Raw genomic sequence first — 56,004 nt, forward strand, 5'->3', positions numbered from 1 at the left:
GACGGTGACGGACTCGTCGACGGGGATCAACGCACGCTCGCGCAGCTGCGCGCCGACGCGCTGACCGACCTGCTCTGCGACGGCGACATCACCGGTACCACCCCGGTCGATCGCGACGCCGACCGCTCCGCGCCCGCCTTCGCGTCAGGAGTGCGCGCTGAGATCCGGCTCACCGTGCCTGCGACCACCGCGGCGGGACTCGATGACACCGCTGCGGACCTCGACGGCTACGGAGCGGTCCCCGCTGACGTCGCCCGCGAACTCGTCGGAGTCGGAACCTCGTTCGTCCAGGTCCTCACCGAGGAGCACACCGGCAGGGTCGTCTCCGTCGGACGCACCCACCGTGTCCCCCCGCCCCGGATGCGCCTGCACCTGCAGCTGCGTGACCAGACCTGCCGTTTCCCCGGCTGCACCCGCCCCGCCGCGCGCGCCGAAGCCGACCACACGATCGAATGGCGCAACGGCGGCCCCACCGCCCTCCACAACCTCGCGAGCCTCTGCATCGCCCACCACCACGTCCGCCACGGCGACCGCTGGACCTACACCCTCCACCCCGACGGCACCGCCGAGCGGACCACCCCACCGGACGCCGCGTCACCACCCGACCACCCGCCCTCCCCGGCCGACCACCCGAACCACCCCCACGACCGCACTTCGACGACCCGCCACCCTTCTGAACCACCCGCGCGGACCCTCCGGGAGCACGTGGGTCTCGATACGCCGCTGCGCGGCTACTCGACCAGCAGGCAGCGGGCCGGGCGTCTCAGAACCGCTCCCTCGCCACGACTACGCGCCCGCCCGTCGCCGGTGTCATCGGCGCCACCCGCCCGATACGCCGCCGCGCAACCGAGCCCCTCCGTCACCAGGTCGTGACGACCGTGCGCGTGATCACCCAGGTGCCGTGCATCGCGACCAGCCGGCTCCGCAGCTGCAGCCGCCACGTCGCGTGCAGCCCGCCGATCGTCGCTTCCGTCAGCGTCCGCGACGTCAGCACCGGATGCTCCGCGGTCCCCGTGACCGCGCTCTCGACGTGATCGATCCGGTGGTAGGCCATCTTCTCCTCGTCGATGTCGGCGATCCACTCCAGCTTCGACTGCACCAGCCCCGTCGGGTGCTCGATCGTGAATCGGTCGTCGAGGAACTCCTCCAGCGCCGGCAGATCGGTCAGCTCCAGCGCGTCGAAGAGATCGTCGTGCACCTCCCGGACGGCGGCGTCGAGCTCGCTCACCGCGCACCCCCCGGAGGCGCCGTCGTCGCCCGGCGCACAAGCTGCGTCGGCAGCTGCACGTGCAGCGACCGCGGCGTCTCGCCCGACATCAGCGTGATCAGCATCTCGGCCGCCGTCGCCCCGAGGGTCTGCATCGGCTGCCGGACGGTCGTGAGCGGCGGATCGAAGCGGGCCGCCTCCGGGACGTCGTCGAACCCGACGATCGAGAGATCGCGGGGCACGTCGAGCCCGAGGTGCGCGGCCGTCTCGATGATCGCGAGCGCCGAGACGTCGTTCGCCGCGAAGACGGCGGTGGGCCGGTCGGGCAGCGAGAGCATCGTCGACGCCGGGAGCCTGGCCGTGTCGTGGTGGTAGTTGCCCACCCGCAGCAGGCGCTCGTCGAAGACGAGGCCCGCCTCCGACAGCGCCGCCCGGTAGCCGGCCTCGCGCAGGCGGGCGGAGCGCAGGTCGACGCGCCCGGCCACGAAGCCGATGCGGCGATGACCCAGCCCGATGAGGTGGCGGGTCGCCTGCAGCGCACCTCCGAAGCTGTCGGACTCGACGGTGGGCACGCCGGCGCGGCCGGTGTGCGGGTCGACGGCGACGAGGGGGATGTCGGAGCGGCCGCTGTCGACGGAGGGGGTCACCATGATCGCGCCGTCGATGAGGGTGCCGCTGAGGCGGCTGAGCGAGCGCCGCTCCCAGCCCTCCTGCTCGCCCTCGTGCGAGCCGCTGTAGGCGAGCAGATCGAAGCGCGACTGGCTGAGCACGGAGCCGACGCCCTTGAGGATCTCGGCGCTGAACGGCTCGAAGCCGGCGACGAGCACCCCGATGACTCCGGTGCGGCGGGAGCGCATGCTGCTGGCGACGAGGCTCGACTCGTAGCCGAGCTCGCGCACGATCTCGAGGACGCGGGTGGCCGTGGCGGGCGCGATCCCGTAGCGGCCGTTCACGGCCTTGGACACGGTCGCGACCGAGACGCCGGCTGCTGCGGCGACGTCGTGGATGGTGGGGCGGAGGGTCACGCAGACGACCCTACGGCGAATCGTCGAAAATGATTTCGAAAACGTTTGTCGATCGCTGACCCCCAATTGAGACTGAGGCTGCCCACCCTGGTGGGTGCACCCCAGCGCCGCTCTCCCTTGGCGGCGCTTCTCAGCGAAGAGAACGGTTCGAACGATGAAGTTCAGAAAGATCGCAGTGGCAACAGTCGCCCTGCTCGGCGCGGCCACGGCTCTCGCCGGCTGCTCGGCCCAGGATGCGGGGTCGTCCGACGGCTCCGTCTCGATGACCCTCTGGCAGAACTCGACCACCGGCCCCGGCCAGGAGTTCTGGGACAAGACCGTCGCCGACTTCGAGGCGGCGAACTCCGGCGTCACGATCGACGTGCAGGCCATCCAGAACGAGGACCTCGACGGCAAGCTCCAGACGGCGCTGAACTCCGGCGACGCGCCCGACATCTTCCTCCAGCGCGGAGGTGGCAAGCTCGCCGCCATGGTCGCCGGCGGCCAGGTCAAGGACATCACCGAGGGCATCTCGGACGAGGCCCGCAGCGAGATCCCCGAGGGCTCGTTCTCGGCGAACACGCTCGACGACAAGGTCTACGCGATGCCCGTCGCCGTGCTCCCCGGCGGCATCTTCTACAGCCAGGACCTCTTCTCGGCGGCCGGGATCACCGAGACCCCGACGACGCTGGACGACCTCGACTCGGCCGTCACCGCCCTCAAGTCGAGCGGGACGCAGGCGGTCGCGCTCGGCGGCAAGGACGCCTGGCCCGCCGCGCACTGGTACTACTTCTTCGCCCTGCGCGAGTGCAGCGCCGACACCATGGCCGAGGCGGCCGACACGATGGACTTCTCGGACGACTGCTGGCTGAAGGCCGGCGAGGACCTGCAGTCCTTCGCCGACACCGAGCCGTTCAACGAGGGCTTCCTCACCACCGCCGCCCAGCAGGGCGCCGGCAGCTCGGCGGGTCTCCTCGCCAACCACCAGGCCTCCATGGAGCTCATGGGCGCCTGGAACCCCGGAGTCATCGCCTCGCTCACCCCCGACGAGCAGCCCCTGCCCGACCTCGGCTGGTTCCCCTTCCCCGAGATCGACGGCGGAGAGGGCGAGCCCGGCTCGATCATGGGCGGTGTCGACGGCTACTCCTGCTCGGTCGACGCTCCCGATGAGTGCGTCGACTTCCTGAACTACCTCGCCACCTCCGACGTGCAGAAGGAGTACTACGCCGCCTTCAACGCGCCGCCGGTGAACACCGTCGCGCAGGAGGCCGTCACGGAGCCCTACCTGCAGGACATCCTCGCCGCCTACAACTCGGCGCCGTACGTCTCGCAGTGGCTCGACACCGTCTACGGGCTCAACGTCGGCAACGCTCTGAACGTCGGAGTCGTCGACCTGCTCGCCGGCAAGAGCAGCCCTGAGCAGCTCGTCGAGGCCGTCAACGCCGCAGCGGCCAAGGCCTAGGCCATGGCGCTCCGCGAGAGCCCGCTCCTCGGAGCGGATCAGCCCCGCGAGCGCTCGACCACCGGGGGCGCCGTCGCGGCGCCCCCGGTGCGCCGGCGTCGCAAGGGTCTCGGCTGGTCGGGACGCCTCGAGGTCGCGATCCTCGTCGGCCCGGCCCTGATCGTCTTCCTCGCCTTCGTGATCTTCCCGGTCGTGATGGCGGCCTACTACGGCTTCTTCAGCTGGCAGGGCTACGGGGTCCCGACCGACTTCGTCGGCTTCAGGAACTACCTCACGATCCTCCAGGACCCCACGTTCCACGAGGCGCTCACCCACAACGGCACGATCGTGGTGCTCTCGCTGGTGCTCCAGGGCCCGGCGGCGATCCTGATCGCGCTGCTGCTCAACCGCAAGCTGCGCGGCCAGTCCTTCATCCGCGTGCTGATCTTCGTGCCCTACGTGATCTCCGAAGTGGTCGTCGGCACCGGCTGGAGCCTGATGCTCCAGACCAGCGGCGCCGTCAACGGCTTCCTCGAGAAGATCGGCCTGGGCGCGCTCCAGCAGGACTGGCTGTCGGATCCCGCGATCGCCATCTGGACCCTGATGCTGATCATCACGTGGAAGTACATCGGCTTCGCCGTGATCCTCTTCCTCGCCGGTCTCCAGGGCATCCCGGAGGAGCTGTCGGAGGCGGCCGCCATCGACGGCGCGTCGTACTGGCAGGTCCAGCGGAGGATCACCCTCCCGCTGCTCGCGCCGACGCTGCGCATCTGGGCGTTCCTGTCGATCATCGGCGCTCTGCAGCTGTTCGACCTCGTCTACATCATCTGGGGGCAGTACGTGTCCTCGACCGCCGGCACCTCGACCATGGCGACCTACCTGGTCACCAACGGACGCAACGCCGGCAACTACGGCTACGGCAACGCCGTCGCGGTGGTCCTGTTCCTCATCTCGCTCATCGTGGCGCTGATCTACCAGCGCTTCGTGCTGCGACGGGACACCGACGGCGCACTCACGGGAGACAAGCGATGACCACCATGACCGCCGTGCCGCCGGGCACCCAGTCCCCGGTCGACCTGAAGCGGCAGAAGCCGCGCAAGCGGCCCCTCGGTCGCGGCACGATCATCGCCTACGTGGTGGCCGTCGTCGTGATCGCCCTGATGCTCGCCCCTGTGGCGTACATCATCCTCGGCGGCTTCCGGACGAACGCGCAGATCACGACCGATCCGAGCGGGCTGCCCTCGCCCTGGAACGTGCAGAACTACATCGACGTCATCACCGGCGGCATCTTCTGGCGCGAGGTGGGCAACTCCGCCATCGCCGCGATCGCGACCACCCTCGGGGTCGTCGTGCTGGGGCTGATGGCGAGCTACGTGCTCGCCCGCTACTCCTTCAGCGGCCGGGGCGTGTTCTACGCCCTGTTCGCGGCCGGACTGATGTTCCCGATGACCGTCGCGATCACTCCGCTGTACCTCGTGATCAAGAACCTCGGCCTGATGAACTCGCTCGCCGGAGTCGTGCTGCCGCAGATCGCGTTCGGCCTGCCGACGACGATCATCATCCTGGTGCCGTTCCTCCGCGCGATCCCCGACGAGATCCAGGAGGCGGCGTTCATCGACGGCTGCAGCCGGATCGGCTTCTTCTGGCGCATGGTCGTGCGCCTGGCGATGCCGGGAGTCATCACGACGGGGATCCTCGCGTTCATCGCGAGCTGGAACAGCTACCTGCTGCCCCTGTTCATCCTGAACGACGAGAACTCGTTCACCCTGCCGCTGGGCGTGCAGGCGTTCTCATCGCAGTACTCCGTCGACACGGCGAAGGTGCTCGCCTTCGTCTCTCTCTCGATGATCCCGGCGCTGATCTTCTTCAGCATCTTCGAACGCCGCATCGTCGGCGGCCTCACCGGTGCGGTGAAGGGATGACCGCCGTCGGATCCCCGGCGCCCGCCCGTCCCGCAGAGAACGCAGGTTCCGCAGAGAACGCAGGTTCCGCAGAGAACGCAGAGAGGGTCGCACCGTGACCGAATCGCACACCCCGTCCGCACCGTCCGCCCGCGTCAGCGACCTCATCGGCCGCATGACGCTCGAGGAGAAGCTGACGCAGCTCGTCGGCTACTGGGTCGACCAGGGCGGCGAGGTCGTCGAGCCGCTCGCCGGCGAGATGGCCACCTCCACCCGCTACGAGGACGCGACGCGGGAGGGCATCGGCCAGCTCACGCGCGTCTACGGCACCCGCCCCGTCGACCCGATCGAGCGCGCGCAGTGGCTCTGGGCCGAGCAGCGCCGCCTCGTCGACGAGACGCGGCTCGGCATCCCCGCGATCGTGCACGAGGAGTGCCTGACGGGTCTGGCGGCGTGGAAGGCCGCGACGTTCCCGACTCCGCTGGCCTGGGGCGCCTCCTTCGACCCCGAGCTGGTCGAGGAGATGGCCGCGGTCATCGGCGGATCGATGCGCGAGCTCGGGATCCACCAGGGTCTCGCCCCCGTGCTCGACGTCATCCGCGACCCGCGCTGGGGGCGCGTCGACGAGTGCATCGCCGAGGACCCGTACGTCGTGGGCACGATCGGCACCGCCTACGTGAAGGGCCTGCAGTCGGCGGGAGTCGACGCCACGCTGAAGCACTTCATCGGCTACTCGGCCTCCCGCGGCGGGCGCAACCACGCCCCCGTGCACGCCGGGCCGCGCGAGATCGCGGACGTCCTGCTGCCCCCGTTCGAGATGGCGATCCGCGACGGCGGCGCGCGCTCGGTGATGAACTCCTACGCCGAGATCGACGGCGACCCCGTCGGCGCGACGCCCGCCTACCTCACCGGCGTGCTGCGCGAGCGCTGGGGCTTCGACGGAGTCGTCGTCGCCGACTACTTCGCGGTCGCGTTCCTGCACCTGATGCACGCCGTCGCCGCCGACCTCGGCGAAGCGGCCCAGCTGGCCCTCGAGGCCGGGATCGACGTGGAGCTGCCCACCGGCGACGCGTTCCTCGCGCCGCTGGCCGAGCGCATCCGCTCCGGAGCCGCCGACGAGGCCGTCGTCGACCGCGCGCTGCTGCGGGTGCTCGCCCAGAAGGAGCGCCTCGGGCTGCTCGACGCGCGCTTCGACGACGCCCCCGAGTCGATCGACCTCGACTCGCCCGCGCACCGCGACATCGCGCGCAGGCTCGCGGAGGAGTCGATCGTGCTCCTCACCAACGACGGCGTGCTGCCGCTCGCGCAGCCGCGCCGCATCGCGCTGATCGGCCCCAACGCTGACAGCGCCCCCGCGCTGATGGGCTGCTACTCGTTCGCCAACCACGTGCTCGCGCACCACGAGGGCGTGCCGCTCGGCTTCGAGATCCCCACCGTGAAGGAGGCGCTCGCCGCCGAGTTCCCGGGCAGCGAGTTCCTGCTCGCCGAGGGGTGCGCGGTCGAGGGCGACGACGCCTCCGGGATCCCCGCCGCGGCGTCGGCGGCCCGCGAGGCCGATGTGGCCGTCGTGGTCGTCGGAGACCGGGCCGGGCTCTTCGGCCGCGGGACCGTCGGCGAGGGCAACGACGTCGAGAGCCTCGAGCTGCCCGGCCGGCAGCGCGAGCTCGTCGAGGCGATCGTGGCGACCGGCACCCCCGTGGTGCTGGTGCTGCTGACCGGTCGCCCCTACGCGGTGGGCTGGGCGGTCGGCGGGGAGTCGGCTCCCGCCGCGGTGCTGCAGGCGTTCTTCCCGGGCGAGGAGGGCGCCGGCGCACTCGCGGGCGTCGTCTCGGGCCGGGTGTCCCCCTCCGGACGCCTGCCCGTGTCGCTGCCGCGCTCGGCGGGTGCGCAGCCGTTCTCGTACCTGCACCCGATCCTCGGCGGACCGTCAGAGGTGACCAGCGCCGACAGCACTCCGGTGCTGCCGTTCGGGCACGGTCTGTCGTACACGACGTTCTCGCGCGAGGGCCTGTCGCTCGAGACCGACGAGGCGCCCACGGGAGGCGCGTTCACCGCCTCCGTGCGGGTGCGGAACACGGGGGAGCGGGCCGGCATCGACGTGGTGCAGCTCTACGCCCGCGACGTCTACGCCTCGGTGACCAGGCCTGTGGCGCAGCTGCTCGGCTACGCGCGGGTGGAGCTCGCGGCGGGCGAGGAGATCGAGGTGCGCTTCGACGTGCCGGCCGCCCGACTCGCCTTCACCGACCGCAGGGGCGTGCGTGTGGTCGAGCCGGGCGAGGTCGAGCTGTGGGTCGGGCCGAGCTGCGCGGCGAAGGAGACGGTCGCCTCCGTCTCGCTGGTCGGGGAGGCGTCACCGGTCGGAGCCGAGACGCGCCGACTCGTCGGCGTCGAGGTGCTGCGCGAGGAGGCGCGGGTAGCGGTCGGCTGATCCCGTGCGGTGCACACTGGAGTCATGACCGAGCAGAAGACCCAGCCGACCGCGGCGAGCGTCGACGACTTCCTCGCCGCGGTCGCTCCCGAGCGGCGGCGCCTCGACGGCATCCGCCTCGACGCGCTCTTCCGCGAGGTCACCGGCGCCGATCCCGTGCTCTGGGGTCCGTCGATGATCGGCTACGGCAGCTACCGCTACGTCTCGCCGTCCGACCCGAAGCGGACCGGCGTGTGGCCGCGGACGGCCTTCTCGCCCCGCACGGCGCGGCACTCGCTCTACGGTCTGAAGGACCTCCCGGAGGGGGCGGAGCTCCTGCCCTCGCTCGGCGCGTTCACCGAGGGCGCGGGCTGCGTCTACGTGACGAGACTCGACCGCATCGACCTCGACGTGCTCCGCCGCCTGATCGCGATCGCGTGGGAGCGGCCCGACTGAGCAGGCCGCCCCCGAGTCAGCCGACTGCCCTCGTCACGAGGTCGGCGAGCAGCTCCGCGCCGGCGTCGTCGAGGTGGTCGAGCGCGTACGACGTCGGCCACAGCCCGCTCGGCTCGTCGAGGGCCGCCTCCTCGCTGAAGCCGAAGGTCGAGTAGCGCGACTTGTCGACCAGGCCGCTGCGGAAGAAGACGACGATCCTGCCGTCCTTCGCCCACCCGGGCTGCCCGTAGTAGAGCTTCGGCAGCAGCTCGGGCGCCGCCCCGGTCACGACCTCGTGGAGGCGCTCGGCCAGCGCGCGGTCGGGCTGCGGCATCTCGGCGATCTTGTCGAACATCGTCGCGCGGTCGGCGGCCGCCTTGTCCGCGGCCTTGCCGCGGCGCGCCTCCGCCCTCAGCTCGGCAGCGCGGGCCTTCATCGCGGCCTTCTCCTCGGCGGAGAAGCCGCCCGTCTCGTCGGCGGTCATGTCGTGATCGTCCTCTCGTCGTCGGTGCCTCCACGGTAGGGGTGGGGAGGCGCTCCGCGCTTCTCGGATCCTGCTCGTCCCGCCCTGCTGATCCCCTGGCGGTCGGCGCCCGCACAGGCCACGCTGGGGGGATGACGAGCACCGACCTGAACGACGAGAAGCAGACCCTCCTCCGCTACCTGCAGGAGGGCCGCGACGTGCTCCTCAGCAAGCTCGAGGGGCTCTCGGAGTACGACGTGCGGCGGCCGCTGGTGCCGACCGGCACCAACCTGCTCGGGCTGGTCAAGCACGTCGCGGGCACGGAGGCGGGCTACCTCGGCGCCACGTTCGGCCGCCCGTTCCCCGAGCCGATGCCGTGGATGGAGGAGGAGTCGGAGCCGAACGCCGACATGTGGGCGACGCCGGAGGAGTCGCGCGAGCAGGTGATCGATCTCTACCGCCGGGTCTGGGCGCACTCCGAGGCGACCGTCGCCGCGCTGCCGCTGGACGCCCCCGGGCTGGTGCCGTGGTGGACGAACCGCGACGTCACGCTGCACCGGATCCTCGTGCACATCACGGTCGAGACGCACCGGCACGCCGGTCACGCCGACATCCTCCGCGAGCTGATCGACGGCCAGGCGGGCCTGCGCTCGCCGGGCGACAACCTGCCTGCCGTCCCCGCCGAGTGGTGGCCCGACCACGTCGCCCGGCTCGAGGCGGTCGCCCGCGCTGCGGGCTAGAGCGCGGCGTCGAGGCCGGCCGGGCTAGGTGTCGAGCGTCGTGCTCGGGCGCTCGCCGAAGCGGAGCGCGTACGACGCCGAGAAGCGGCCGAGGTGGGCGAAGCCCCAGCGGCGGGCGACCTCCGAGACGCTGACGACTCCGGAGTCGCCGGCGCGCAGCTCCTTCTGCACGGCGTCGAGGCGGATGCGGCGCAGGTAGTCGACCGCGGTGAAGCCGAACTCGCGGCGGAACTCGCTCTGCAGGGTGCGCAGGCTCATGCCCGCCTCCTCGGCGATCGTCTCGGTTCGCAGCGGCAGATGCGCGTTCGCGTACATGTACTCGATCGCCTGGCGGAGGCGACCGCTCCGAGGGACGCTCAGGTCGCCGGGGGCGCTGAGCGAGGCGTGCGGGAAGGTGTCGAGCAGGGCGACCGCGATCGTCCGGTTCGCCTCGTGACGCAGCAGCGCCGAGCTGTCGACGTCGTAGATCACCCGGGCGACCGCGGCGACGGTCGCCGACCAGCGGCGCAGCGCCTCGCCGTCGGGGCGCGTGGTCGTGTCGAAGAGGAGGGGGCCACCCGGGGTGCCCTCGATCTCCTCCGCGACGCTCTCGAGGAACGCGCCGTCGAAGTGGATCAGGTTCTGCCGGTAGTCGTGCACCTCGAAGGCGCTCGGCCGATCGGTGACGAACATCGACGGCCGGCCGTACTCGAGCCGCACCGGGTCGCCGTCGAGGTCGATCGCGCCCTCGCCCGCCGTCAGCCACGCGACGATGTACTCGCCCTCGGTCTGGATCCGGCCCTGCACGGCGCCGGCGAAGTGGCTGCCGCGGAGGGTGACCTCGGTGTCGCCGACGGAGGTGTAGCGGTAGCTGAAGTCGGCGCTCGGCTCGACCGAGAACCGGTGGCCGTTGTAGACGTCCTCGAGCAGCGCGCGCGCCTCATCGATGTCCCGCCCACTGACCTCGGAGCGGATGATCTCGCCGCCTCGACCGTCCATCGCCACTCAGAATCCCATGCCACGGCAGGGGTCGTCCATGCCGAGCGGGGGAAAATTCGTTAAGCGGATAAACGATCGAGGGGAGCGCCCGGCCCGAAGGCCCTGGTCATCGCGTGCACGGTCGCCCCGCGGAACTCCGACAGCAGGACGACGGTGTGGCGGGCTCCGGCCTCGACGGCCAGCGAGAAGGTCCCCCCGGCCGGGGTGTCCCACCAGCCGAAGATGTCCCGGGCCCTGAGGCGGACCGTCGACTCGACATCGCTGAGCACCAGCGTGCTCCCGGTGACGCAGAGCGCACCGGTCACGCCGTCGCGCGTGGTCGAGCACTCGAAGCTCGACTCCGCGCGCTCGGGCTCCGAGAGTTCGGACCCCGAGAGCTCGAGGAAGTCGGGTGCCCAGAGCTCGGTGCCCGGTCTCCGCGCGCGCGCCCGGTCGCGGGGAGTCATCGGACGCTCAGGCCGCAGCGTGAGCGAGGCCGGCGGACTCGGACTGCTGGGCGGGCTCGGGGACGATGCGGAGGCCGCGGCCGCTGTTGGCCTCGTCCATCAGCGCGCGGACCCAGGACGGGTTGATCGCGGGCATCCGGCTCCCGTGGAACGAGAACTGCAGCGGGATCGCCGGGTGCAGCCAGATGGTCTGGCGCCCGGTCCCGTGGGCGCTCGACGCGTCGATCTGGAATGCGAACGCCTCGTTGCGCCGGAACTTGTTGACCATGACGATCTGCAGGTGAGCGAGCGCGCGGTCGTCGATGTCGTGCGAGGTGGCAGGGGTGCCGTAGAGGAGTGCGCCCATGTGCGGAGCCGCCGTTCTGTGAGGGGCGTCGCGGGAGGGGGTGCCGCGACTGGGGGAGGGTGCCGGCGGATGCCGGTCGTGAGAGCTGCTGGCCGAGGCTCGGGCCATGGGGAGAACGTATGCGCCCTGTCCCGGGGGGTCGCCCGTGCTATCCGCTTTGCGAAGGAGGCTGGGGAGTGGCTGACAATGCTCGCTCCCCAGGTCTCCTGCCCGGCGCGTCGCCGCCGCAGTAGAGTCCGAGCCATGAGCGATCCGGCACAGCTCCCGCCCGATCTGGTCCGCGCGATCGACGCGGTCGGCGAGGCGCTCGTCGCGATGGCGGCGGGAGACCCCGAGCCCTACCGCCGCTGCTGGGCCGACTCCGACGACTCCACGCTCTACGGGGCCTTCGGCACGATCGAGCGCGGGCGGGCCGCGATCGACGAGACCCTCGGCTGGGTGGCCGGCCGCTTCGCCGAGGGCGAGCTGCGGCCGCGGTACGACGTCGTCCACGCCTCCGGAGACCTCGCCTACACGGTGGGCCTCGAGATCGGGTCGACGCGGATCGACGGGGAGGAGGCGCGTCCGATGCTCATCCGCGTCACCCACGTCTACCGGCGGTTCGGCGAGCAGGGCTGGCGGATCGTGCATCGGCACGGCGACCACCCGCCGCGCCTCGAGCGGTGAGCCCGCGTCAGACGGTGGAGGTCACCCGCTTGCTCGGGTCTCCGCCGTCGCCGAGGTAGCGGGACGAGCCGTAGCCGAGGATCAGGTACCCGATGAGCGCGAACAGCCAGAGCAGGAAGAAGCTGAAGACGAGGCCCTTGCCGAACGCCTTCGCCACTCCGTAGGCGATGAACACGGCCCAGACGACGTTGACGACCGGGATCAGGAAGAGCAGCAGCGTCGCGCCGTGGTAGCCCGCGATCTTGGTCAGCAGGTAGGCGTTGTAGATCGGGATGATCGCGCCCCACCCGGGTCGGCCGGCCTTGGTGAAGACGGGCCAGAGCGCGATGACCGCGATCACGTAGCCGATGATCCCGCCGAAGAAGCTGCCGATCGAGCCTGCCGCGCTGAGACCCGAGGGCACGTAGTCCTGGGCGAGGGAGAGGGCTGAATCGAGCACGGGAGCCTCCGGTGTCTGTCGGTGTGGCACCACCGTAGCGGGAGGTGCTTCGCCGGCATCCCGGAGGATGGGCGCATGGAGACGACCGCCGACTGGTACCGCCGCGCCGCCGTGGAGCTCGCGCAGACCTCCGAGCGTCAGGTGGCGTGGGCGCTCGCGATCGCCTCCGACGCCGATCTGATCGCCCTGATCGACGAGCTGCCGAGACCGCACCGGCAGCCGTCGCTGGTGTTCTCGGTCGCGCGCCTCCTCGGGGCGCCGGGCGGCGATGCGCACGACTTCGTCGAGTGGCTGCGGAGGGAGTGGCCGCGAGTCGCGCCGGTCGCGGCCGAGCGGCTCACCCAGACGAACGAGGCGCTGCGCTGCGCGCCCCTGGTCGCCGCGCTCGAGCGCCTCACCGCGCCCGACGAGCCGATAGCGCTCGTCGAGCTGGGCGCCTCCGCCGGGCTGTGCCTGGTGCCGGAGCGGTACTCGTACGAGTTCTCGCGCAGTGACCTCGAGACCGGCGCGACGCGGCTGGGCCGGGGTGAGCCGCTGCTGCGCTGCGCGGTCTCGGGCGGAGCGGCGCCGACGCGCCTCCCGCACGTCACGTGGCGGCGCGGCCTCGACCTGCGGCCGCTCGACGTGCGGGCGGCCGAGGACCGGGCCTGGCTGGAGGCGCTCCTCCCGCCCGATCGCCCCGAGCGCACCGCGCGCCTCCGGGCCGCGATCGAGACGGTGCGGCGCGACCCGCCCGAGATCGTGACGGGAGACGCGGCCGAGGCGCTGCCGCGCCTGCTCGACGCGGTGCCCCGTGGGGTGCGCGCGGTCGTGGTGTCGCTGGGGACCCTCGTCTACCTGCCGCGCGCCGCCCGCGAGCGGGTGCTGGAGGCGGTCGACTCGCGCGGGGCGAGCCTCGTCACCCTCGAGGCGGAGGCGCTGCTGCCGGAGCTCGCCGAGGCGCGGGCGGGCCGGACGGCGCCGCAGCCGTCCCCGTTCCTGCTCGCCGCAGACGGCGTGCCGCTCGCCTCCGTCGCCCCGCACGGCGGCACACTCTCGTGGCTGGGCTGACGGGCGGGATGCCCTGGCCCGGGGTGGCCTACAGCGCGTCCAGGAAGAGCTGGGTGGCCTGCGGCACGTAGGACTCGTTGGTCGACGGGTCCCAGCCGACGATCGCGACGACGTCGCCGCCGGCGCGGGCGGTGATCCCGGCGAGGGTGAACGGCGAGCCGCCGACGTCGCCGGTCACCCGCCAGCCCAGGGCCTCGTCGGTGCCCGTCAGCTCGGGCTCGGTCTGCTCGACCGTCGTCTGCACGGGCACGCCCTGCATCTCGAACAGATCCGAGCCGTCGGCGCAGCTCTCGAGCGCGTCCTCGGCGCCCGCGACGAGCGAGGAGGCGGCGTCGGCGGTGCCGGTGCTCGCCACCACCGCGGTCATCGAGCGGTCGGTGCTCGTGCCCCACTCGAGGACGGGGTCGGCGAGGGTGTCGTCGGTGTCCCAGCCCACCCCGAACGGCGCGAGGCACGAGACGTCGGAGGCGGTGAGGCCGGGATAGATCGACCCGAGCATCTCGGTCGTGGTGTCGAACTCGCCGGGGACGAACTGGATGTCGTCGAAGACCGTCGTCAGCTCCTCCGCCGACTTCTGCGGGAGCGGAGCAGCCGTGGGCTCGGGCTCGGCGGCCGTGCAGCCGGCGAGCGCCAGGAGCATCGTGCCGACCAGCGCGGTCCCTGCGCGGGCGACTCCGGCTCGTGCGGTGGTCCTCGTCATGGTCGTCCCCCTCCGCCGCCGGACCGTCGCCGGAAGCCGCACGAGGTTAGCAGAGGGCGCGTCACACCTCGGTGTGCCCCAGCTCGGGCCCGGCCAGCAGCCGGATCTCGGGCTCCGCGATCGCCTCGAGCTCGAGCACGACGACGTCGTTGCGGCCGGCGCGGGTCACGGGCGCCGGCACGATCAGCGTCCGCTGCGGGCCGCGCCGCCAGTACCGCCCGAGCAGGAAGCCGTTCACCCAGACGAGGCCCTTGCCCCAGTGCAGCGTGTCGACGTACAGGTCGGCCGGCTCCTCCAGCTCGACCACTCCCGAGGCGAGCCCGGGGCCGGCCGCGAACCCGGAGGCGACCGACACGATCTCGGGCACGCACTCGAGCGCGAGAGGCCGCGCCGTCCATCCGCCGAGCTCGACCCCGTCGAGGAGCACGCCGCCGATCAGGCCCTTGTGCTCGCCGATCCGCTCGCCGTAGTTCACCCGCCCCTGGTTCTCGACCAGGATCGCCAGCTCGCCGCCGCCGCGCGGCAGAGTCAGCGCCCGCTCGTGGTTGTCGCGCGCGAGCACGCCGACGGGAGCGCCGTCGAGCAGCACCCAGGCGCGATCGCGCACCTCCTCGCCGACGACGAGCCGCGCGGGGGCGGCGCCGCCCGTCAGTGTCGTCGTGAACAGCACGAAGCCGTCGTCGTGCCCGAGCTCGTCGAAGCTCGCCATCGCGTCGAGGTGCGCCGCCGGGCCGAACGCGGCGTCGAGCCCGAGCAGTGCGGGCCCCGGGAGCAGCGGCGCGGTGACGACCGGCGCCGGCCGGCGCGCCTCCGGGACCTCGGACGGCACCGGCGCGTAGCGCGCGATCACCTCGCGGAACGCCCAGAACTTCGCCGTCGGGTCGCCGCCCTCGTCCAGCGGTGCGTCGTAGTCGTAGCTCGTCGTGATCGCGGCGTAGCGGCCCTTGTCGTTGGCGCCGCTCGTGAGGCCGAAGTTCGTGCCTCCGTGGAACATGTAGATGTTGACCGAGCCGCCCACCGCGAGCAGCGCGTCGAGCTCACGGGCCGAGGCCTCGGCGTCGGTCGTGTGGTGCTGGGTGCCCCAGTCGTCGAACCAGCCGCACCAGAACTCCATGCACATCAGCGGCCCGGTCGGCTGGAACTCGCGCAGCGTCGCGAGCCGCTCGGGGGTGCGCGAGCCGAACGAGCCGGTCAGGTGCAGGCCCGGGAGGCTGCCGTCGGCGAGCATCTGCGGCGTCGGCTGGTCGATCGTGGTCAGCGGCACGGTGATCCCGGAGTCGCGCGTCACGCGGACCAGCTCGGCCAGGTACTCCTTGTCGGAGCCGTAGGCGCCGTACTCGTTCTCGATCTGCACGAGCACGACCGGCCCGCCGACGTCGATCTGCCGCGGCGCGACGATCGCGTAGACGCGGCGGAGGTAGGCGCTGACGGCGGCGAGGTAGTGCGGCTCCGAGCGGCGGACGCCGACCTCGGGGTCGCGGAACAGCCAGGCGGGCAGCCCGCCGTTGTCCCACTCCGCGCAGATGTAGGGGCCGGGGCGCACGACGGCGTGCATGCCCTCGGCGGCGACGAGGTCGAGGAACCGTCCGAGGTCGAGCCCGTCGTCCTCGCGCCAGGAGCCCTGCTGCGGTTCGTGCGCGTTCCACGCGACGTAGGTCTCGATGGTGTTCAGACCCATCAGCCGGGCCTTGCGGATCCGATCGGCCCACAGGTCGGGGTGGATGCGGAAGTAGTGCAGCGCCCCCGACAGGATCCGGTGCGGACGGCCGTCGAGCTCGAAGTCGGTCGCGCCGATGGCGAAGCGAGCGGTGGTCATGCGGGATCCCCCTCAGGATCGGTGCGCTCGGTCGCCGAGCGGTGGAACGGGAGGAGGCCGGCCGGAGCGATCCGACCGGCCTCATCGCCGTGCGTGCTACTCGGAGACCGTGAAGCCCTGCTCGTTGCCGTACTGCACGAGCTGGCTCTGCCACTCGGCGAGTCCGTCCTCGAGGCTGGTGCCGTTCGCGTAGGCCTGTCCGACAGTGTCGCCGAAGACGCTGTTCGCGTAGACCTGGTAGGGCAGGTACGACCAGCCGGGGCGGACGTCCTCGGAGGCCTGGGTCAGCACCTCGTTGATCTTCTGCCCGCCGAAGTACTCCGACTCGGCGCCCGTGAAGTCGGGGTCGGTCAGCTCGGCCGTGGTCGAGGGGAATCCGCCGCTCTCGAGGAACACCGAGATCGACGCCGGGTCGCTGTTCAGCCAGCGCAGGAACGCGGCGGCCAGCGCCGGGTTCTCGCTCTGCGAGGTGACCGACTGGCCGCCTCCGCCGTTCTCGGCGCTGACGGCGGTGCCGTCGTAGGTCGGGATGGGCGCGACGGCCCAGTCACCGGAGGCGTCGGTCACGCTGGACTCGAGGACGCCGGGCATCCACGCACCGGTGATCAGCGACGCGATCGAGCCGTCGCCGAGGCCCTTGTACCACTCGTCGCCCCAGCCGGGGGTGTCCGAGAGCAGGCCGCCCTCGACGAGCTGGTCCCAGACTCCGGTCCACTTCGTCGTGCCCTCGTCGGCGAGGTTCACGGTGATGTCGTCGCCGTCGAAGGTGAACGGCTCGCCGCCGGCCTGCCAGATCATGCTGGTCGCGAAGCCCGCATCGCCGGTGTCGGCGGTGATGTACTTCGTCGGGTCGGCCTCGTGCAGCTTCTTCGCGGCCTCGATGTACTCGTCCCAGGTGGTCGGGACGGCGATGCCGTACTGGTCGAAGACCGTCTTGTTGTAGAACATCGCCATGGGGCCCGAGTCCTGCGGGAGGCCGACGAGCTTGCCGTCGACGTTCACGCTGCCCCAGGTGGAGGCGCTGAACTGGTCCTCGAGGTCGCCCATCCCGTACTGCGAGAGGTCGAGCAGCGAGTCCGAGAGCGCGAACTGCGGCATGGCGTAGTACTCGATCTGGACGACGTCGGGGGCGCCCGATCCGGCCTTGATCGCGTTCTGCAGCTTGGTGTACTCGTCGGTGTTCGTGCCGGCGTTGACCAGCTCGACGTCGACGTTCGGGTAGGCCTCCTCGAACGCGGCGACCTGCGCCTCGGCGCTGGGGGTCCAGCTCCAGTAGGTGATCTTCCCCCCGGCCTCGAGGGCGGCGTCGAGGTCGTCGGCCGAGCCGGAGCCGCTCGCGCCGCCTCCGGAGTCGGAGGAGCAGGCGGCGAGCGAGCCGGCGGCCAGTGCCGCGGCGGCCACGACCGTCAGGGTCCGCCGCAGGGCGGAACGGGCGATCTTCACAGTGCTTCTCGTCACTTGAGTGTTTCTCGTCACTTGAGGGTGTTCCCTTCACTTCTTCGTGCTGTGGGTGGTGCGGGGCGGGATGCTCCGGCGGAGGGTGGGTTCGAGAGGGCTCAGCCCTTGACGCTGCCGGCGCTCAGGCCGGACTGCCAGAAGCGCTGGAGTCCGAGGAAGGCGACGACGATGGGGATGATCGTGAGCAGCGAGCCCGTGATCACCAGGTTGTAGATGGGCTGCGCGCTGACGCCGGTGGCCTGGGCGTTCCACTGGTTGAGGCCGACCGTGAGCGGGTACCAGGCGGGGTCGCTCAGCATGATCAGCGGCAGGAAGTAGTTGTTCCAGGTCGCGACGACAGAGAACAGCAGCACCGTCACGATCCCGGGCGCCAGCAGGCGGATCGAGATGGTGAAGAACGTGCGGAACTCGCCCGCCCCGTCCATCCGCGCCGCCTCGAGCAGCTCGGTGGGGACCGACTCGACCGCGTACACCCAGACCAGGTAGAGCCCGAACGGGCTGATCAGCGAGGGGATGATGATCGCCCACGGGGTGTTGGTGAGGCCCAGCTGGCTGAACATCAGGAACGTGGGGACCGCCAGCGCCGTGCCGGGGACGGCGATCGCGCCGAGGACGACCGCGAAGACCGCCTTGCGCCCCGCGAAGCGGAACTTGGCGAGCCCGTAGCCCGCGAGCGTCGCGAGCAGCGTCGCGCCTCCGGCCCCGACGACCACGTAGAGCAGCGTGTTGCCGAGCCAGCGGAGGAAGATGCCGTCGCGGTAGGTGAGCGTCTCGGCGATGTTCTGGAAGAAGACGAAGTCGCCGTCGAACCAGAGGCCGAAGCTCGAGAGCAGGCCCGCCTGCGTCTTGGTCGAGTTGATGACCAGCCAGGCCAGCGGCACGAGGCTGTAGAGGATGAAGACCGACATCAGCAGAGTGAACGCGATCGACTTCTTCGGCTGCACCGAGGAGCCGCGGCGCCGGGTCGAGGCGGGCTTCCGGGGCGCGGTGGCCCGGGGAGCGGTGGCGAGGGCCATCAGTTCTCCTTCCGCGCGCCGCGGAGCTGCACGACGTAGGCGATCACCGCGGTGATCACGCCCATGACGATGGCGACCGTGGCCGACGCGTTGTACTGCTGACCGGCGAAGGACAGGTTGTAGGCGTACATGTTCGGCGTGAAGTAGGTCGTGATGATGTTCGGCGCGAGCGTCCGGAGGATGTTCGGCTCGTTGAACAGCTGGAAGCTGCCGATGATCGAGAAGATCGTCGCGATGACGATCGCGCCGCGCAGCGCGGGCAGCTTGATCGAGGTGATGACGCGCATCGGGCCGGCGCCGTCGATCTCTGCGGCCTCGTAGAGCTCGCCCGGGATCGTCTTCAGCGCGGAGTAGAAGATGAGCATGTTGTAGCCCACGAACTCCCACGTGACGATGTTGCCGATCGACGCGAGGATCCAGTCGCGCGAGAACGGCTGCACGACGTCGGAGCCGAGCAGGTCGTTGAGGTTCGCGGCGAGTCCGAAGTTGTCGCCGTAGATGAAGCCCCACATCAGCACCGCCACGACCGCGGGGACCGCGTAGGGGAGGAAGACCACGATGCGGAAGAAGCCCGTGCCGTGCAGGCGCCCGCTGTCGATCGCGAGGGCCGCGACCAGTGCGAGCGCCAGCATGATCGGCACCTGGATCACGAGGAAGAGCAGGACGCGCGCGAACCCCTCCCAGAAGTTCGGGTCGGCGAACAGCGTCAGGTAGTTGTCGAAGCCGACGAAGGCGTTGCCGCCGACGAGCTGCTCGCGGAACAGGCTGAGGTAGATCGAGTAGATCACCGGCGCGATGAAGACGAGGAGGAACACCACGAGGAAGGGAGCCACGAAGGCCAGGCCCTTCCACTCGCTCTTCGCGCGGGAGCGCGGAACGCCCAGGGGGTCCGCCGGAGGGGAGACCTCGCTGAGCGGGACGGGGGGAGACGTCGTCGTCATCTTCGATTCCGTTCGGGGTGAGTGCCGATCAGACATGTTCACGTCAACATGGCAGGACGTCACCGTAGCATGAGGACGTCAACATCGCGAGTGCCGATCGGACGCGGCGCCGGGTGACGACCCGCCTCTCGATATGTTGCGTGAGGCGCTATAAAGGGGTGCCATGGCCATCGAGACGAACCCCGCATCCCCGACCGCGCCGCGTCGGCGCGGCGTGTCGATGGCCGACGTCGCCCGCCGGGCCAACGTGTCGGGCCAGACCGTCTCCCGCGTGTCGAACGGCAAGCAGAACGTCGACGCCGAGACCCGCGAGCGCGTGCTCGAGGCGATGCGCGACCTCGGCTACCGGCCCAACAGCGCCGCGCGCGCCCTGCGCACCGGCCGCTTCCACAGCATCGGCGTGATCATGTTCACGCTGTCCTCCTTCGGCAACATGCGCACCCTCGACGCCATCGCGATCGCGGCGGCCGACGCCGGCTACTCCATCACCCTGATCCCGGTCTCGCACCCCACGCAGGGCGAGGTCTCGGTGGCCTTCCACCGCCTGAGCGAGGAGGCGGTCGACGGCGTCATCATCATCGTCGAGGCGCACCTGCTCGACGAGACCGACATCGTGCTGCCGCCCGAGCTGCCGGTCGTCGTCGTCGACTCCGCGGGAGGCGACAAGTACCCCGTCGTCGACACCGACCAGGTCTCGGGCGCCCGCCAGGCGGTCGAGCACCTGCTCGAGCTCGGGCACCGCACGGTCTGGCACATCGCCGGACCCGAGCGCTCCTACTCGGCCGAGCGGCGCCGCGAGACCTGGGAGTCGACGCTGCGGGCGGCCGGCGCCCCGGTTCCCGAGGTGCTCGTCGGCGACTGGTCGAGCGCCTCCGGCTACCGCCTCGGCCGCTCGCTGGCCGCTGACCCCTCGGTGACCGCGATCTTCGCCGCCAACGACCAGATGGCGCTCGGCGTGCTGCGGGCGCTGCACGAGGCGGGCCGCGCGGTGCCCGGCGACGTCAGCGTCGTCGGCTTCGACGACATGGAGGAGTCGGCGAGCTTCTGGCCGCCGCTGACGACCGTCCGCCAGTTCTTCGGCGACACGGGGCGCCGCTCGGTCGACATCCTGCTGCGCGAGCTCGAGTCGGGGGAGCGCTCGGGCGTCACGCTCATCCCGACGGGGCTCGTCGTGCGCGAGAGCACGGGGCCGGCGCGCGGCTGACGCAGGTGCTGGTGCGGTCTGCAGGTGCTGGTGCGGTCTGCAGGTGATCCGGCGCTCTGAGGGCTGCCCCTGCGGAGGAGAGCAGTCCCGCGCCGTGATCGCCTGGACATCGCACTGACGCCTGCAGATCGCACTCCCCGCCCTTGCTCCGCGGCGGTACTCAGCGTTACTATCTACCAGTAGCTAGTGACACTGAGTACAGGAGGCGACCGTGGGCAAGCAGGCGACCGAGATGCTCAAGGGCACGCTCGAGGGCATCGTGCTCGCGATCCTCGCGACGCGCTCGGCCTACGGGTACGAGATCACCGCGCGGCTGCGCGACGACGGCTTCGCGGACATCGCGGAGGGCACCGTCTATGCGCTGCTGGTGCGGATCGAGCAGCGCGATCTCGTCGACGTCGAGAAGGTGCCGTCCGAGAAGGGGCCGCCCCGCAAGGTGTACTCGCTCAACGCCCGGGGTCGTGACTACCTCGACGAGTTCTGGAGGACCTGGAGCTTCCTCGCAGAACGACTGGAGCAGCTCCGAGACGAAGGAGGACGACCATGCTGATCGAGAAGCTCATCGGCGACCTGGGCGACAAGAAGAGGTACCGCGCGTTCAAGGCCCGCACGCAGAAGCTGCCCGCCGAGTACCGCTCGGTGCTGGAGGCGGTGGAGCACTACGTCTACTACTTCGCCTCGTCGAAGCCCGAGCACCTGCTCGCCCTGCTCGACGACCTCGCCGACGTGTTCGAGGAGGCCGCGGCCTCCGGCACCTCGATCCGCGACCTGGTCGGCGAGGACCCGGTCGAGTTCGCGGAGGCCTTCCTCCGCAACTACCCGGAGGGATCGTGGATCGGCAAGGAGCGCGCCCGGCTGACCGACGCGGTCGACCGCGCCGCGGCGAGCCAGGCCGAGAGCGGCCCGCGATGAGCGAGCCGGTGATCCGCCTCGCGGGCCTGCGCCGGTCGTTCGGGGCGACGGAGGTGCTGCGCGGAGTCGACCTCGAGGTCGACGGCGGCAGCATCGTCGCGCTGCTCGGCTCGAACGGGGCGGGCAAGACGACGGTGATGCGCATCCTCTCGACGCTGCTGCGGCCCGACGGCGGCACGGCGGTCGTCGCCGGCGCCGACGTCGTCCGCGACTCCGCGGCGGTGCGCGCGGCGATCAGCTCGACGGGCCAGTTCACCGCGGTCGACGAGAGGCTGAGCGGCCGCGAGAACCTCCTGCTGATCGCGCGCCTGCGGCACCTCGCCGATCCGGGAGGGATCGCCGACCGGCTCCTCGCGCGGTTCTCGCTCACCGAGGCCGGCGGCCGGCTCGCCTCGACCTACTCCGGGGGCATGCGGCGGCGCCTCGACCTCGCGATGAGCCTCGTCGGCGACCCCGCCGTGATCCTCCTCGACGAACCGACGACGGGGCTCGACCCCGCCGCGCGGCTCGAGGTCTGGGAGGCGGTCGAAGAGCTCGCGAGGCACGGCACCACGGTCCTGCTCACCACGCAGTACCTCGACGAGGCCGAGCGCCTCGCCGACCGCATCGCGATCCTCCACGAGGGGCGCATCCTGCGCACCGGCACCCTCGCCGAGCTGCAGCGGCTGCTGCCTCCGGTCGAGAAGGTGCTCGTCGAGAAGCAGCCGACGCTGGAGGACGTGTTCCTCGCCCTCACCGGTGCCCGAGAGGGGGAGTCGCGATGACCGCGCACGCTCCGTCGGTGCGGGCCTCCGCTCTCGGCGACACCGCGGCGCTCACCGGGCGCTCGCTCCGCCACATCCTGCGCAGCCCCGACACCATCGTCACGACGGCGCTGATGCCGATCGCGCTCCTGCTGCTGTTCGTCTACGTCTTCGGCGGCGCGGTCGACACCGGCGGCGCGCCGGGGTCGTACGTCGACTACCTGCTGCCCGGGATCCTGCTGATCACGATCGCCTCGGGAATCTCGTACACCGCCTACCGGCTGTTCCTGGATCTGCAGAGCGGCTTCTTCGACCGCCTGCACACCCTGCCGATCGCCCGCTCCTCCGTGCTGTGGGCGCAGGTGCTCACCTCGGTCGTGGCGAACGCGATCTCGCTGGTCGTGGTCGTGCTGGTCGCGGTGCTGATCGGCTTCCGCTCGTCGGCGGGGGTTCTCGGGTGGCTCGGGGTGGCGGGAGTGCTCCTGCTGTTCACGCTCGCGCTGACGTGGGTCGCGGTGATCGCCGGGCTGAGCGCGAAGACGGTCGACGGGGCGAGTGCGTTCTCGTATCCGCTGATCCTGCTGCCCTTCGTCAGCTCGGCCTTCGTGCCGACGGCGGGGATGCCCGGGCCGGTGCGCTTCTTCGCCGAGAACCAGCCGGTGACGGCGATCGTCGACGCCCTGCGCAGCCTCCTGGCCGGCAGGGCGGCCGACGGGTCGCTGTGGACCGCTCTCGCCTGGTGCGCCGCGATCCTGGTGGTCGCCTCCGCCGTCGCGAACCTGCTGCACCGCCGCCGGCAGGGCTGATGGGCGGGCGCTCGCAGAACGGCCACCTCCCCGCGATACTGTGAGCCCTCTCACCCTCACTGATCCAAGGAGTCGCACATGTCGGTCGGCCTGCTCGCGGTTGTCGATGACATCCTCACCGCTGCGCTCAAGGCGAGCGCGAAGACGGCGGGAGTCGTCATCGACGACGCGGCCGTCACTCCGCAGTACGTGCAGGGCCTCACGCCCGCGAGGGAGCTGCCCGTCGTCTGGCGGATCGCGCTCGGCAGCCTCTTCAACAAGTTCGTCATCATCATCCCGCTCGCGCTGCTGCTCTCGGCGTTCGCACCCGGGGTGCTGCCCTACCTCCTGATCGTCGGCGGCGCCTTCCTCTGCTTCGAGGGGGCCGAGAAGGTCACCGAGTGGTTCGGCGTGCACCACGAGAGCGGCGAGACGGAGTCGCGAGACGAGAAGAAGCTCGTGTTCGGCGCGATCCGCACCGACCTCATCCTGAGCACCGAGATCATGCTGATCGCGCTCGACGGGCTCGACACCGACCTCGGCTTCGGCCAGACGATCGCCGCGCTCGCCGTGATCGGCCTGGGGATGACGCTGCTCGTCTACGGAGCGGTCGCCCTGCTGGTGAAGATCGACGACGTGGGACTCGGGATGATGAAGAACGCGGCCCGCGGCGTCCGGCGCACCGGCGCGCGCATCGTCGCCTCGATGCCGGCGGTGTTCCGCGGCATCAGCATCATCGGCACGCTGGCGATGCTCTGGGTCGGCGGGCACCTCGTGATCGCGAACCTGGCCGAGACGTTCTGGCACGGGCCGGAGGATCTCGTGCACGTCGTCACCGGCGCCGTCGAGGAGGCGGGGCCGGTCGTCGAGTGGATCGCCGACACCGCGGTGTCGATGGTCTTCGGCCTGGTGCTCGGGATGATCATCGTCGGGATCGTGCTGGGCGTCTCGCGGCTGCTCAAGCGCGGTCAGCCGGTCGAGGCGCACTGACGCCCGAGCGCGCGTCGGTGCTCGGAGCCGATAGCGGGAGTCGTGCCGCCGCGGTGCACCGGGCCGGGGGCGTCAAGAATTCAGGAAGGATTCGCCCCTGCGGGCCGAACTACGCGGATCGGGCGGGGTCTCGAGAGATCTGTCCTGAATTCTTCACACCGACCGCCGCTCGACGACGTGACCGCCCCCGGCCCGAGGGCCGGACGCGGTCACATCGTTGAGGTGTCGCGTCAGCTGCAGCTGCGCGCGGCGTACGCGGCCGGGATCACCGTGGTGACCGCCTGCCCGTCGAGGGTGCCCGTCGCGGTGACGGTCGCCTCCCCGGCCGGCACCGAGGCGGCGCGCGTCGTGAACGCGGCGCTCGCGTTCTTGCCCGGCGCGACCGCGGTGAACTGCTTCGAGCCCCAGGCGGAGGCGACCGTCATCGACACCGGGACGGCCGCGTTGTTCAGCGCCGTCACGGTCAGCGTCACCTTGCCGGCGATGCATCGGGTCGTCGCCGTCACCGCGACGGCCAGCGCGGCGGGCGCCTTCAGCGTCACCGTCACCGTCGTCGTGGTGGTGCTCGATCGATCGGCCGAGGTGACCGCGACCGTCGCGACTCCGCCGTTCGCCGTCGTCGGCTGGGTGACGCGCACCGTCGCCGCCGCGTCGGTGGCCACCGCGGTGACCACCGGCATCGTCGTCCCCTCGACGGTCACCGCGTAGGAGGTGCGGGCGGGGTCGAAACCGGCGACGCCGACTCCGTTCACGCGCAGCGCGCCCAGGGTGCCGACCGCGGCGGGCGACGCGACCGACTCGAACAGCTTCACCTCCGACACGATGAGGTGCGTGTTCGAGTAGGCGTTCATCACGACCCGGAACGCGGTCGCGGTGACCGGCGCGAAGCTCGCGACCAGCGTGGGCGCCGTGCCGTCGGCGGGCGACGCGACCGGCTGCGCCGTCTCCCAGCCGGGGACCGAGGTCCAGGTGCCGTCGGCGGCACGGTACTGCAGCTGCGCGCTCTGGGCCCAGCTGGTGCCTCCGTCACGCTGGAACTGCACCGACACCTGCTGCACCTGGCGTGCCGCGGGGAAGGTGTAGGTCAGCGTGCTCTGCGCCGCCTTCGTGCCGCTGACCCAGTTCGACCAGCCCTTGTCGCCGTCGACGCCGTTGCGGGTGCGCTCCGGTCCGAAGCCCGACTCCGACGACGTCGCCGTGGCGACGATGCCCGCATCGGGGTTGACGTTGCGGAGGGTGCCCGCGGTGACGAGCACCGTGAGGGTGGCCGGCAGGGTCGCGCCGTCGGCGGTCGCGGTCCCCGTGATCGTCACCGAGCCGGGCTGTGCGAGCGAGGCGGTGGTGAGCGGCGTCCAGTCCCAGACGACCGGCACCGCGAAGGTGCTGGTCGAGGCTCCGACGCGCGCGGGGACCGTGGCGGGAGCCGCGGCCTTCACCCCGGCGACGCTCGCTCCGGAGGCGACGGTGATCGAGACCGGGTCGGTCGCGGTCAGCCCGCCGACGTCGACGAGCGCGGTGACCGCGATGCTCTGACCGAAGAGGTCGGTCGCGGTTCCCGGCACCTCGACGCGGCCGGCACTGCCGTAGGCCGAGTCGGCCGGGCGCTGCCAGGTCACGGCGACCGGCGAGCCGGCGCCCCAGGCGTACTGCGGGGTGATCGACGGGGGCAGCGACGGAGCGACGCCCACGGTGGTGCGGACGGCGACCGTCTGGCCGGTGGCCGGCGCGAGGTCGCGGAGGCTCCACGACTGGTTCGCTCCGCCGTTCGAGCCGTAGACGCCGACGGTGGTGTTCTCGGCGCTCGACTGGCCGTTGACGTCGAGCGACTGGGCGATCGACTCGTTGACGAGCGTGAAGGTCACGCCGTCGGTCGAGTTGACGATCCAGCGGGTCGCGGCCGTGCCCTTCGCGGCGTCGACCGACACCGAGCGCAGGTCGGTCCCGGCGGTCGTCGCGCCGAGCACGCGTCCGTCGCTGGTCTGGAGGACCACGCGGCGGGTGGCCTCGCGCTCGCCGGCCGGCACCTCGTGCACGGTCCAGGTCTGCTTCGCGGCGGCGGTGGAGTCGGTCGCGAGCGTCGTGATCGTCGTCGCGGCCGCGGTGGTCGTCGCGGTCAGGGCCTTGCCGCTCTGCGTGCCGACCAGCTGGTAGTGGTGGCCGTCGCGCAGCGCGGGGGCGGAGTCGGCGACTCCGGAGACCCCGTCGATGTCGAAGGTGGTGACCGACTTCGCGGGGACCGTGATCGTCGCGGTGCGCGACTCCCGATCGATGACGACCGGGGCCTTCTCGACGAGCGCGTTGCCGGTGGGGTCGGCGGCCGACGAGGCCTGCGTGGTCACGTAGGGGGTGACGCTCGCGCCGTCGGCGATCGTGCCGAAGCGCGAGAGGTCGAGCGTGACGGTCTTCGACGTGGTCGCCGTGTTGCTGTGCACGATCGTCGCGCCCGAGCCGTCAGCGCGGATCGCGGCGGTGCTGGCGGTGTCGTTCACCGACATCAGGCGGTCGCCCTCGTGGATGAACGTCGTGAAGTTGCGGATGGTGTTGAACTTCGAGTTGGTCTCGACGCCGCAGACCGGGGCCTTCGTGGAGTCGCCTCCCGCGTCGGCGACGCGGCGGGCCGACTTCCAGACCTCGCCCCCCGCCTCCTGGTAGGGCTCGCAGTCGAGGTCGATGAAGATCGAGCCCCAGTTGAGGTTCTCGCCCTTCGGGCTCATGTTGTAGAGGTCCTCGACCGGCTGCCAGAGCACCCAGGCCTTCGGCTCGAGCTCGCGGAGGTCGTCGGTGATGCGGCTCGCGATGCCGAGGCCGTTCTCGATGTTCACCGGGTCGTAGCCCTGGACCCAGTTGCCCTCGATCTCGCTCATCCACAGGTCGGTGTCGGCCTGCTTCGCGAGGTCGCGGACGGCGAGGCGGCCCGACGTGCCGTAGGTGTGGACGTTCATCCGGTCGACCTCGTCGCGGATCGCCTGCGGGTAGGCCGCCCAGTCGGTCTGGAAGATGCCGGGGTTGGTCTCGTCCATCGCGGCGAGTCCGGCGTCGGTGGTCGAGGCCTCGAGAGCCGCGACGACGTCGGGGATGAGGCCTACCTGACGGGTCGGGCCGACGTGCATGCCCTCCTGGCGGCCACCGGTCGGGACGCCGTTCGTGAGCTGCGTGCCCCAGTAGTTGGTGTTCGGCTCGTTGAACGGGTCGAGGGTGTCGAACTCGATGCCGTACTCGTCCTCCAGGTGCCCGGTGACGGTCACCAGGTACTCGGCGAACTGCTGCTCGGCGGCGGGCTTCAGCTGCTCGCTCGAGGCGTTGAAGCCTCCGGAGACGTAGCCGCTCTCGGTCATGAAGTAGGGGGCGGAGTTGGCGAACGCCTCCCAGTGCGAGATCTGCTGCTCCTCGGCGAGCCGCTCGACCCACCAGCGCTGCGTCTCGTCGGCGGTCCAGTCGTAGGAGGCGGGGTCGCCCGCGTCCCACTCGGCCAGAAGGGCGTCGCGGTCGGCGAAATTCGTGGAGGTGCCGCCGTAGATGTCGGCGTCTCCGGTGGGGTTCGGCTGCCACCAGCCCTCGACGGCGCCGCCGGGGCGGAGGTAGTCGGTCACGTCGGAGGCGTTGCCGCCGCCGATGTTGTAGCGCGCGATGTTCAGGTCGAGGCCGTCCTCGCCGAACACCTTCTGATACAGCTCCTCGCGGAGCGCCTCGGGGTAGTTGCCGGTCGCGTTCGCGAACCAGACGAGGGAGGTGCCCCAGCCCTCGTAGGCCTCACCCGCCGTCGCGGGGTTGGGGATGATCCGTGCCGCGTCGGCGGCCTCGGCCGGTTCGGCTGCGACGGGGAGCGCGAGGAGCGCTCCGGCTGCCAGGGCGGCGCTCGTGGCGAGCGCGGCGAGTCTTCTCGCGGACATCGACATTGATGCGGTCTCTCTTTCGCCTGTGAAAGTCGAGGTGTTCACGTGAACACTCTCAGGAGGCCGACCCTACATGTTCACGTCAACAACCGGAAGGTGCATGCGGCCACCCGCTGCCGGCCGGGGCGCGCGCGAGTGTCCAAGAGTTGTCGCACTCGGTGGTCGAGTACGACAACTTTCGGAGAGTGGACGAGGGCGGAGTGGGGGCCGGGTGCGGGTGCGGGGCGAGGGCCCGGTGCGGGTTCGGGTGCGTGAGAAGCGGCGGCGCGAGTGTCCAAGAGTTGTCGCACTCGAGGGTCGAGTACGACAACTTTCGGACAGTGGGCGAGAGCGGAACAGGGCCCGGGTGGATGCGGCGGCTCGAGTGTTCAAAAGTTGTCGCACTCGGTGGTCGAGAACGACAACTCTTGGAGAGCGGGGCAGCGGGGCAGCGGGGCGCGGGGGTGGGGCGCGCTCGGCGTCAGGGGTGCGCGGGCGGGTCGCACGCCTCCGGGGCCGGGTCGGGCGCGGGCACGCTGTGCACGAGCACGGTGTGGCCGACGTGGGCGAGGCCCAGCTCGAGGAAGTCGCGCACGTGCTCGTCGGCGAGCGCGTACTCGGCGGTCCGGCCCTCGCGGTGCACCTCGACGACGCGGTGCGAGCGGAGCAGGCGCAGGGCGTGCGAGGTCGCCGACGGGCTGAGACCGCTCCGCTCCGAGAGCTCACCCACCCGGAGGGGGCCGCCGAGCAGGGCGAGCAGGATCCGCATCCGCCCCGGGTCGCCGAGCAGCCCGAAGACGTCGGCCAGGTCGGCGATCGCCGCGTCGGAGGGGCGGGCGGCGACCGCCGCCGGGTCGCCGGACGGGCGGGGGGTGTCGGCTGGCATGGCTCCTCCGGAGTCGTGAGGCGGGCGGTAAGGCGAGGCGGGCGGGAAGGCGAGGCGGGCGGGACGTGGCGGCTCGATCAGACCCGGTGCGTCTGCTCCGGGAACTCCTCTGGCTCGCACTGGATGGTGGCGTGGTCGATCCCGTGATCCTCCCGCAGGACGGCGAGGACCCCGGTCAGGGCGGTGCGGTAGTCGGCGTCGGGTGCCACCACGATGTGGCCGCTCGCGCTCTCCATGCCCGAGGTGATCGTCCAGACGTGCAGGTCGTGCAGCGCGAGCACTCCCGGCACGGCGCAGACGTCGCGCTCGACCGCGTCGAGGTCGACGTGCGCGGGCGCCGACTCCATCAGGATCCCGAGCGCCTGGCGGGTCAGCGACCAGGTGCGCGGCAGGATCAGCAGCCCGATCAGCACGCCGACGACCGGGTCGGCCCACGCCCAGCCCGTCGTGAGGAGCAGGATCGCCGCGACGACGACTCCGACCGAGCCGAGCGCATCGCCGAGCACCTCGAGCGAGGCTCCGCGCAGGGTGATGCTCTCCTTCGCGCCCGCCGAGAGCAGGCGGAAGCTCACGAGGTTGACGAGCAGTCCGACGATCGCGGTGATCAGGAGGGGGAGGCCGGGGACCGCGGGCGGCTCGGCGAAGCGGCGCACCGCCTCCACGATCACGAAGCCGGCCACGGCGAACAGGAGCAGCCCGTTCGCTAGGGCGGCCAGCACCTCGAGGCGGTAGGAGCCGTAGGTGCGGCCCTTCGCGGCGGGGCGGGCGGCGAGCGAGATCGCCGCGATCGACATGCCGAGGGCGATCACATCGGTGCCCATGTGGGCCGCGTCCGAGATGAGGGCGAGGGAGCCGGAGCTGATGCCGACGACGAACTCGACGACCATGTAGGCCGCGGTGAGGGCGAAGGCGAGGACGAGGGGTCGCCGGTGACGCGCGGCGGCCGAGCCGGCCGGGCCGCCCGACGGGATTCCGTGCGTGTGCCCCATGGTCACCCCTCCTCTGAACGCCTGTTCATATGAACAGTCTCGCACACGTCAGGGGAGGTGCGGTCTCACGTGACCGGGTCGGTCGGGCGGGGGCGCGGGTCGACGCGGTCCCAGAGGGTCTCGAGCGGATCCTCGGCGTCGACCCCGACGGTCCGGAGGTTCTGCCGGCGCTCCGCCTCCGCCGCGGTGATCTCGCCGAGGTGCTCGGAGGCGCGGATCGCGGCCGGCGCGCCGCCGTCGCGAGTGAGGAACGGGTCGGACGGGGTCGCGAGCCGGAACCCGTCGCGGGGGTCGAAGGGGTGCGCGACGATGCCGGTGACCTCGGGCGAGGAGGCGAGCAGCGCCATCGCGACGCGGTCCGCCGCCCGCCAGGCGGTGGCCGACGAGCGCCGCTCGACTCCGACAGGCCCCTCGGGGGTCGTGATCGTCAGCCGCTCGATCTGGGGAAGGAGGCGGAGGATCCGCACCGCCGCCTCGAGGGCCTCCCGGGGCACGGACTCGACCGAGCCGGTGTACACGGGGAGCCACTCCTCCTCCGGGAGGTCACGCCGCCACGAGTCCATCCTGCGTCCTCTCCGTGGGTCCGGGCGCTGCTGGGGCGCCGGCACCAGGGTCCAGGGTGCTGTCCTCAGTCGAATCTATTCCACAGGCGGCGGCAAACCGAGGGCGATCAGGGAGTTCCCCCGGATCTCGGGCATAGCGGTGCGGGCGGGCGGGAACCGCTCCCTCCGGGCGACCTGTCGAGAAGTGCTGGCGCTGAGCGGCGCGGAGCGCCGGCGGGTGCCTGCGGCGTGATGCCTGGTCGATCCACGTGCCCCGGGGTGACCCCGGAGAGGACGGTGCAGCTCGTGCCCCGTCCGCCTCGCCCGGAGGGGGCGGTCGCCCTCAGCCTAGGCTGGTGCGCGGCCGCGGGGGCGGCGGGAGAGGGGGAGTCGTGCAGGGTCGGGACGTGCTCGTCGAGACGCTGACCCACGCGTTCCTCGGGGCGGAGTGGACGCGCGACTCCCTGCGCGCCGCGGCGGTCGACTCCCTCGGCGCTCGCCGTCGGTGGCTCGGCCCGCTGGCGACCGGTGTGCTCGTCGCCTTCCCGCACCCGCCGCTCGATGCGCCCCGCGAGCTCGCCCGCTGCATCGCGGGGCTGCTCCCGGAGCGGGCGCAGCCGGTCGTCGCGCACCTCGCGCCCGTGCCGGCGCGGGCGCTGCCCTCCTCCTCGGCTGTGCCGCGGATCGACGGCCGCGATGACCTCGCTCGGCTGCTCGCGATCACGCCGGCCCAGCTCGACGGGTTCGCCGACCTCGGCCAGTGGAACCGCCGCGCCGCCGAGGGCGCCGTGCAGCACTACGACCACGTCTGGCGCGAGCGCCCGGGGCGCGTTCCGCGGCTGCTCGAGATCCCGCGGGCCCGGCTGCGGGCGGTGCAGCGGACGGTGCTCGAGGAGGTCGTCGGGCTCGCCGCCGTGCACCCTGCGGCGCACGGCTTCGTGCCCGGGCGCAGCGCGATCAGCGGAGCGGCGGTGCATGCGGGCTCGGCGATGCTCGTCACGCTCGACCTGCAGCGCTTCTTCGCGCAGGTGACCGCGCCGCGGGTGTTCGGCCTGCTGCGCGCCGAGGGGCTGCCCGAGGCGGTCGCCTACGCGCTCACGGGGCTCTGCACCCGTCCGGTGCCGATCGCGGTGCTCCGCCGCATGCCGACGGGCGGCGACGTCGAGGCGCGCGCGGCCCTCCGGCGCTCGCTGACCCTCCCGCACCTGCCGCAGGGCGCACCGACCTCGCCGGCGCTCGCGAACCTCGCCCTGCGGCGGCTCGACGCCCGGCTCACCGGCTACGCGGAGGCGGCGGGCGCCCGCTACACGCGCTACGCCGACGATCTCGCGTTCAGCGGCGACGAGCGCTTCGCGCGGCGGGCGGAGGCGTTCGCCCGCGGGGCGGCTCGCATCGTCGAGGACGCCGGGTACGCGGTGAATCCGCAGAAGACGCGGCTGCGCCCGGCGTCGGTGCGCCAGAGCGTGACCGGAGTCGTGGTCAACGTTCACCCGAACGTGCGGCGCGCCGACGTCGACCGGCTGCACGCGATCCTGCACAACTGCGTCGTGCACGGGCCGTCGGGGCAGAACCGTGGGGCGGTGCCCGACTTCGGCGCGCACCTGCTCGGGCGGATCGCGTGGGTGGCCGCGGTGAACCCGGCGCGGGGCGCGAGGCTGCGGGCGCTCTTCGACGCGATCGTCTGGCCGGGGGCCTGAGCCCGGCGGCGGATCGAGACCCCCCGTACCCCGACACGACGGAAGGCCGGCCCCCGAGGGGACCGGCCTTCCGCTCACTGCGGCGTCAGCGGATCACGCGTGGCGCTTGCGGCGCACCAGGGTGAGACCGGCTCCGGCGAGGAGCAGGAACCCGGCGAGGAACGCGAACGGAGCGACGTCGGCTCCCGTGAAGGCGAGGCCCGAGCCTCCGCCCGAGGTGCCGGTCCACGGAGCGGCGCCCGCGGGGTTCGTCGAGGTGGGGGTGGGCTCGGGCGTCGGGGTCGCCGTGGACGGCGCTCCGGCGGCGACGGTGAAGGAGGCGGTCAGGGCGGTGCCCGACTGCGTTCCGGTCAGCGCGACGCTGTACTCGCCGGGCTCGGTGGGAGCGGTGAGCTCGAGCGACACTCCGCCGTCGATGACGTCGGTGGTGCCGATCGCGGTGTCACCGGCGGCGCCGGTGACCTGGCGGTCGCCCTCGAGACCGGAGGCGGTGATGCTCACCGATCCGCCGGGTGCCACGGGGGTGGTCGGCGCCGACAGGACCGCGTCGGCCGAGAAGGCGTCGAGGTCGCGGTCGAGCTGCAGGGCGTTCGCGATGGTGAAGAAGTTGTCGGTCTGGTCGGTGAGGCCGACGACCGCGGCGGCTCCGGGACCGTAGCCCGCGATGCGGACCTGCGAACCCGTGTGCTGCTGCGAGGATCCGGCCTCGGCGGTGCCGTAGGAGACCTTCATGACCGAGCCCTCGGTGGTGAGGAGAGCGGTCGAGAGGGCCGCGGGCGGGGTGTTGTCGACGATCTGCGAGGTGTGGGCGTGGTCGGCCGTCACGATGACCATCGTGTTGCCGTCCTTCTTCGCGAAGTCGAGCGCGACCTGCACGGCCTCATCGAGGTCGATGGTCTCGCCGATCTGGCCGCAGGCGTTGGCGGCGTGGTCCTGCTTGTCGATCGAGGCGCCCTCGACCTGGAGGAAGAAGCCGTCGTCGTCGGTGTTCAGCAGGTCGATCGACTTGGTGGTGAGCGAGGCGAGCGAGAGCTCGTCGGTCAGTCGGTCGGGGTTGGTCTCGCAGCTGACCGGCGCGAGGTCGGCGCCTCCGACGGTCGCCTCCGTCGCGGCGAAGCGCGTCGGGAAGTTGCCCTCGGTGAAGGTGCCGAGGACCGGAGCGGTCTGGTCGGCCGCGGTGACGGCTCCGAGCTCGTCGGCGGTGCCGACGACCTGGTAGCCGCGGTCGGCGGCCTGGTCGAAGAGGGTCTCGCCCTCCCAGTCGCCGGCCTTGGCCGACTGCGTGAAGCTCTCGGAGCCTCCGCCGAGGGTCAGGTCGGCGCGGGTGCCGATGATCTGCTCGCTGATCGAGCCGAGGCCGCCGAGCTCGAGGTAGTCGTCGCCGCCGTTCTCGGACTCGGGGCCGTAGAAGCTGCGCGCGTCGACGTGCGCCGCCTGGACGGCGGGAGTCGCGTCCTGGATCTCGGCGGTCGAGACGTTGCCGGTCTTCTTGCCGTTCGCCTTGGCGATCTCGACGAGGGTGTCCTGCGGGGTGCCGTCGATGTCGACCGAGATGGCGTTGTCGAAGGTCTTGGTGCCGGTGGCCCAGGCGGAGCCGGTCGCGGCGGAGTCCGGCACGTAGTCGGGGAGGCCGTAGCGCTCCTCGTCGCGGTAGAGCGAGTAGGTGGTGTACGAGCCGGTGAGCGGGAGGGCGTCGATGCCGGGCAGCTCGCCCTCGGCGCCGTACTCGTAGTTGCGGGCGACGGTGATCTCGGAGTCGCCCATGCCGTCTCCGATGAGGAGGATGACGTTCTTGGCGGGTCCGTCGACGATCGAGTCCTTGATCATCTGGATCTTGTCGTCGGCGTTGCGGGTGGCGCCGCCGTTCGAGCCGAGGCCGTCCGCGGCGAAGGCCGAGGGCGCCGCGAGGACGGAGATGCCGACGAGGCAGGCCGCGGCGAGCGCAGTGCCGCGGCGAGGAGTGAGATGCATGGTGCTCCAGATCAGTGGGGTGCCGGAGTGCGGCACGACCGCCGCGACAGGAACCCAGGTGACCAGTCGCGGGCGTCCGTTGCGTGAACTCGGGGCGTCCATAGTGTGGCTATCCACAGACCGCTGCGGGCCGCTGCCCAGCGTGCGCTCGCGCCTCCGAGAGGCTGTGCGGTTCGGGCCGGCCGCCGAGGGAACCCGTTCGCGCCGAGACACCGCGGCGCGCGTGGTGTCTCGGTGAGAACGGGTTCCCTCGCGGGGGTGGGGTGGGGTGGGGCGGGGCGGAGGATGGGGGGATGAGGGTGCGGGCAGGCGGGGTGGCGGTGAGTGCGGCGGGGGCGCTGCTGCTGCTCGCCGGGTGCGCGGCGCCTCCGGCCTGCACCGGGATCGGCTGGAGCACCGCGCTGGCGATCGAGCTCGCGGGGCCGGGGCGCGACTCCGTCGCCGAGGTGCGCATCTGCGCGAGCGGGGTGTGCTCGCGGCCGAGCGAGCTCGCCTCGGACGGCTCGCGGTCGTTCCCGGTGCTGCGCGCCGACGACGGCCGGTGGGTGTTCGACCTCGGCATGGAGGCGCCCGATCCGATCGCCGTCACGCTGATCGACCGGCAGGGCGAGGTGCTGCTGAAGCGCGAGGAGCTGATCGAGTGGCGGCTCCTCGACGAGCCGAACGGGCCCGGTTGCGGGTGGCGGGCGGAGTCGAAGGAGCTCTCGATCGACGTCCCCGAGCCCCGCGGCTCGGTCTTCGGCACCCGCTGACCGCGGTCGCAGCCCCGGCGGCGCGCCACTCGCGGCCGACCGGCTGCTAGGGTCGCGGCCGACACGATCCACGGGGCGATCGAGCGATCGCGCCCGGATGGACACGCACCCACGAGAAGGCGGACCCCATGGCCGTGACCCTCCCCGCTCCGAGAACGATCGATCCCGCCTCCGTGCCCGTGCTGCGCTGGGGGATCATCGGCACCGGCATCGCCGACCAGTTCGTCGCCGCCCTGCACGTGCGCTCGACGCAGCGGGCCGTCGCCGTCACCGCGCGCGACGCCGAGAAGACCCGGGCCTTCGCCGAGAAGCACGGCATCCCGACGGTCCACGACTCGGTCGAGGCGCTCGTCGCCGACCCCGAGGTCGACGTCGTCTACGTCTCGACCCCGCACCCGCTGCACCGCAGCCAGGCGCTCGCCGCGATCGCGGCCGGCAAGCACGTCCTCGTCGAGAAGCCGATCGCGATGTCGGCCGAGGAGGCGCGCGAGATCACCGAGGCGGGTCGCGCCGCCGGCGTGCTCGTGATGGAGGCGATGTGGGCGCGCTACCTGCCGCAGGCCGACATCATCCGCCAGGTCGTCGAGAGCGGGGTGCTCGGCGAGCTGCGCCTCGTGCGCGCCGACTTCGGCTTCTCGATCCCCTTCGACCCCGATGGGCGGCTCTGGAACGCCGAGCTCGGCGGAGGCGCGCTGCTCGACGCGGGCGTCTATCCGATCTCGTTCGCCTCGTCGGTGATCGGCGCGCCCTCGCGGGTGAGCGCCTCCGGGGCCACGCATCCCGAGACCGGGGTCGACGCGCGGGCCGACCTGCTGCTCCGCACCGAGGCGGGGCCGCAGGCGCTCGTGTCGACCTCGCTCGAGACGTCGCTGCCGGTCGAGGCGATGATCCTCGGGTCGGAGGGCCGCCTCTCGGTGCACAGCCCCTTCTTCGGGCCGAGCGGCCTGACGCTGACCGTCGGCAGCCTGAGCTCGGCGCAGGAGTCGGAGACCTGGGTCGACGACGGTCCCTGGCCCTACGGCAACCTCGCGTTCCAGGCGACGGCGTTCGCCTCCTACGTCGCGCAGGGCCTGCTCGAGTCGCCGCTGCACCCGCACCACGAGGTGGTGTCGGTGATGGCGACGATCGACGAGGCACGGCGGCAGATCGCGGCGCAGACCCGGAGCGCCTCGGCGGTGCAGCACACCGTCGCCTTCTCGCTCGTGCACGCGGCGGGGTCGGCCGAGGAGGCGGAGTTCCTCTCGAGCGCGCGGCGCACGCTGTCGGCGATCCCCGGGGTGACCGACTTCGTCGTGAACCGGCAGGTGAGCCCGAAGAGCGCGCTGACGTGGCAGTTCTCGATGGTGTTCGCCGATCGGGAGGCGTTCGCGGCCTACGACGCGCACCCGGACCACGTGGAGTTCGTGCAGTCGCGCTGGCTGAGCGAGGTCGCCGAGTTCCAGGAGAACGACTTCGAGGTGCTGCCGCCGGCCTGACCGCCGGCTCGCGGAATCGGCTTCGGCTCGCGGAACCCGGCGAGGACTGGGAGCCTGGGGTGACCCTCGCCTGACGCAGGCGCCCGAGACCAGAAGGCCCCCGATGCGCATCCTCACCTGCCTGCACACCATGGAGGTCGGCGGCAGCCAGATCAACGGCATCGAGCTCGCGGGTCGGATGGCCGCGCTCGGGCACGAGGCGGTCGTCTACGGTCCGCGCGGAGACCTGACGCCGCTCGTCGCCGAGCTCGGTCTCGACTGGGAGGAGGCGCCCGAGAAGGGTCCGCACGTCTCGTTCCGCAGCATGGCGCGCCTGCGCCGCATCGTGCGCGAGCGCCGCATCGACCTGATCCACGCCTACGAGTGGGCGCCGACGATGGATGCGGCGTTCGGGCCGTACCTGATCGACGGCGTGCCCGTGGTCACCACCGTGCTCTCGCCCGAGGTGCCCGACTTCGTGCCGACGGTGTTCCCGATGGTCGTCGGAGTCGTCGAGCTGCTCGAGGAGGAGCGCCGGCGCCGCAGCGACCTGCACCTGATCGAGCCCCCCGTCGACACCGAGCTGAACGCGCCGGTCGACGACGTGACGGCGCTGCGCGAGCGCTTCGACCTCGCCCCCGGCGAGATCGCCGTCGTGACCGTCGCGCGCCTCGTCGCCGACCTCAAGCGGGAGGGGATCCTCGCCGCGATCGAGGCGGTCGGGCGGATCGGCGACGAGCACCGCCTCCGGCTCGTCATCGTCGGCGACGGCGCGGTGCGCGGCGAGCTGCAGGAGGCGGCCGACCGGGTGAACGCGGGCCGGCAGAGGCCGCTCGTCACGCTCACCGGGCAGATGCTCGACCCGCGCGACGCCTACGCCGCGGCCGACATCGTGCTCGGGATGGGGAGCAGCGCCCTGCGCGGGATGGCGTTCGCGAAGCCGCTCGTGGTGCAGGGCGAGCGCGCGTTCTGGCGGTTGCTGACTCCGGAGTCGCTGCCGTTCTTCCTCGAGGGCGGCTGGTACTCGCTGGGCGACGGCGTCGACGGCGCGGGGCGGCTCGCGGGGATCCTGGGGCCGCTCGCCGCGGACGAGGCGCTGCGCCGGAGTCTCGGCCAGCTCGGGCGCGAGGTGGTGGTCGAACGCTTCAGCCTCGCGGCGGCGGCGCGGACCCAGGCCGCCGTCTACGAGGAGGCGGTGGCGGCGCGGCGCTCGCTGCCGCAGCGGGTGCGCGCGCTGGCGCATCCCGCGCTGCGGTACGCGGCGTACCGCGCGTACCTGCTGCGGGCGCGGCTCCGGCGCTGAGTGCAGGCACGGCGACCCTCCCTGGCCGCCGGGCGAGCCCGCTCCGGCCGCTGAGCGCGCACTCCGGGGCGCTCCGGTCGGAGACCCCTGAGAGGACTGCCAGACCGGAGCCCAGGAGTCAACGCCCTCCTGGAAGTACATGCGTACGACATACAGTCCAGAGATCCGGACACGTTCCCCCGCCGCAGGGGGTCGATCGTCGTGGTCACCGGAGGGTCGAAGGGAGTCGAGATGTCGAGGGAAGACGTGACGCCGGGCCGGTTCGCCCGATTCGTGAAGTGGGTGCCCCGCGCAGACGGCTGGGAGCCGCAGTACCTCCGAGGCCGCGTCCTCGCGAAGACCGACGCCGAGTGGATCGTCGAGGTCCTCGGTGAGGAGCAGCGCGTCGTCAAGACCGAGTGGAGCGTCTACCGCTGAGTCAGCGCTGCCGCCCCGGCCCCTGCACTCCGGTGACCGAGACGCTCAGCGCACCCGAAGTGCCCTGCACGCCGCTCGGGGCCGACTCCGGCAGCCGCACCGTCAGGCGGAGGTGATCGGTCGCGCCGACCGCGAGGGCGGGTGATCCCGGCAGGTCGATGCGCCCGCTCGCCGGGCGGTCGGGCGACACCGTGGTCACCGTTCCCGCGCAGCTCGCGCCGTCGGCCGACCACGCCACCGAGCAGCGTTCGAGCGCGAGCTGCACCCCGTCGGAGGCGCTCCCGCCGACGACGGGAGCCGCCGTCTCGAGCTGCAGCGCGGCGATGGTGACCGTGCCGGCGTTCGTGAGGTCGAGGAGGCGGCGGTCGCTGCCTCCCGGCACGAGCCCGGTCACCGGGACCGACAGGTTCGTCACGCCGGTGGCGTCGAACTCGGCCGTGACGACTCCGGCGCCGACGCCCGCGGTCGCGGTGTCGCGCGCGTCGAAGAGGGCCGCCGCACCGGCCGCCGCGCCGAGCACCAGAGCGGCACCGGCGCCGATCGCGACCAGGGCCCGCGGGGATCGACGCCGCCGAGCCGCGCGGTGCGCCCCGCTCACGAGACCACCTCCGAGGGCTTCCGCCAGATGACCACGAGGACCGCGCCGACGACCAGCGCACCGCCCGCCGCGAACAGCGCGAAGCGCGCCTCCGGGTGCGACAGCCAGATGCCGGGCCAGCCGAGCAGCGGCACCACCGCCTCCTCGCGCCAGATCCGCTCGTCGGCGAGGGTCAGGATCCACGGGTCGGCGGAGGAGTTGTTGTCGCCCTTCGTGGTGAGGGCGAGTTCGCCGGCCGACCAGCCGCGCAGCTCCGCCGCCTCCTGCTCGGGGTAGACGAGGGTGACCCGGTGGATCACGCGGCGGGACGGCGCATCCGGGTTGGTGAACACGATGACGTCGCCCGCGCGCACCTCCGTCTGTGCCACCGGGAGGGTCACCGCGAGCGAGCCGACGGGCATCCCGGGCGCCATCGAGTTCGACAGCACCGGCACGAGACGGACGAGTCCGAGTGCCGAGAGCACGAAGACGGCGAGACCGGCGAGGGCGATCAGCCCGACGACTGCGCCGAGCAGGGCGCGGAGGAGTCTCACGACTGCTCCTGACGTCGGCGGGCGAGGGCGGCCAGCAGCGCTCCGCCGCCGAGGGCGAGGAGGCCGCCGAGCAGGGCGGCGCCGAGGTCGCGACCGGTGACGGCGAGACCGTCGGGGCCGGCGGCGCCGGGGACGGAACCGGGAGCGACGGGTTCCGGCGACCCGTCGGCCCGCGTCACGACGACGCGGAGCGCCGCCCGCGTGCCTTCGAGCTCGTTGCCCGCCGCGGAGGGGAAGGCCACGCGCACGCGGACGCCGGTCGTCTCTCCACCCTCGACCGCGCGGACGCCGTCGAGGCTGCCGAGCTCTGCGGCCGGCCCGGCACCGAGCCTCACCTCGTCCCCCGGGCAGAGGTAGCGCGAGATCGTCCGGCCGCCCGCTCGGCGCTCGACGACCGAGAACGAGGTGGAGCAGAGGTCGACGACCAGCTGCAGACCGTTCTGCGGATCGGTGGCGAGAGCGTCGCCTCCGTCGACCGCGAAGCCGACCGAGAGATCGCCGGCGGAAGCGCCGGTCACCTCCACCGCCCACTCGGCGGTGTCACCGGGAGCGAGGTCGCGGAGGGTCGCGGGGGAGGAGAGCTCGCGGACCTCGAGGAGGTCGTCGGCGCTCGCCGAGGGCGCGAGGAGCAGCGCGGCGAGGACGGCGCCGATCGCGCGGGCGTGGGGCATGAGGCTCCGGAGTGACGGGGTCCGCCCCGCCCGAGGAGACGGGCGGGGCGGAGACGGGCGGGTCGGGACTACTTCTGGATGCCGTCGCGCTGGATGGCGGCGGCGGTGAAGGTGATCTCGGCCGCGGCGTTCTCGTAGTCGTTGTCGGCCTCGGTCGGCAGCTCGAGCTCGATCAGCATGTTGAGCGCGACGTCGCCGGCGTCGGAGGGGAAGGTGCCGGTCGCGGTCGGCGTCACGCCGAAGTCGCCGGGCTCGAAGTCGACGGCGGTGCCGAGGTCGGCGAGCACGCCCGTGCTGGTCGGGGTCGCGACCCCGGCGCAGGTGTAGGGGCCCTCGAGTCCGCCGGGGACCGCGGGCGCGTTCACCCACGGCACCGTGCAGGTCGTGATCGTGTAGGTCAGGCCGTCCTCGCCCGTGACGAGCGACTCGCCGGGGCCGTCGAGGGCGGGGTCGTCGGTCCCGAGGGTCTCGCCGTCCTCGACCGCCTGCGAGAAGCGCACGGCCGAGACGAGGTCTCCGTCGTTGGTCGCGTTCGGCAGCTCGAGCACGAGCGGCCGCTGCACGGTGTCGCCGGGAGCGATGTCCTCGACGACGTAGGTGCCGGTCGCCTCGATGTCGAGCTGACCGGCGTCGACGGTGGTCGAGGCGGTGTCGGAGTCGGTGAACACGGCGAAGGCGCCGGCGCCGGCGAGGGCTCCCGCGGCCAGGAGGACTCCGCCGGTGAGGGCGATCTTCTTCCAGCGGCGGTTCGGGGTGGGCTGAGGTGCTGCGGAGGTCATGGCGACCGTTCCTTTCTGGTGGGTGCCCGAGTCGGGCCTGGTCTCCATCACGCGGGCGTGCGCAGGACGGGATGGAAGGTTCTGGGGGCGGGGGCGCATCAGCAGCCCCTCGCGGTCGCGACGGCCGGCTGCGTGACGGCCGTCGAGGCGGGGGAGGCGACTCCGAGCCACCGGTGCAGGTCGGGTCGGACCCGCCACTGGTAGCTGCGGCCCTCGCCGACCCGGTCGTCGGTGAAGGTCGTCCCCGAGGGAGTCGCCACCACGCTCCACGCGCCGGGCGTCGCGCCGGCGAGGCGGCGCTCGAGCGTGTAGCCCGTGGTGCCGGGCGCGGCGGCCCAGGACACGACGGTGCTCGGGCGGCCGCTGACGCAGCTCGAGACGGGGGTCGCGACGACGGAGGAGCGGGTCCAGGTGCCGAGGCCGATCGAGCCGGCCGTCGAGTCGGTGTCGGTGAAGCCGCGGAGGGCCAGTGGCGCCGGGTCGACGGAGACGGTGATCGTGCTCGACGCCGTGAGGGAGCCGTCGGTCACCGTGTAGGCGATCGGGACGGAGCCCGTGAATCCGGCGGGGGGCGTGTAGCTGCAGGTGCCGGCGGCGCAGGTGAGGGTGCCGCGCGGCACGGTGCCGGTGGAGGCGAGGGTCAGCGTCGCCCCCGCATCCGGATCGGTGTCGTTGGCGAGGGGCGCGACCGAGACGGCGGCGCCTCCGGTGGTGGCGACGACGCGGTCGGGCCGGGCGACGGGCGCCCGGTTCACCGCGGTGACGGTGACCGTGACGCGCACGTTCCAGGTGCCGTAGGTGCTCGAGAGCGCGTAGTCGAAGACGTCGGTGCCGACGAAGGAGGCGATCGGCCGGTAGGTGCACTGCCCCCGGGTGGCACCGGAGTCGACGCAGGTGACCGACCCGACGACCGGGGTGGCGGGGGCGGGCGCGGCGGCGCCTCCGACGACCTTCGGCGCAGCCGAGAGCTGGGCCCGCGAGAACGTCGCGCCGGTGGCGGCGGGCCCGTCGTTCGCGAGCACGTCGATCACGACCGAGCCGCCCTGCACGACGGTGGCGGAGTCGGCCTGCGGGTCGGGCACCACCGCGATCGTCACCGAGGCGGAGCGCGTGATCGCGCTGCCGGTGGGCGGAGTCGCGGTGACGGTCGCCGTGTTCGCGATGGTGCCGGCCGTGACGTCGGCCGCGGTGGTCGTGTAGGTGGCGGTCGCGGTGACGACCTGGGCCGGGGCGAGCCTCCCGGCGGTGGCCGGCCAGGTGTAGGTCAGCGACGAGAGGCCCTGCTTGGGATCGGTGATCGCGACACCGGTCAGGGTGGTGTTGCCCGTGTTGGTCGCGCGGAACGTGTAGGTGACGACGCTGCCCGCCGCGCTGATGAACGCGGGGTTCGCCGTCTTGGTGAAGGCGAGGTCGGCGGCGCGCGTGAGCGTGACCGTGCGGCTCGCGGTGCTCGTGACCGCGGAGCCCGTGGGCGGGGTTCCGGTCGCGGTCGCCGTGTTGACGACCGAGCCCGCGTCGATGTCGGCCTGGGTGAGCGTGTAGGTGGCGGTCGCGCCGACCGACTGGGCGACTCCGAGCTGCCCCGCCGTGCCCGGCCAGGTGCCGTAGACGACGGTGACCTTGGGGTCGGCGATGGCGACCGCGGTGAGCGGCACGTTGCCGGTGTTCGAGACGGTGAACGAGTAGGCGATCGTCGCGCCGACCGTGGAGCCCGCGGTGAGCGCGCCGGTCTTGGTGAGCGCGATGGCGGGGGCGTAGCGGATCGGCGTGTTGACCGTGGAGGTGGCCGTGACGGTCGCCGGAGTCGCCGCGAGGGTGCGGCCGCTGACCGTCGCCGTGTTGGTGAGCGCGGTGCCCGAGTTGATGTCGGCCTGCGTCACCGTGTAGGCCGCGGAGGTGAAGGTCGCGCTCGCTCCGGGCGCGAGCGTCGTGCTCGTGGGCGTGATCCCGGTGACCTTCGGGTCGGTGACGGCGACGTTCTGCAGCGTCACGTTGCCGGTGTTGCGCGCGACGAAGCTGTAGGTGATGCGCTCGCCCGCGTCGGCCTGCCCGTTGACGATCGTCTCGGTGAGCGCGCCGCTCTTCGCGAGCGTGATCGCCGGGGCGGGAGTCGTGATGGCGGCGGTGACCGTGGCCGTCCTGCTGGTCACGGCCGTCGTCGTCGTGTTCACGGTCTTGGTGGCGGTGGCCGTCGCGGTGTTCACGAGCGAGCCGGCGACCGCCTCCGCCGCCGTGACGGTATGGCTGCCGGTGCAGGTGACCGTGGCGAGCGCCGCGAGCGTGGTCGTCGGGCAGGTGACGGTCGGGACCTTCGGGTCCGAGACGGCGACTCCGGTCAGCGTGCCGTTGATCGCGCCGTTCGTCACGACGAACTGGTAGGGGATGACCGAGCCCTCGGAGTAGGTCGCGGGCTGCGTCGTGGTGCGGTCGATCTGCTTGACCAGCGTGATGTCGTCGAGCGTGTTGATCGACGAGACGCTCACGTTGCGGATCAGGTGGGTGTCGCTCGATCCGCCGGTGGACGCAGTGAAGCCGAGCTTGTAGGTGAGGGGCGCCGCGGTCGTCATCGTGAACTGCATCACCTGCGTCAGAGCCGAGGCGGCGAGACCGGCGGAGGCGCCGTAGTAGACGGTCACGACGGGGAACGTCGCGGGCGAGATCGTCACGCGCACGGTGCGGCCGGCGCTCGCCGCCGGGGCGCCCGTGTCGCCGAGGTTGACGGTGGGGCGGAGGGAGGTGCCGGGCGCGACTCCCTGGAGGTAGCAGTAGCCCGTCCTCCCCTGCCCCGGCCCGCGGGCGACGATGCGGTTGCCCACCGTGCCCGGAGGGGCGGGCGTCGTCGGGCAGCCCGCGCCGAGGCCGCCCTGGCTGCTCGAGTAGTTGCCGTAGACGTCGAGCCCGATGCCGAGGTAGCCGCCGTTGACCCCGTCGACCGTCGTCGACTGCCCGTAGCCGAGCGAGCCGCCCGGCGCGCCCGCCGCGGTGAGCGAGCGCGAGCCGTCGGTGAGGAAGAAGCCGATGCCGTCGGCGCCCTGCAGCCCGAGGACGGCCTGGTACTGGTACTGGTCGAACTGCACGTCGAGCCCGCCGGTGGCCGGGATGGGGCGATTGTAGATCGCGCCGCCCTTGGCGTTGGTGCGGGTGTCGGTCAGCTGCAGGAACCCGGGGCTGGTGCTCGCGCGGGGGGCGTCGGTGCGGTTGGCGCAGACGCCGAGCGTCGAGGATCCGGTCGGCGGCGCGGCGGTCGCCCGCGTGATGCAGGCGGAGTCGAGGGCCTGCCAGGCGGAGTCGGGGACGCTCGTGCCGCCGAACGCCTCCTGCACGAGGACGGTGGCGGCCTCGGCCTTCGTCGCGGGGACGACGACGAGGAGGACGGCGAGCAGCGCGAGGACGACGGTGAGGGCGAGGTCGCGGCGGTGTCGCAGCCCTGGTCGTCGGTGGCGCCGGATCGCGCGCACTTCCGTCATGACCCGGTACCTCTCTGAACCGCTCACCGGCCGATCCGGGTCGAGCAGGCATCAAGATACGGTCGGCCGGGGGACAAAATGGCACCCTAACTGGGCACACGAGGGACCAATCCAGGGACGCGCGTTCGGGGGGTGCTCAGCGGGGGTTCGGTCGCTGAGGATGTGGGGTTCACAGAGTTCTCAGGAACGGTGTCGCGAGACGGCAGCCGGGGTGGTGTGCCCGAGCGCCGAAGGGCGGCGGATTCGGCCTGATTCCGCGCCGCTCCGGGTGTCCGTGGGGGAGATCGCCTCGCTCGACGGGTGATTCGCGCCGCTTTCAGCGACGCTGCCAGGGCTGGAGCGCGGGAAGGACGCTCCGGTTCTGCCCGAAGGGACTGGCGGAGAATGCCGTCGCGCTGACGCGAGTCCGCGAGGGCGTTGCGGCGGCTGACGCGTCGTCACGACGGGACGAGCGTCTCCCGCCCCGTCGACCCTCACTCCGGGTGCGGTGGCAGGAGGAGGAGCAGGACGAGCGAGCCGCCGCCGAGGGCGAGCATGGTCACCGTCATGGGGAGGAGCGCTCCTCCGCCGAGGCCGACGAGCGGGGAGACGACCGCACCGGTGCAGAACTGAGCGAATCCGATCGCGGCGGCGGCGGACCCGTTGGATCGGCTGACGCGGTTCAGGGCGAGGCCGACCAGGTTCGGGCCGTTCAGATTGATCGTCGCCATCGACCAGGTGAGGCACGCCGCCACCACCCAGGTCGGCGCTCCGACTGCCGAGGCGAGTGCCGTCGCGACGGTGCCGGTGAGCGACCCGGTGAGCCCGATCGCCACGATCCGATGCGAATCCCTCGCGGGCAGGAGCCGGTTGACGACGAAGTTGAGCGTCACGCCGATCGCACTGTTGACCGCGAAGAGCAGTCCGTAGCCGACGGCGTCGATCCCGAGGATGCTCTGGTAGACGAACGGCGACGCCGCGACGTAGGCGATCAGCGAACCGTAGGAGCCCGCCTGGATCAGCACGTAGGCCCGGAACCGGCGGTTCATGACGTGCCGTGCGAGCCCGGCCAGACCGAACCACCGCTCGCCGGGGCCGCGGGTGCCGAGCGGGTGCGTCTCCGGCACGACGAACACGACGAGCAGCAGCACGAGGATCGCGCACGCCGCGATGAACCAGAGGGGACCGCGCCAGCCGAAGCCGGCCAGCAGCAGACCCCCGATGACCGGCGCGAGGATGTTCAGAGCGCCGCCCGCGACCGTGGTCGTCGTCAGGGCGCGCACGGTGCTGCGGCCCGCGCTGCGGTCGCGCACGATCGCTTTGCTGATCACCATCCCGGAGGCGCTCGCGACGCCCTGCACGAAGCGTGCGGCGACGAGCACGGCGGCCGTTGGGGCCAGGGCGCAGACCACGGCGGCCGCCGCGCACACGGTTGCGCCCAGGATGAGCGGGCCCCGGCGACCCCAGCGGTCCGACATCGGCCCGAACACCAGCTGACCCACGGCGACGCCGATGAGCAGCGAGCTCATGCTCAGCTGCAGCATCGATGCCGACGTGTCCAGCGCCTCGCGCGCGGCGGGGAAGGCCGGGAGGAAGCCGTCGATGCTGAAGGGAACCAGTGAGATGAGGACGGTCAGGCTGAGCAGGAGTCCGAAGCCGATGCCGGCCGCTTGCTCTCCGCCGGCGCGGGGGTCTGCGCTCACTCCGGCACGGTGACCGGGATCGGCGCCGTCGAGGGAGCGGGCGGCGTCGGGGGCGGCGGGACCCGCACCAGCACGACGACGACGATCGTCGCCACGAGCTGTGCCGCGACGACGCCCCACCAGAGGAGGGTTCCGCCGTCTGCGCCGCTGAGGAGACCGTAGGCGATCCCGAACACCAGCGGGCCGCCTCCGCTGCCGATGTACGAGCCCGTCTGGACGATGCCCGTCGCTGCCGGCGTCGCCGGACCGGCTGTGCGGGAGACCACGAAGTGGGTGAGCCCGGGCCACCCCCACCCGGGACCGAGCGCGAGGAGGACGCCCAGCACGTAGGCCCACGGCGCATCGATCGTCAGCAGTGCCGCTCCGAGCGCGGCAGTGCCCATCAGGCCGGCCGCCAGCGGCAGCGCGATGCGTGCACCGAAGCGGTCGGCGAGCCGACCCGAGACCGCGCGGATGACGGCGCCCAGCAGGCCTCCGGCGCTCAGCAGGATGCCGGCCAGAGCGTCCGGGATGCCGCGTTCGATGCCCGCCGTGACCGCGAACGCCGAGACCGCGCCGGCACCGGCCGCGCCGAGCGTGGTGGCGCTGGACAGCAGCAGGAGGTAGCGCAGCAGCGGCGGAGTGAGCCGCACGTGCACCCGTCTGCGCTGGGTGCCCGCGGCCGCGCGCGGGGGGCCGAAGCGCAGGAAGGCGATCAGCAGCAGCACGACGCCCAGAGCTGCCGCGCCGAACGCCCAGCGCCAGCCGAGCGTCAGCGCGAGGAGGGGGACCGTGAGGCCGGCCACGAAGGCGGCGAACGGCACTGCCGACTGCTTGATGCCGAAGGCGGTCGCGAGACGGCGCACGCCGACGCGCTGGCTGATCAGGTGGTTCGACGCCGGGTGCCCGAGGCCGTTCGCGGCACCGCCGACGACCGCCCAGACGATCAGCCACAGCGCGTCGGGGACGAGGAGCGCCGAGCCGAGGAGGCTCACCGCGGCACAGGCGTAGGTCAGCGCCAGGGCGACGCGATTGCCGATCCGGCTGATCAGACGACCGGACAGCATCGAGACGATCGAGGCGGCGGCCCAGTACATCGCGACGGCGAAGCCGAGCACCCACGCGGGCAGCACGATGTCGCCCTGGATCTGCACGAAGAGCGAGCCGATCAGGAACACCGGCAGGCCGCCGGCGATGGTCGCACCCACCGCGAGCGAGACCGCGACGCGCCCCGACGGCGCCCGCCCGGCCGCGCTCATGACGCCGACGGCACGAGACGGGCCGTCAGATCGACAGGGAAGTCGCGGTCGAGGGGGAAGAGCGGACGGTGCACGCGGGTGAACCTGATCCGCTCGGGATCGAGATCGGTGCCGCCGGGGGTCAGGGCCAGGAAGGAGCTGTTCGCCACGGCGAGCTGCGTCGGGAACTGGTAGCCGTTCTTCACCACCACCGCGTCGTACCCGGTGGGGTCGATCCAGGCGCCGTCCTTCTGCACGCCCGGCGGGAAGGCCGGATCGCCAGGAGCGATGAAGGCCGAGCGCGAGCGCTGCACCAGCACGTCGACTCCGCGACCGCGCAGCAGCGCGCCGACGGGCTCGGGGTCGCCGACGAGGCTCGGGACGAGCGAGACGACCCGCCACGGTCCGGCGACCGGGCCGCCGTGGCGCGGGTCGAGTCCCGCGCCGATGCTCAGGGTGAGCGTGGCACCGGCGCCGGCCGCGACGGCCTCCGCGACGGCCGCCGGATCCGTGATGCCGGTGAACAGGATCCTGCGCCGCTGGGTGAGGGGGCGCGCCATCGTCTCGTGGAGGGCGTAGGTGAGGTCGCCGCTCCCGCCGGCGGTGACGTTGTCGCCGGAGTCGCTGATGACGACCGGGGCGGGGGCGCCCGAGTCGACGAAGTCGAGGGCCTCGGCGAACGAGCCGACGTGGTCGACGACGATCGCGAAGTCCTCCCGCGCGTCCCAGTAGGCCCGGGCGAGCTCCTCGGCGCAGGCCAGCGCCGCTTCCGCGTCGTCTCCCGTGACGAAGGCGGAGGCGGCGCAGCGCGGCTCGTCCGCCCACGCGAATCCGATGTACAGGTTCGCGTCGAGCACGCCGTGGTCGACGATGGCCGGCAGCAGTCGTCCGAAGACCGACCGGCCGGGCTCGACCACGGTCGAGGTGCGCTCACCGGGCAGCAGCACCGGGATCCGCACCCAGGCCTTCGCCGGCTTCGTGCCGCGGCGGATGGTCGCGACCAGGTTCTGCACGGCGCGCTCGCGGGTCAGAAGGTGGTCGATGTGCGGAGCGTGCCGGTGGCAGGCCGCGAGATCGACGAGTCCCGCCAGGGTCTCGGAGAGGTTCCCGTGCGGGTCCATCGAGGCCGAGAGCACCGGACCGGGTCCGACGACGTCGCGAACCAGACCGACCAGTGCCTCCTCCGCATCCTCCCGGCCGAGGACCGTGGCCGCGCCGTGGATCGGCAGGTAGACGCCGTCCACGGGCCCGGCGGCGGTGAGCGTCTCGCGGATCTCCTCGAGCAGCGCATCGAAGAGCACGGGATCGATGGGCCCGGACGCGCCGGTCACGGCGTGCACCACGGGCACCCACTCGATCTGCGCCGCGGTCTCCTCCCCCAGCCACTCGGCGAAGGGGAAGGACTCGACGAGCTCCTGCCCGCGCCGGAAGGAGAAGTCGCTCTCGGTGGTGACGTGCGCGGTGAAGGTGCTGGACTCGATGTGGACACCGACGATCGCGATGCGCATCAGCCGGCCCTCCTCTCTGCGGGAGTGCCGCGTCGGGGCAGCACGATCGGGGTGAGGTCGGCCTCGAAGTCGCGGTCGAGCGGGAACATCGGCCGCCACACCTCCTCGAAGACGAGGCGGTCGAAGTCGAGGTCGGTGCCGCCGGGGGTGAGCGCCATGAACTCGGAACCGGAGGCCGCTCGCTGGTTGGGGAAGAGGTAGCCGTTCTTCACCACGACGACGTCGAACGGAGTGATGTCGGTGTAGGCGAGGCCGAGCATGGCGAAGGCGGGGGTCGCCGCGTCCACGTCGCCGACGAAGCGCTGGCGGTGGTTCTGCACGCTGACCGAGATCGGGCCGTCGCGCAGCACGGCGCCGACGATCCCCTCGCCGTAGACGCCCTCGATGAGCTCCTCCACGCGCCAGACGCCGTCGACCGGCCCGGCGTAGCGGTCGTCGACGACGGCGCCGATCGCGCGCTCGAGCACTCCGCCGACGCCCGCGGCGATCGCCGCGCCGAGGGTGGGAGCGTCGACGAGGCCTGCGAAGAGGAACCGCCGACCGGAGGCGGCCACGTCGCGGCGCTCCCGGGTGCGCGCCAGCGCGACGGTCACGTCCCCCGAGCCGCCCGCCGTGACGTTGTCGCCCGAGTCGCTCAGGTAGACCGGAGTCGCGGCTCCGTCGAGCACGAAGTCGAGGGCGTCGTCCCAGGATCCGTAGCGGGGGCTGGTGATCCCGAAGTCGGCGCGGGCGTCCCAGTAGCGGCGCGCGACGGCCTCGGCCGCGGTGACCGCCGCCTCCTGGTCGTCGGCGAGTGCGAGCACAGCGGCCGCGTTGCGGTCCTCGTCCGCCCAGGGGAAGCCGCACCACAGGCCGACGTCCATCAGCCCGTGCTCCGCGATCGTCGGAACGAGCGAGCCGAACACCGTGGTGGCCGGTTCGAAGAGAGTCGACGTGCGCTCGCCCGGCAGGAGCACCGGCACCCGCACCCACGCCTTCACCGGCCGACGTCCCGAGCGGATGACCTCGATCAGGTTCGTGACGGCGCGGTCGCGGGTCTCGAGTCGGTCGATGTGCGGCGCGTGCCGGTAGACGGCGGCCACGTCGATGAGGCCGGCGAGCTCGCGGGAGAAGTTGCCGTGGGGGTCCATCGAGATGCCCAGCACCGCCTCCTCGCCGACGATCTCGCGCACCATGCCCACGAAGCGCTCCTCCGCGTGGTCGCGGCCGAGGACCTTCAGGGCGCCGTGCATGTCGAGGTAGACGCCGTCGTACGAGCCGTGCTCGCGCAGGCGCGCAGCGACCTCGTCGAAGATCTCGTCGAAGAAGGCCGGGTCGAGCGGGCCGCCGGCGCCGCTGTGCGCGCGGGTGAGCGGCACCCACTCGACACGGTCGACGACTGCGCCGAGACGCTCGTCCCACTCGTAGTGCGCGAGCAGTTCCTCGTCGCGCAGCACCTCGAACATCGACGCGCGCATCACATCGAGAGAGAAGGTGCTGCACTCGCCGTAGATGCCGACGATCGCGATGCGGGGTCGGGTGCGGCTCATGCGCGCTTCTCCAGGAGGATCGGGGTGAGGTCGGGTTCGAATCCGGTGTCCAACGGGAAGATCGGCCGCTGGACGTGCTGGAAGGCGAGGCGCTCGGGGTCGAGATCGGTGCCGCCGGGTGTGATCGCCATGAACCAGCTGCCCGCGGCCTCGATCATCCCCGGGAAGAGGTAGCCGATCTTCACCACGACGGTGTCGTAGTCGTCGGTGGGGAACCACGCGTGGTTCGGCAGACGGCGCCCGGTCATCGGGCCGAGCACCGACGGAGGCACGAAGTAGGAGCGGCCGAGCTGCACCATCACGTGGATCCGGTCGAGCCCGAGCACGGCGGCGACGACTCCCTCGCCCTCGTACAGGCCCTCGACCAATCGCACGATGCTCCAGCTCCGTTCGACCGGAGGCGCGAACCGGTCGTCCACGACGGCGCCGACGGCCCGCGTCAGCGTGCCACCGACCCCGACCGCCTCCGCGGCGCGGACGGATGCCGGATCGGTCAGGCCGGCGAAGAGCACCCGCAGTCCGGAGGCGATGACGTCCTCGCGCTCGAGCGTGCGCGCGAGGGCGACCGTGGTGTCTCCCGTCGCACCCGCCGACACGTTGTCTCCCGAGTCGGAGATGAAGAGCGGGGCCGCGGGACGGGTGAGCGCGAAGTCCAGTGCGTCGTCCCACGACCCGGAGTGGTCCGCCACGATCACGAAGCCGTCGCGGGCGTCCCAGTAGGAGCGGGCGACCTCCTCCGCGCACGCCGCGACCGCTGCGCTGTCGTAGCCGGTGACCAGGACGGCCGCGGCGTTGCGCGACTCGTCGGCCCAGGCGAAGCCGACCCAGAGGCTGGCGTCGACGACGCCGTAGCGCTCGATCGCCGGCAGCAGCGCGCCGAAGACCGTCTTCGCGGGCTCCACGAGCGTCGACGTTCGCTCTCCGGGCAGGAGCACCGGCACGCGCACCCACGCCTTGACGGGGCGCTCGCCGCGCCGGAGCACCTCGACCAGCGTGCGGACGGCCCTCTCGCGGGTGGCCTGCGCATCGATGTGCGGGGCGTGCCGGAAGCACACGGCGAGGTCGATGTACTCGGCCAGCTCCTCGGAGAAGTTGCCGTGCGTGTCCATCGACATCGAGATCACCGTCCGCTCGCCGACGACGGTGCGGATGCGGCCGAGCAGCTCCTCCTCGGCCCGTTCCCGCCCCGCGACGTGGGCGGCACCGTGCAGGTCGATGTAGAGGCCGTCGAGCTCGCCGTCCTGCACCAGGGCGGCGAGGCCGTCGACGATCTCGCTGACGAAGGCGTCGAAGACACCGGGCTCGATCGGGCCGCCGGCGCCGCCGTGGGCCCGCAGGAGCGGCAGCCACTCGACGTCTGTCGAGGGCACCCAGTCGTCGAGGTCGTAGAGGGCCAGCAGCTCCTTGCCGCGGGTGATGTCGAAGTTCTCGAGCCGCATCCTGTGCGGGGCGAAGGTGGACGATTCGGCGCCGAATCCGGCGATGGCGATCCGCACGTCACGCCTCCTGACGGACGGGCAGCAGCACCGGGGCGAGGTCGGCCTCGAAGTCGCGGTCGAGCGGGAAGACCGGGCGCTGCACCTTCTCGAACGGCAGTCGGTCGACGTCGAGGTCGGTGCCGCCGGGGGTGAGCGCCAGGTACTCGGTCCCGGCGAGCGCGCGCTGACCGGGGAAGAAGTAGCCGTTCTTCACCACGACGACGTCCCAGGCGCTCATGTCGAACCAGACCTGGCCAGGGCGGCCGAACGACGTGGGGTCCTGCGGATCGGTGAACTTGAAGCGGGCACTGTGCACGGCGACGTGGACGCGGCCGTCGCCGAGGACCGCTCCGACGACGCCCTCGCCGAAGGTCCCCTCGAGGAGCCGGGTGACCGTCCAGGGGCCCTCGACCGGTCCGGCGAAGCGGTCGTCGATCGTCGCTCCGATGCCGCGATCGAGGACGCCTCCCTCGCCCACGGCGATCGCCGCCGCGACGGTGTCGGGATCGATCAGCTGGGCGAACAGGATCGACACGCCGGAGTCGAGAACGTCTCCGCGCTTCAGAGTCTCGTGGATCGCGAACGTGACGTCTCCGGAGCCGCCCGCCGTCACGTTGTCGCCGGCATCGGCGATCCAGATCTGCCTCTCGGGGCCGGTGAGGACGAAGTCCATCGCCTCGTCCCACTGCCCGGAGTGCGCGGTGACGATCGCGAAGTCGGCCCGCGCGTCCCAGTAGCGCTGGGCGAGCTCGGCGGCCGTCGCGGTGATCGCCGCCTCGTCGTACCCGGTGACCAGCACGGCGGCGGAGTTGCGGTCCTCGTCCGCCCAGGCGAAGCCGACCCAGATGCCGGTGTCGAGCACTCCCTCGCGCTCCGAGGCGGGTTGCGCCGCCAGGAACACCGAGGTGCCCGGCTCCTCCATGGTCGACGTGAGCTCGCCCGGCAGCAGAACGGGGACGCGCACGTGAGCCTTGAGCGGCCGCCGCCCGGTCTTCAGCACCGTGACCAGGTTCCGGATGGCCCGCTCGCGTGTCGCCGCGTTGTCGATGTGCGGCGCGTGGCGGTGGCTTGTGGCCAGATCGACGAGCTCCGCGAGCTCCTCGGAGAAGTTGCCGTGCGGATCCATCGACATCGACAGCACCGCCTCCGGCCCGACTACCCCGCGGACCGCGCGGATGAAGTCCTCCTCGTCGTGGTCGCGCCCGACGGTGTGCGAGGCGCCGTGCCAGTCGAGGTAGACGCCGTCGAACGGCGCCTCCGCGTGCGCGGTCGCGAGGCCCGAGACGATCTCCTGCACGAAGCCGTCCATCGTCGCGGCGGTGATCGGTCCGCCCGCTCCTCCGGTGGCGCGCATGACGGGGACCCAGTCGATGCCCTCCGCGTCCGCGCCCAGGATGCGGGGGAAGTCGTAGCGGGCCAGCAGCTCGGGGCCGCGGACGATGGTGAAGTCCTGCTCGGTGGAGACGAGCATGGTGAACATGCTGGCCTCGAGGGCGTAGCCGCAGATCGCGATGCGCACGGTGACGGAGTCCTTTCGGGAGGGAGGGAGAGCGGGGGAGCGGGGGAGTGGCCGTCGTCGACCGGGAAGGAGGGTCGGCGGCGGCCCGTCAGAGCAGGATCGGCTCGAGGTCCGGTTCGATGTCGCGGTCGAGCGGATGCAGGGGGCGGCCGGCCCGCTCGAAGGCCAGCCGGTCGACGATCAGATCGGTGCCGCCGGGAGTGAGCGCCATGAAGGCGCTGGCGGCGGTCTCGGCCTGCCCCGTGAAGAGGTAGCCGTTCTTCACCACGACCACGTCGTAGCCGCTCGGGTCGAACCAGGCGAGCCCCGGCATGGGATAGCCCGCGAACGCCGGATCCGCGGTCGACACGAAGTAGCGGCGCGCCCACTGAACCGAGACGGAGACGGGCCCGTCGCGCAGCACGGCGGCGACGGGGCGCTCCTCGCCGTGGACGCCCTCGATGAAGCGCTCGACCGTCCAGCTCCCGGCGACCGGAGGAGCGAAGCGGCTGTCGACGGCGGCGCCGATGGCCCGCTCGAGCACCGCACCGGTGCCCGCCTCGAGCGCGGCGTCGAAGGTCGCGGGGTCGACGAGTCCGGCGAAGAGGAAGGAGCGTCCGGCCGCCATCACGTCGGCGCGCCGGATCGTCGAGTGCAGGGCCACGGTCAGGTCGCCCGACCCGCCTGCAGAGACGTTGTCGCCCGAGTCGCTGAGGTAGACCGGCCGCGGCGGGTCCGTCAGCACGAAGTCGAGCGCCTCCTCCCAGCTGCCCGACCGGTCTGCAACGATGACGAAGCCCTCCCGCGCCGCCCAGTAGTGCTCGGCGAGCTCGCGAGCGCACGCGACGACTGCGGAGGCGTCCCAGCCGACGACGAGAACGGCTGCGGCGTTGCGCGGCTCGTCCGCCCAGGCGAAGCCGATCCACATGTTCGCATCGAGCACTCCGTGCCTCGCGATCGCGGGGATCATCCGGCCGAAGACGCTCCGACCCGGCTCGACCGTGGTCGACGTGCGCTCGCCCGGCAGCAGCATCGGCACCCGCACCCACGCCCTGTGCGGCTTCTCCCCGCGGCGGACGAGGTCGACCAGGATGCGCACGGCGCGCTCCCGGGTGTCCCAGCGATCCAGGTGCGGTGCCTGCCGGTGAGCCGCGGCGTGGTCGACGAGGCTCGCGAGCTCACGCGACAGGTTGCCGTGCGGATCCATCGACATCGTGATCGGCAGCTCCGCCCCGACGACGACGCGGACGGAGCGCACGAAGTGCTCCTCGGCGCCGTCGCGGCCCAGCACGTTCATCGCGCCGTGCATGTGCAGGTAGACGCCGTCCCACGGCCCGTTCTCGTCGAGCCACGCCATGATCTTGTCGTGCAGCACGTCGTAGGCCGCCGGCACGACGGGGCCGCCCGCGTTCACCGTGGCGATCAGGCCCGGCACGAACTCGACGTCGGCCGGGAGGTCGGCGAACCGCCCCGCCCAGTCGTACATCGCGAAGACCTCGTCGCCACGGGTCAGCGAGAACCGCTCGAGCGGCGTGCGGTCGAGTGTGAAGGTGGACGACTCCGTGGCGATGCCGACGATGGCCAGGCGCATCGGGTCAGACCCGTGCCATCGCCAGGTTCGGGGAGAGCCAGAACGGAGGCAGGTAGCCGATCGTGTTCGACATCGGCAGCACCTCCTCGTGCACGGTGATCCCGAAGGTGTCCTGCAGCATCGCGCGGCGCTGCTGGATGCGCTCCCACGCGGCGGGGTACTTCCCCGCGAGCTCGGCGCGCAGACCCGCGTCCGCGAGCACGATGCCGTCCTCGATCTGCGAGCTGTGGTACTCGGTGCCGGTCCCGGGGATGATGTCCAGCTGCAGCGCGTCGCCGGATCCGAAGACCACCTGCGAGCCCGGCGCCACCGGCGAGGCGGGCCACTCGTCGAGGTGGATGTAGTGGCCGGGGTTGAGGAACACGTTGTAGAACGGGTCGCCGATGCGCGACGCGGTGACCTCGTACAGCTCGCCGGCGGTCAGGCCGATCCGGATCGTCTCGAGCCAGGCGGCGGCCGTGGCGTAGTAGGGGGTGACGAGCTTCTCCACGTAGTCCGTGACGCCGTCGGGCAGCTGGCCCGCGTCCTCCACCAGGAAGCCCGCCCGGGCGGTGTTGCTGCCCCAGTAGCCGAGCCCGGCGCACACGGGGTCCCCGACCTCGAGCACGCGGCTGCCGGGGCTCGCGACGCCGTAGCGCGCGTTCTCGTATCCGCCGAGCATCGTCGGGTGGTAGTTGAAGGGCAGCATGATCGGCTGGAACCCGGCCGAGGCCTCGAGCTCGGTCATCCCGGGCCGGATGCCGTCGATCAGCCGGCGCACGGCGGTGGAGGCGTGACTCGCCGCGAACTCGAAGTAGGCGATCTGATCGACGTCGTTGTGCAGACGCAGGCCCTCGCCCGGCTTCACGAAGAGACCGGAGGCGTTCTGCACCGACTGCGCCCGCGCGGCGACCTCGACGACGATGAAGTGCGGCACGTCCATCCAGCCGTCCGTCCCCGCGCCGCCGAAGTACTTCCAGCCGGCGATGCCGACGGTCGGCGTCGTCGTGCGACCGAGGCCGGCGTCGGCGAGGAGGTCGGAGAGGGCGAGGTCGTCCGGATCCGGCTGACCGTTGAGCGAGAACTTCGAGAAGCGGACGACGTCGATGGGGTACGGGGTGCCGGAGGCGTAGGCGACGCTCTCGTTGCCCACCAGGATGCGCGGCCGGCGGCCGGGCACGAGGATGATCAGCGACTCCTCGTAGCGGGGGTCGAATCCGGTCAGGTACTGCGTGTTCGCGAAGTGCTCCCGATCGCCGTAGACGACGAGAGCATCGAGCCCGCGCTCGGCCATCGCCGCGTAGGTCGCTTCGACGCGCGACACGTAGGTCGCCGCGGGCACGGCGGGCTTGTCGCGCGGAAGCTCGAACTCGGGCAGGTCGATCTCGGTGAGTGCGAATCCCCAGGGGCTGGACATGAGTGGCTCCAAAGTGTGGGCGGCGTGAGCCGATGGCTGAGCGGAAGTGGTCGGCCGGGTGGGCGCGCTGTGCAGGGGCGCGGCGC

General features: G+C 72.1%; 50 protein-coding genes. 20 read left to right on the forward strand and 30 right to left on the reverse strand.

Annotated features, from left to right (window positions below; translation table 11 throughout):
* On the forward strand, nt 1-873 hold an 873-nt coding region (locus B9Y99_RS17215), incomplete at its 5' end, for an HNH endonuclease signature motif containing protein (RefSeq protein ID WP_129588115.1).
* On the opposite strand, the gene B9Y99_RS17220 is transcribed toward B9Y99_RS17215, so the two are convergent.
* Together B9Y99_RS17220 and B9Y99_RS17225 are read right to left on the reverse strand one after the other, a co-directional pair.
* Nucleotides 860-1,228 (reverse strand): nuclear transport factor 2 family protein, encoded by a 369-nt coding sequence (locus B9Y99_RS17220; protein ID WP_085477888.1) that lies wholly within the window; start codon nt 1,226-1,228, stop codon nt 860-862. The two genes, B9Y99_RS17215 and B9Y99_RS17220, sit on opposite strands and share 14 nt — an antisense overlap.
* On the reverse strand, nt 1,225-2,232 hold the full coding sequence (locus tag B9Y99_RS17225) for a LacI family DNA-binding transcriptional regulator (protein WP_085477889.1): 1,008 nt from the start codon (nt 2,230-2,232) through the stop codon (nt 1,225-1,227). Before B9Y99_RS17225 ends, B9Y99_RS17220 begins: the two co-directional genes overlap by 4 nt.
* Before the next feature lie 154 nt (nt 2,233-2,386).
* Between B9Y99_RS17225 and B9Y99_RS17230 the strand changes: the two genes are divergently transcribed.
* The 5 genes from B9Y99_RS17230 to B9Y99_RS17250 all read left to right on the forward strand — a co-directional run bounded on the left by B9Y99_RS17230 (nt 2,387) and on the right by B9Y99_RS17250 (nt 8,416).
* Entirely contained in the window at nt 2,387-3,673 is a 1,287-nt protein-coding gene (locus B9Y99_RS17230) for an ABC transporter substrate-binding protein (RefSeq protein WP_085477890.1), read from the forward strand.
* A 3-nt stretch (nt 3,674-3,676) separates the two neighbouring features.
* The gene (locus tag B9Y99_RS17235) at nt 3,677-4,684 is read left to right on the forward strand and encodes a carbohydrate ABC transporter permease (protein WP_085477891.1); all 1,008 of its coding nucleotides are present in this window, start codon (nt 3,677-3,679) and stop codon (nt 4,682-4,684) included.
* The gene (locus B9Y99_RS17240) at nt 4,681-5,574 is read left to right on the forward strand and encodes a carbohydrate ABC transporter permease (RefSeq protein WP_085477892.1); all 894 of its coding nucleotides are present in this window, start codon (nt 4,681-4,683) and stop codon (nt 5,572-5,574) included. Before B9Y99_RS17235 ends, B9Y99_RS17240 begins: the two co-directional genes overlap by 4 nt.
* Nucleotides 5,575-5,668: 94 nt before the next feature.
* Nucleotides 5,669-7,981, forward strand: coding sequence for a beta-xylosidase/alpha-l-arabinosidase (locus B9Y99_RS17245; RefSeq protein ID WP_085477893.1), 2,313 nt, complete (start codon nt 5,669-5,671; stop codon nt 7,979-7,981).
* 24 nt (nt 7,982-8,005) lie between these two features.
* A complete protein-coding gene (locus tag B9Y99_RS17250) occupies nt 8,006-8,416 on the forward strand; it encodes a DUF1801 domain-containing protein (RefSeq protein WP_085477894.1) in 411 nt (136 codons plus the stop codon).
* A gap of 16 nt (nt 8,417-8,432) precedes the next feature.
* On the opposite strand, the gene B9Y99_RS17255 is transcribed toward B9Y99_RS17250, so the two are convergent.
* Nucleotides 8,433-8,879 carry a DUF1801 domain-containing protein gene (locus B9Y99_RS17255; protein ID WP_085477895.1) on the reverse strand — a complete coding sequence of 149 codons (447 nt, stop codon included), beginning with the start codon at nt 8,877-8,879 and terminating at the stop codon, nt 8,433-8,435.
* A gap of 131 nt (nt 8,880-9,010) precedes the next feature.
* Here B9Y99_RS17255 and B9Y99_RS17260 point away from each other — a divergent pair, with 131 nt between their 5' ends.
* Nucleotides 9,011-9,598, forward strand: coding sequence for a DinB family protein (locus B9Y99_RS17260; RefSeq protein WP_085477896.1), 588 nt, complete (start codon nt 9,011-9,013; stop codon nt 9,596-9,598).
* Between the two features lie 24 nt (nt 9,599-9,622).
* Here B9Y99_RS17260 and B9Y99_RS17265 read toward each other — a convergent pair whose 3' ends face one another.
* The 3 genes from B9Y99_RS17265 to B9Y99_RS17275 are packed head-to-tail and all read right to left on the reverse strand — an operon-like array spanning nt 9,623 to nt 11,368.
* On the reverse strand, nt 9,623-10,576 hold the full coding sequence (locus tag B9Y99_RS17265; protein WP_085477897.1) for a helix-turn-helix transcriptional regulator: 954 nt from the start codon (nt 10,574-10,576) through the stop codon (nt 9,623-9,625).
* Nucleotides 10,577-10,635: 59 nt separating this feature from the next.
* Entirely contained in the window at nt 10,636-11,022 is a 387-nt protein-coding gene (locus tag B9Y99_RS17270) for a hypothetical protein (protein ID WP_085477898.1), read from the reverse strand.
* Between the two features lie 7 nt (nt 11,023-11,029).
* Nucleotides 11,030-11,368, reverse strand: coding sequence for a DUF7882 family protein (locus tag B9Y99_RS17275; protein WP_085477899.1), 339 nt, complete (start codon nt 11,366-11,368; stop codon nt 11,030-11,032).
* Between the two features lie 243 nt (nt 11,369-11,611).
* On the opposite strand from B9Y99_RS17275, the gene B9Y99_RS17280 reads away from it, so the two are divergent.
* Entirely contained in the window at nt 11,612-12,034 is a 423-nt protein-coding gene (locus B9Y99_RS17280; RefSeq protein WP_165759668.1) for a YybH family protein, read from the forward strand.
* A 7-nt stretch (nt 12,035-12,041) separates the two neighbouring features.
* Here B9Y99_RS17280 and B9Y99_RS17285 read toward each other — a convergent pair whose 3' ends face one another.
* The gene (locus tag B9Y99_RS17285; RefSeq protein WP_208857006.1) at nt 12,042-12,473 is read right to left on the reverse strand and encodes a DUF5684 domain-containing protein; all 432 of its coding nucleotides are present in this window, start codon (nt 12,471-12,473) and stop codon (nt 12,042-12,044) included.
* Between the two features lie 75 nt (nt 12,474-12,548).
* Between B9Y99_RS17285 and B9Y99_RS17290 the strand changes: the two genes are divergently transcribed.
* On the forward strand, nt 12,549-13,523 hold the full coding sequence (locus B9Y99_RS17290) for a DUF2332 family protein (protein WP_085477901.1): 975 nt from the start codon (nt 12,549-12,551) through the stop codon (nt 13,521-13,523).
* Between the two features lie 28 nt (nt 13,524-13,551).
* Here B9Y99_RS17290 and B9Y99_RS17295 read toward each other — a convergent pair whose 3' ends face one another.
* From B9Y99_RS17295 to B9Y99_RS17315, 5 genes are all read right to left on the reverse strand, one after another.
* Nucleotides 13,552-14,223: a hypothetical protein gene (locus tag B9Y99_RS17295; protein ID WP_085477902.1), complete on the reverse strand. Its 672-nt coding sequence runs from the start codon at nt 14,221-14,223 to the stop codon at nt 13,552-13,554.
* 61 nt (nt 14,224-14,284) lie between these two features.
* Nucleotides 14,285-16,039, reverse strand: a complete 1,755-nt coding sequence (locus B9Y99_RS17300) for a glycoside hydrolase family 35 protein (RefSeq protein ID WP_085477903.1) — start codon at nt 16,037-16,039, stop codon at nt 14,285-14,287.
* A gap of 96 nt (nt 16,040-16,135) precedes the next feature.
* On the reverse strand, nt 16,136-17,482 hold the full coding sequence (locus B9Y99_RS17305) for an ABC transporter substrate-binding protein (RefSeq protein ID WP_085477904.1): 1,347 nt from the start codon (nt 17,480-17,482) through the stop codon (nt 16,136-16,138).
* A 113-nt stretch (nt 17,483-17,595) separates the two neighbouring features.
* Nucleotides 17,596-18,513, reverse strand: coding sequence for a carbohydrate ABC transporter permease (locus B9Y99_RS17310; RefSeq protein ID WP_085477905.1), 918 nt, complete (start codon nt 18,511-18,513; stop codon nt 17,596-17,598).
* The gene (locus B9Y99_RS17315; RefSeq protein ID WP_085477906.1) at nt 18,513-19,454 is read right to left on the reverse strand and encodes a carbohydrate ABC transporter permease; all 942 of its coding nucleotides are present in this window, start codon (nt 19,452-19,454) and stop codon (nt 18,513-18,515) included. The genes B9Y99_RS17310 and B9Y99_RS17315 overlap by 1 nt, the downstream gene beginning before the upstream one ends.
* Nucleotides 19,455-19,617: 163 nt before the next feature.
* On the opposite strand from B9Y99_RS17315, the gene B9Y99_RS17320 reads away from it, so the two are divergent.
* The 6 genes from B9Y99_RS17320 to B9Y99_RS17345 all read left to right on the forward strand — a co-directional run bounded on the left by B9Y99_RS17320 (nt 19,618) and on the right by B9Y99_RS17345 (nt 24,088).
* A complete protein-coding gene (locus B9Y99_RS17320; protein ID WP_085477907.1) occupies nt 19,618-20,658 on the forward strand; it encodes a LacI family DNA-binding transcriptional regulator in 1,041 nt (346 codons plus the stop codon).
* 211 nt (nt 20,659-20,869) lie between these two features.
* Nucleotides 20,870-21,208 (forward strand): PadR family transcriptional regulator, encoded by a 339-nt coding sequence (locus B9Y99_RS17325; RefSeq protein ID WP_085477908.1) that lies wholly within the window; start codon nt 20,870-20,872, stop codon nt 21,206-21,208.
* On the forward strand, nt 21,202-21,570 hold the full coding sequence (locus B9Y99_RS17330; RefSeq protein WP_085477909.1) for a DUF1048 domain-containing protein: 369 nt from the start codon (nt 21,202-21,204) through the stop codon (nt 21,568-21,570). The genes B9Y99_RS17325 and B9Y99_RS17330 overlap by 7 nt, the downstream gene beginning before the upstream one ends.
* A complete protein-coding gene (locus tag B9Y99_RS17335) occupies nt 21,567-22,334 on the forward strand; it encodes an ABC transporter ATP-binding protein (protein ID WP_085477910.1) in 768 nt (255 codons plus the stop codon). The genes B9Y99_RS17330 and B9Y99_RS17335 overlap by 4 nt, the downstream gene beginning before the upstream one ends.
* A complete protein-coding gene (locus B9Y99_RS17340) occupies nt 22,331-23,119 on the forward strand; it encodes an ABC transporter permease (RefSeq protein WP_085477911.1) in 789 nt (262 codons plus the stop codon). The genes B9Y99_RS17335 and B9Y99_RS17340 overlap by 4 nt, the downstream gene beginning before the upstream one ends.
* 78 nt (nt 23,120-23,197) lie before the next feature.
* Nucleotides 23,198-24,088 (forward strand): DUF808 domain-containing protein, encoded by an 891-nt coding sequence (locus B9Y99_RS17345; RefSeq protein WP_085477912.1) that lies wholly within the window; start codon nt 23,198-23,200, stop codon nt 24,086-24,088.
* Nucleotides 24,089-24,318: 230 nt separating this feature from the next.
* On the opposite strand, the gene B9Y99_RS17350 is transcribed toward B9Y99_RS17345, so the two are convergent.
* The 4 genes from B9Y99_RS17350 to B9Y99_RS17365 all read right to left on the reverse strand — a co-directional run bounded on the left by B9Y99_RS17350 (nt 24,319) and on the right by B9Y99_RS17365 (nt 30,398).
* On the reverse strand, nt 24,319-27,978 hold the full coding sequence (locus B9Y99_RS17350) for a glycoside hydrolase (protein WP_085478092.1): 3,660 nt from the start codon (nt 27,976-27,978) through the stop codon (nt 24,319-24,321).
* A 463-nt stretch (nt 27,979-28,441) separates the two neighbouring features.
* The gene (locus B9Y99_RS17355; RefSeq protein WP_085477913.1) at nt 28,442-28,846 is read right to left on the reverse strand and encodes an ArsR/SmtB family transcription factor; all 405 of its coding nucleotides are present in this window, start codon (nt 28,844-28,846) and stop codon (nt 28,442-28,444) included.
* Nucleotides 28,847-28,923: 77 nt separating this feature from the next.
* On the reverse strand, nt 28,924-29,835 hold the full coding sequence (locus tag B9Y99_RS17360) for a cation diffusion facilitator family transporter (protein WP_085477914.1): 912 nt from the start codon (nt 29,833-29,835) through the stop codon (nt 28,924-28,926).
* Between the two features lie 65 nt (nt 29,836-29,900).
* Nucleotides 29,901-30,398 carry a hypothetical protein gene (locus B9Y99_RS17365; RefSeq protein ID WP_085477915.1) on the reverse strand — a complete coding sequence of 166 codons (498 nt, stop codon included), beginning with the start codon at nt 30,396-30,398 and terminating at the stop codon, nt 29,901-29,903.
* Between the two features lie 371 nt (nt 30,399-30,769).
* Between B9Y99_RS17365 and B9Y99_RS17370 the strand changes: the two genes are divergently transcribed.
* Nucleotides 30,770-32,074: a reverse transcriptase family protein gene (locus B9Y99_RS17370; RefSeq protein ID WP_208857007.1), complete on the forward strand. Its 1,305-nt coding sequence runs from the start codon at nt 30,770-30,772 to the stop codon at nt 32,072-32,074.
* 93 nt (nt 32,075-32,167) lie between these two features.
* Here B9Y99_RS17370 and phoA read toward each other — a convergent pair whose 3' ends face one another.
* Nucleotides 32,168-34,045, reverse strand: a complete 1,878-nt coding sequence (phoA, locus tag B9Y99_RS17375) for an alkaline phosphatase (protein WP_085478094.1) — start codon at nt 34,043-34,045, stop codon at nt 32,168-32,170.
* Between the two features lie 293 nt (nt 34,046-34,338).
* Between phoA and B9Y99_RS17380 the strand changes: the two genes are divergently transcribed.
* The 4 genes from B9Y99_RS17380 to B9Y99_RS17395 all read left to right on the forward strand — a co-directional run bounded on the left by B9Y99_RS17380 (nt 34,339) and on the right by B9Y99_RS17395 (nt 37,971).
* Nucleotides 34,339-34,797 carry a hypothetical protein gene (locus B9Y99_RS17380; protein WP_129588117.1) on the forward strand — a complete coding sequence of 153 codons (459 nt, stop codon included), beginning with the start codon at nt 34,339-34,341 and terminating at the stop codon, nt 34,795-34,797.
* 128 nt (nt 34,798-34,925) lie between these two features.
* Complete coding sequence (locus B9Y99_RS17385) at nt 34,926-36,272, forward strand: Gfo/Idh/MocA family oxidoreductase (protein WP_208857008.1); 1,347 nt, start codon at nt 34,926-34,928, stop codon at nt 36,270-36,272.
* Nucleotides 36,273-36,375: 103 nt separating this feature from the next.
* Nucleotides 36,376-37,554 carry a glycosyltransferase gene (locus tag B9Y99_RS17390; RefSeq protein ID WP_085477917.1) on the forward strand — a complete coding sequence of 393 codons (1,179 nt, stop codon included), beginning with the start codon at nt 36,376-36,378 and terminating at the stop codon, nt 37,552-37,554.
* 231 nt (nt 37,555-37,785) lie between these two features.
* Entirely contained in the window at nt 37,786-37,971 is a 186-nt protein-coding gene (locus tag B9Y99_RS17395; RefSeq protein ID WP_129588118.1) for a hypothetical protein, read from the forward strand.
* A gap of 1 nt (nt 37,972) precedes the next feature.
* Here the strand turns inward: B9Y99_RS17395 and B9Y99_RS17400 are convergent, their stop codons facing one another.
* The 13 genes from B9Y99_RS17400 to B9Y99_RS17455 form a co-directional block, all read right to left on the reverse strand.
* On the reverse strand, nt 37,973-38,569 hold the full coding sequence (locus B9Y99_RS17400; protein WP_085477919.1) for a hypothetical protein: 597 nt from the start codon (nt 38,567-38,569) through the stop codon (nt 37,973-37,975).
* Nucleotides 38,566-39,102 carry a signal peptidase I gene (locus tag B9Y99_RS18625; protein WP_129588119.1) on the reverse strand — a complete coding sequence of 179 codons (537 nt, stop codon included), beginning with the start codon at nt 39,100-39,102 and terminating at the stop codon, nt 38,566-38,568. Before B9Y99_RS18625 ends, B9Y99_RS17400 begins: the two co-directional genes overlap by 4 nt.
* Nucleotides 39,099-39,773, reverse strand: coding sequence for a sortase (locus B9Y99_RS18630; RefSeq protein ID WP_129588120.1), 675 nt, complete (start codon nt 39,771-39,773; stop codon nt 39,099-39,101). Before B9Y99_RS18630 ends, B9Y99_RS18625 begins: the two co-directional genes overlap by 4 nt.
* Before the next feature lie 68 nt (nt 39,774-39,841).
* Nucleotides 39,842-40,552 (reverse strand): TasA family protein, encoded by a 711-nt coding sequence (locus tag B9Y99_RS17410; RefSeq protein ID WP_085477920.1) that lies wholly within the window; start codon nt 40,550-40,552, stop codon nt 39,842-39,844.
* 98 nt (nt 40,553-40,650) lie between these two features.
* Complete coding sequence (locus B9Y99_RS17415; protein ID WP_085477921.1) at nt 40,651-44,019, reverse strand: DUF7507 domain-containing protein; 3,369 nt, start codon at nt 44,017-44,019, stop codon at nt 40,651-40,653.
* A 473-nt stretch (nt 44,020-44,492) separates the two neighbouring features.
* Nucleotides 44,493-45,701 carry a Bcr/CflA family efflux MFS transporter gene (locus tag B9Y99_RS17420; protein ID WP_165759669.1) on the reverse strand — a complete coding sequence of 403 codons (1,209 nt, stop codon included), beginning with the start codon at nt 45,699-45,701 and terminating at the stop codon, nt 44,493-44,495.
* Complete coding sequence (locus B9Y99_RS17425; protein WP_085477923.1) at nt 45,698-46,939, reverse strand: MFS transporter; 1,242 nt, start codon at nt 46,937-46,939, stop codon at nt 45,698-45,700. Before B9Y99_RS17425 ends, B9Y99_RS17420 begins: the two co-directional genes overlap by 4 nt.
* Nucleotides 46,936-48,426, reverse strand: coding sequence for a M81 family metallopeptidase (locus B9Y99_RS17430; protein ID WP_085477924.1), 1,491 nt, complete (start codon nt 48,424-48,426; stop codon nt 46,936-46,938). Before B9Y99_RS17430 ends, B9Y99_RS17425 begins: the two co-directional genes overlap by 4 nt.
* On the reverse strand, nt 48,426-49,955 hold the full coding sequence (locus B9Y99_RS17435) for a M81 family metallopeptidase (protein ID WP_085477925.1): 1,530 nt from the start codon (nt 49,953-49,955) through the stop codon (nt 48,426-48,428). The genes B9Y99_RS17430 and B9Y99_RS17435 overlap by 1 nt, the downstream gene beginning before the upstream one ends.
* Nucleotides 49,952-51,451, reverse strand: a complete 1,500-nt coding sequence (locus B9Y99_RS17440; RefSeq protein WP_085477926.1) for a M81 family metallopeptidase — start codon at nt 51,449-51,451, stop codon at nt 49,952-49,954. Before B9Y99_RS17440 ends, B9Y99_RS17435 begins: the two co-directional genes overlap by 4 nt.
* A 1-nt stretch (nt 51,452) precedes the next feature.
* Entirely contained in the window at nt 51,453-52,952 is a 1,500-nt protein-coding gene (locus B9Y99_RS17445; RefSeq protein WP_085477927.1) for a M81 family metallopeptidase, read from the reverse strand.
* Between the two features lie 88 nt (nt 52,953-53,040).
* A complete protein-coding gene (locus tag B9Y99_RS17450; protein WP_085477928.1) occupies nt 53,041-54,522 on the reverse strand; it encodes a M81 family metallopeptidase in 1,482 nt (493 codons plus the stop codon).
* A 4-nt stretch (nt 54,523-54,526) separates the two neighbouring features.
* Nucleotides 54,527-55,918, reverse strand: coding sequence for an aminopeptidase P family N-terminal domain-containing protein (locus B9Y99_RS17455; protein ID WP_085477929.1), 1,392 nt, complete (start codon nt 55,916-55,918; stop codon nt 54,527-54,529).
* Between the last annotated feature and the right edge of the window lie 86 nt (nt 55,919-56,004).

This window comes from Rathayibacter oskolensis (genome assembly GCF_900177245.1).
Classification (GTDB): domain Bacteria; phylum Actinomycetota; class Actinomycetes; order Actinomycetales; family Microbacteriaceae; genus Rathayibacter; species Rathayibacter oskolensis.

Excerpts from the sequence above, each read along its gene's own strand:
- B9Y99_RS17330 (WP_085477909.1), top strand. The coding sequence starts at position 21,202 with ATGCTGATCGAGAAGCTCATCGGCGACCTGGGCGACAAGAAGAGGTAC.
- B9Y99_RS18630 (WP_129588120.1), bottom strand. The coding sequence starts at position 39,773 with ATGCCCCACGCCCGCGCGATCGGCGCCGTCCTCGCCGCGCTGCTCCTC.
- B9Y99_RS17345 (WP_085477912.1), top strand. The coding sequence starts at position 23,198 with ATGTCGGTCGGCCTGCTCGCGGTTGTCGATGACATCCTCACCGCTGCG.
- B9Y99_RS17335 (WP_085477910.1), top strand. The coding sequence starts at position 21,567 with ATGAGCGAGCCGGTGATCCGCCTCGCGGGCCTGCGCCGGTCGTTCGGG.
- B9Y99_RS17390 (WP_085477917.1), top strand. The coding sequence starts at position 36,376 with ATGCGCATCCTCACCTGCCTGCACACCATGGAGGTCGGCGGCAGCCAG.
- B9Y99_RS17415 (WP_085477921.1), bottom strand. The coding sequence starts at position 44,019 with ATGACGGAAGTGCGCGCGATCCGGCGCCACCGACGACCAGGGCTGCGA.
- B9Y99_RS17380 (WP_129588117.1), top strand. The coding sequence starts at position 34,339 with ATGAGGGTGCGGGCAGGCGGGGTGGCGGTGAGTGCGGCGGGGGCGCTG.
- B9Y99_RS17430 (WP_085477924.1), bottom strand. The coding sequence starts at position 48,426 with ATGCGCATCGCGATCGTCGGTGTCCACATCGAGTCCAGCACCTTCACC.
- B9Y99_RS17280 (WP_165759668.1), top strand. The coding sequence starts at position 11,612 with ATGAGCGATCCGGCACAGCTCCCGCCCGATCTGGTCCGCGCGATCGAC.
- B9Y99_RS17410 (WP_085477920.1), bottom strand. The coding sequence starts at position 40,552 with ATGACCTCCGCAGCACCTCAGCCCACCCCGAACCGCCGCTGGAAGAAG.
- B9Y99_RS17365 (WP_085477915.1), bottom strand. The coding sequence starts at position 30,398 with ATGGACTCGTGGCGGCGTGACCTCCCGGAGGAGGAGTGGCTCCCCGTG.
- B9Y99_RS17275 (WP_085477899.1), bottom strand. The coding sequence starts at position 11,368 with ATGGGCGCACTCCTCTACGGCACCCCTGCCACCTCGCACGACATCGAC.
- B9Y99_RS17435 (WP_085477925.1), bottom strand. The coding sequence starts at position 49,955 with ATGAGCCGCACCCGACCCCGCATCGCGATCGTCGGCATCTACGGCGAG.
- B9Y99_RS17310 (WP_085477905.1), bottom strand. The coding sequence starts at position 18,513 with ATGGCCCTCGCCACCGCTCCCCGGGCCACCGCGCCCCGGAAGCCCGCC.
- B9Y99_RS17270 (WP_085477898.1), bottom strand. The coding sequence starts at position 11,022 with ATGACTCCCCGCGACCGGGCGCGCGCGCGGAGACCGGGCACCGAGCTC.
- B9Y99_RS17295 (WP_085477902.1), bottom strand. The coding sequence starts at position 14,223 with ATGACGAGGACCACCGCACGAGCCGGAGTCGCCCGCGCAGGGACCGCG.
- B9Y99_RS17340 (WP_085477911.1), top strand. The coding sequence starts at position 22,331 with ATGACCGCGCACGCTCCGTCGGTGCGGGCCTCCGCTCTCGGCGACACC.
- B9Y99_RS17300 (WP_085477903.1), bottom strand. The coding sequence starts at position 16,039 with ATGACCACCGCTCGCTTCGCCATCGGCGCGACCGACTTCGAGCTCGAC.
- B9Y99_RS17240 (WP_085477892.1), top strand. The coding sequence starts at position 4,681 with ATGACCACCATGACCGCCGTGCCGCCGGGCACCCAGTCCCCGGTCGAC.
- B9Y99_RS17255 (WP_085477895.1), bottom strand. The coding sequence starts at position 8,879 with ATGACCGCCGACGAGACGGGCGGCTTCTCCGCCGAGGAGAAGGCCGCG.
- B9Y99_RS17235 (WP_085477891.1), top strand. The coding sequence starts at position 3,677 with ATGGCGCTCCGCGAGAGCCCGCTCCTCGGAGCGGATCAGCCCCGCGAG.
- B9Y99_RS17230 (WP_085477890.1), top strand. The coding sequence starts at position 2,387 with ATGAAGTTCAGAAAGATCGCAGTGGCAACAGTCGCCCTGCTCGGCGCG.
- B9Y99_RS17290 (WP_085477901.1), top strand. The coding sequence starts at position 12,549 with ATGGAGACGACCGCCGACTGGTACCGCCGCGCCGCCGTGGAGCTCGCG.
- B9Y99_RS17265 (WP_085477897.1), bottom strand. The coding sequence starts at position 10,576 with ATGGACGGTCGAGGCGGCGAGATCATCCGCTCCGAGGTCAGTGGGCGG.
- B9Y99_RS17385 (WP_208857008.1), top strand. The coding sequence starts at position 34,926 with ATGGCCGTGACCCTCCCCGCTCCGAGAACGATCGATCCCGCCTCCGTG.
- B9Y99_RS17395 (WP_129588118.1), top strand. The coding sequence starts at position 37,786 with ATGTCGAGGGAAGACGTGACGCCGGGCCGGTTCGCCCGATTCGTGAAG.
- B9Y99_RS17455 (WP_085477929.1), bottom strand. The coding sequence starts at position 55,918 with ATGTCCAGCCCCTGGGGATTCGCACTCACCGAGATCGACCTGCCCGAG.
- B9Y99_RS17360 (WP_085477914.1), bottom strand. The coding sequence starts at position 29,835 with ATGGGGCACACGCACGGAATCCCGTCGGGCGGCCCGGCCGGCTCGGCC.
- B9Y99_RS17425 (WP_085477923.1), bottom strand. The coding sequence starts at position 46,939 with ATGAGCGCGGCCGGGCGGGCGCCGTCGGGGCGCGTCGCGGTCTCGCTC.
- B9Y99_RS17260 (WP_085477896.1), top strand. The coding sequence starts at position 9,011 with ATGACGAGCACCGACCTGAACGACGAGAAGCAGACCCTCCTCCGCTAC.
- B9Y99_RS17350 (WP_085478092.1), bottom strand. The coding sequence starts at position 27,978 with ATGTCCGCGAGAAGACTCGCCGCGCTCGCCACGAGCGCCGCCCTGGCA.
- B9Y99_RS17250 (WP_085477894.1), top strand. The coding sequence starts at position 8,006 with ATGACCGAGCAGAAGACCCAGCCGACCGCGGCGAGCGTCGACGACTTC.
- B9Y99_RS17355 (WP_085477913.1), bottom strand. The coding sequence starts at position 28,846 with ATGCCAGCCGACACCCCCCGCCCGTCCGGCGACCCGGCGGCGGTCGCC.
- phoA (WP_085478094.1), bottom strand. The coding sequence starts at position 34,045 with ATGCATCTCACTCCTCGCCGCGGCACTGCGCTCGCCGCGGCCTGCCTC.
- B9Y99_RS17315 (WP_085477906.1), bottom strand. The coding sequence starts at position 19,454 with ATGACGACGACGTCTCCCCCCGTCCCGCTCAGCGAGGTCTCCCCTCCG.
- B9Y99_RS17320 (WP_085477907.1), top strand. The coding sequence starts at position 19,618 with ATGGCCATCGAGACGAACCCCGCATCCCCGACCGCGCCGCGTCGGCGC.
- B9Y99_RS17450 (WP_085477928.1), bottom strand. The coding sequence starts at position 54,522 with ATGCGCCTGGCCATCGTCGGCATCGCCACGGAGTCGTCCACCTTCACA.